The 57,671-nt window shown below is 62.5% G+C and carries 50 protein-coding genes, 5 tRNA genes and 1 pseudogene (2 of these 56 only partly in view); 36 read left to right on the top strand and 20 right to left on the bottom strand.

Annotated features, from left to right (window positions below):
- From JV551A3_RS23310 to astE, 7 genes are all read left to right on the top strand, one after another.
- On the top strand, positions 1-672 hold the 3' portion of the coding sequence (locus tag JV551A3_RS23310; RefSeq protein WP_133974502.1) for an aspartate aminotransferase family protein. 549 nt of this gene lie to the left of the window's left edge; only the last 672 of its 1,221 coding nucleotides appear in the window; the start codon falls outside the window, past its left edge; it ends in the stop codon at positions 670-672.
- Positions 673-819: 147 nt separating this feature from the next.
- Positions 820-1,839: an arginine/ornithine succinyltransferase subunit alpha gene (gene aruF, locus JV551A3_RS23305; RefSeq protein ID WP_133974500.1), complete on the top strand. Its 1,020-nt coding sequence runs from the start codon at positions 820-822 to the stop codon at positions 1,837-1,839.
- A 78-nt stretch (positions 1,840-1,917) separates the two neighbouring features.
- Entirely contained in the window at positions 1,918-2,946 is a 1,029-nt protein-coding gene (gene astA, locus JV551A3_RS23300; RefSeq protein WP_133974498.1) for an arginine N-succinyltransferase, read from the top strand.
- A gap of 1 nt (position 2,947) precedes the next feature.
- On the top strand, positions 2,948-4,411 hold the full coding sequence (astD, locus tag JV551A3_RS23295) for a succinylglutamate-semialdehyde dehydrogenase (protein WP_133974496.1): 1,464 nt from the start codon (positions 2,948-2,950) through the stop codon (positions 4,409-4,411).
- Between the two features lie 23 nt (positions 4,412-4,434).
- A complete protein-coding gene (astB, locus tag JV551A3_RS23290) occupies positions 4,435-5,784 on the top strand; it encodes an N-succinylarginine dihydrolase (RefSeq protein ID WP_133974494.1) in 1,350 nt (449 codons plus the stop codon).
- A gap of 14 nt (positions 5,785-5,798) precedes the next feature.
- Entirely contained in the window at positions 5,799-6,089 is a 291-nt protein-coding gene (locus tag JV551A3_RS23285) for a topoisomerase II (RefSeq protein ID WP_003256592.1), read from the top strand.
- Between the two features lie 10 nt (positions 6,090-6,099).
- Positions 6,100-7,107, top strand: coding sequence for a succinylglutamate desuccinylase (gene astE / locus JV551A3_RS23280; RefSeq protein ID WP_133974492.1), 1,008 nt, complete (start codon positions 6,100-6,102; stop codon positions 7,105-7,107).
- A 20-nt stretch (positions 7,108-7,127) separates the two neighbouring features.
- Here the strand turns inward: astE and JV551A3_RS23275 are convergent, their stop codons facing one another.
- Entirely contained in the window at positions 7,128-8,402 is a 1,275-nt protein-coding gene (locus JV551A3_RS23275; RefSeq protein ID WP_133974490.1) for a M91 family zinc metallopeptidase, read from the bottom strand.
- Positions 8,403-8,667: 265 nt separating this feature from the next.
- Between JV551A3_RS23275 and alaS the strand changes: the two genes are divergently transcribed.
- The 8 genes from alaS (at position 8,668) to mgtE (ending at position 15,566) form a co-directional block, all read left to right on the top strand.
- The gene (alaS, locus tag JV551A3_RS23270; protein ID WP_133974488.1) at positions 8,668-11,292 is read left to right on the top strand and encodes an alanine--tRNA ligase; all 2,625 of its coding nucleotides are present in this window, start codon (positions 8,668-8,670) and stop codon (positions 11,290-11,292) included.
- Between the two features lie 83 nt (positions 11,293-11,375).
- Positions 11,376-12,611 carry an aspartate kinase gene (locus JV551A3_RS23265; protein WP_133974486.1) on the top strand — a complete coding sequence of 412 codons (1,236 nt, stop codon included), beginning with the start codon at positions 11,376-11,378 and terminating at the stop codon, positions 12,609-12,611.
- Positions 12,612-12,777: 166 nt separating this feature from the next.
- Positions 12,778-12,966 carry a carbon storage regulator CsrA gene (gene csrA / locus JV551A3_RS23260; RefSeq protein WP_003254503.1) on the top strand — a complete coding sequence of 63 codons (189 nt, stop codon included), beginning with the start codon at positions 12,778-12,780 and terminating at the stop codon, positions 12,964-12,966.
- A 72-nt stretch (positions 12,967-13,038) separates the two neighbouring features.
- A tRNA-Ser gene (locus tag JV551A3_RS23255) sits at positions 13,039-13,129 on the top strand.
- 106 nt (positions 13,130-13,235) lie between these two features.
- Positions 13,236-13,312, top strand: a tRNA-Arg gene (locus JV551A3_RS23250).
- Between the two features lie 72 nt (positions 13,313-13,384).
- Positions 13,385-13,461 (top strand) — tRNA-Arg (locus JV551A3_RS23245).
- Between the two features lie 72 nt (positions 13,462-13,533).
- Positions 13,534-13,610 (top strand) — tRNA-Arg (locus JV551A3_RS23240).
- Between the two features lie 513 nt (positions 13,611-14,123).
- Positions 14,124-15,566, top strand: a complete 1,443-nt coding sequence (mgtE, locus tag JV551A3_RS23235) for a magnesium transporter (protein WP_025340118.1) — start codon at positions 14,124-14,126, stop codon at positions 15,564-15,566.
- A gap of 224 nt (positions 15,567-15,790) precedes the next feature.
- Here the strand turns inward: mgtE and JV551A3_RS23230 are convergent, their stop codons facing one another.
- The gene (locus tag JV551A3_RS23230) at positions 15,791-16,117 is read right to left on the bottom strand and encodes an Arc family DNA-binding protein (protein ID WP_012273554.1); all 327 of its coding nucleotides are present in this window, start codon (positions 16,115-16,117) and stop codon (positions 15,791-15,793) included.
- A 345-nt stretch (positions 16,118-16,462) separates the two neighbouring features.
- On the opposite strand from JV551A3_RS23230, the gene phnN reads away from it, so the two are divergent.
- Both phnN and JV551A3_RS23215 read left to right on the top strand, forming a co-directional pair.
- The gene (gene phnN / locus JV551A3_RS23220) at positions 16,463-17,056 is read left to right on the top strand and encodes a phosphonate metabolism protein/1,5-bisphosphokinase (PRPP-forming) PhnN (protein WP_133974482.1); all 594 of its coding nucleotides are present in this window, start codon (positions 16,463-16,465) and stop codon (positions 17,054-17,056) included.
- A gap of 111 nt (positions 17,057-17,167) precedes the next feature.
- Positions 17,168-17,244 (top strand) — tRNA-Arg (locus tag JV551A3_RS23215).
- 59 nt (positions 17,245-17,303) lie between these two features.
- Here JV551A3_RS23215 and JV551A3_RS23210 read toward each other — a convergent pair.
- From JV551A3_RS23210 to JV551A3_RS23185, 6 genes are all read right to left on the bottom strand, one after another.
- Entirely contained in the window at positions 17,304-17,630 is a 327-nt protein-coding gene (locus tag JV551A3_RS23210) for an AzlD domain-containing protein (RefSeq protein ID WP_133974480.1), read from the bottom strand.
- Positions 17,627-18,361, bottom strand: a complete 735-nt coding sequence (locus JV551A3_RS23205; RefSeq protein WP_133974478.1) for an AzlC family ABC transporter permease — start codon at positions 18,359-18,361, stop codon at positions 17,627-17,629. The genes JV551A3_RS23210 and JV551A3_RS23205 overlap by 4 nt, the downstream gene beginning before the upstream one ends.
- 450 nt (positions 18,362-18,811) lie before the next feature.
- Positions 18,812-20,191, bottom strand: coding sequence for a dihydrolipoyl dehydrogenase (gene lpdA / locus JV551A3_RS23200; protein WP_133974476.1), 1,380 nt, complete (start codon positions 20,189-20,191; stop codon positions 18,812-18,814).
- Between the two features lie 2 nt (positions 20,192-20,193).
- Positions 20,194-21,465, bottom strand: coding sequence for a dihydrolipoamide acetyltransferase family protein (locus JV551A3_RS23195; RefSeq protein WP_133974474.1), 1,272 nt, complete (start codon positions 21,463-21,465; stop codon positions 20,194-20,196).
- Positions 21,466-22,524, bottom strand: coding sequence for an alpha-ketoacid dehydrogenase subunit beta (locus tag JV551A3_RS23190; RefSeq protein ID WP_112253125.1), 1,059 nt, complete (start codon positions 22,522-22,524; stop codon positions 21,466-21,468). It abuts the gene before it with no gap.
- 1 nt (position 22,525) lies between these two features.
- On the bottom strand, positions 22,526-23,758 hold the full coding sequence (locus tag JV551A3_RS23185; protein WP_112253124.1) for a 3-methyl-2-oxobutanoate dehydrogenase (2-methylpropanoyl-transferring) subunit alpha: 1,233 nt from the start codon (positions 23,756-23,758) through the stop codon (positions 22,526-22,528).
- A 198-nt stretch (positions 23,759-23,956) separates the two neighbouring features.
- Here JV551A3_RS23185 and bkdR point away from each other — a divergent pair, with 198 nt between their 5' ends.
- Positions 23,957-24,442, top strand: coding sequence for a Bkd operon transcriptional regulator BkdR (gene bkdR / locus JV551A3_RS23180; RefSeq protein ID WP_012273540.1), 486 nt, complete (start codon positions 23,957-23,959; stop codon positions 24,440-24,442).
- Between the two features lie 53 nt (positions 24,443-24,495).
- On the opposite strand, the gene JV551A3_RS23175 is transcribed toward bkdR, so the two are convergent.
- Positions 24,496-25,056 (bottom strand): hypothetical protein, encoded by a 561-nt coding sequence (locus JV551A3_RS23175; RefSeq protein ID WP_133974473.1) that lies wholly within the window; start codon positions 25,054-25,056, stop codon positions 24,496-24,498.
- A gap of 368 nt (positions 25,057-25,424) precedes the next feature.
- On the opposite strand from JV551A3_RS23175, the pseudogene JV551A3_RS23170 reads away from it, so the two are divergent.
- Positions 25,425-25,541, top strand: a pseudogene (locus JV551A3_RS23170) (glutamine synthetase family protein); the annotation flags it as partial.
- Positions 25,542-25,667: 126 nt separating this feature from the next.
- Positions 25,668-27,008, top strand: a complete 1,341-nt coding sequence (locus JV551A3_RS23165; RefSeq protein ID WP_133974471.1) for an MFS transporter — start codon at positions 25,668-25,670, stop codon at positions 27,006-27,008.
- 54 nt (positions 27,009-27,062) lie between these two features.
- Here JV551A3_RS23165 and JV551A3_RS23160 read toward each other — a convergent pair whose 3' ends face one another.
- The 5 genes from JV551A3_RS23160 to flgA form a co-directional block, all read right to left on the bottom strand.
- Positions 27,063-27,632 (bottom strand): hypothetical protein, encoded by a 570-nt coding sequence (locus JV551A3_RS23160; RefSeq protein ID WP_133974469.1) that lies wholly within the window; start codon positions 27,630-27,632, stop codon positions 27,063-27,065.
- 96 nt (positions 27,633-27,728) lie between these two features.
- Positions 27,729-28,472, bottom strand: a complete 744-nt coding sequence (locus tag JV551A3_RS23155; RefSeq protein WP_133974467.1) for a flagellar brake protein — start codon at positions 28,470-28,472, stop codon at positions 27,729-27,731.
- 79 nt (positions 28,473-28,551) lie between these two features.
- A complete protein-coding gene (locus tag JV551A3_RS23150) occupies positions 28,552-29,019 on the bottom strand; it encodes a flagella synthesis protein FlgN (protein ID WP_133974465.1) in 468 nt (155 codons plus the stop codon).
- Positions 29,020-29,069: 50 nt separating this feature from the next.
- Positions 29,070-29,384, bottom strand: a complete 315-nt coding sequence (gene flgM, locus JV551A3_RS23145) for a flagellar biosynthesis anti-sigma factor FlgM (RefSeq protein WP_112253117.1) — start codon at positions 29,382-29,384, stop codon at positions 29,070-29,072.
- Positions 29,385-29,548: 164 nt separating this feature from the next.
- A complete protein-coding gene (gene flgA / locus JV551A3_RS23140; RefSeq protein WP_133974462.1) occupies positions 29,549-30,301 on the bottom strand; it encodes a flagellar basal body P-ring formation chaperone FlgA in 753 nt (250 codons plus the stop codon).
- A 76-nt stretch (positions 30,302-30,377) separates the two neighbouring features.
- Between flgA and JV551A3_RS23135 the strand changes: the two genes are divergently transcribed.
- The 16 genes from JV551A3_RS23135 (at position 30,378) to JV551A3_RS23060 (ending at position 50,786) form a co-directional block, all read left to right on the top strand.
- The gene (locus tag JV551A3_RS23135; RefSeq protein ID WP_112253115.1) at positions 30,378-31,307 is read left to right on the top strand and encodes a chemotaxis protein CheV; all 930 of its coding nucleotides are present in this window, start codon (positions 30,378-30,380) and stop codon (positions 31,305-31,307) included.
- 51 nt (positions 31,308-31,358) lie between these two features.
- Entirely contained in the window at positions 31,359-32,186 is an 828-nt protein-coding gene (gene cheR / locus JV551A3_RS23130; protein WP_015271244.1) for a protein-glutamate O-methyltransferase CheR, read from the top strand.
- Positions 32,187-32,556: 370 nt separating this feature from the next.
- Complete coding sequence (gene flgB / locus JV551A3_RS23125) at positions 32,557-32,967, top strand: flagellar basal body rod protein FlgB (protein ID WP_015271243.1); 411 nt, start codon at positions 32,557-32,559, stop codon at positions 32,965-32,967.
- A gap of 2 nt (positions 32,968-32,969) precedes the next feature.
- Complete coding sequence (gene flgC / locus JV551A3_RS23120; RefSeq protein WP_003257260.1) at positions 32,970-33,413, top strand: flagellar basal body rod protein FlgC; 444 nt, start codon at positions 32,970-32,972, stop codon at positions 33,411-33,413.
- 15 nt (positions 33,414-33,428) lie between these two features.
- Positions 33,429-34,133, top strand: a complete 705-nt coding sequence (gene flgD, locus JV551A3_RS23115) for a flagellar hook assembly protein FlgD (protein WP_133974445.1) — start codon at positions 33,429-33,431, stop codon at positions 34,131-34,133.
- Between the two features lie 31 nt (positions 34,134-34,164).
- Positions 34,165-35,520: a flagellar hook protein FlgE gene (gene flgE / locus JV551A3_RS23110; protein ID WP_133974443.1), complete on the top strand. Its 1,356-nt coding sequence runs from the start codon at positions 34,165-34,167 to the stop codon at positions 35,518-35,520.
- Between the two features lie 72 nt (positions 35,521-35,592).
- A complete protein-coding gene (locus JV551A3_RS23105) occupies positions 35,593-35,778 on the top strand; it encodes a hypothetical protein (RefSeq protein ID WP_039612679.1) in 186 nt (61 codons plus the stop codon).
- A 341-nt stretch (positions 35,779-36,119) separates the two neighbouring features.
- Positions 36,120-36,860, top strand: coding sequence for a flagellar basal-body rod protein FlgF (flgF, locus tag JV551A3_RS23100; RefSeq protein ID WP_112253255.1), 741 nt, complete (start codon positions 36,120-36,122; stop codon positions 36,858-36,860).
- A gap of 48 nt (positions 36,861-36,908) precedes the next feature.
- Positions 36,909-37,694 (top strand): flagellar basal-body rod protein FlgG, encoded by a 786-nt coding sequence (gene flgG, locus JV551A3_RS23095; RefSeq protein ID WP_015271239.1) that lies wholly within the window; start codon positions 36,909-36,911, stop codon positions 37,692-37,694.
- A gap of 51 nt (positions 37,695-37,745) precedes the next feature.
- The gene (gene flgH / locus JV551A3_RS23090) at positions 37,746-38,441 is read left to right on the top strand and encodes a flagellar basal body L-ring protein FlgH (RefSeq protein WP_015271238.1); all 696 of its coding nucleotides are present in this window, start codon (positions 37,746-37,748) and stop codon (positions 38,439-38,441) included.
- 12 nt (positions 38,442-38,453) lie between these two features.
- Complete coding sequence (locus JV551A3_RS23085) at positions 38,454-39,563, top strand: flagellar basal body P-ring protein FlgI (RefSeq protein ID WP_015271237.1); 1,110 nt, start codon at positions 38,454-38,456, stop codon at positions 39,561-39,563.
- An 11-nt stretch (positions 39,564-39,574) separates the two neighbouring features.
- A complete protein-coding gene (flgJ, locus tag JV551A3_RS23080) occupies positions 39,575-40,729 on the top strand; it encodes a flagellar assembly peptidoglycan hydrolase FlgJ (protein WP_133974441.1) in 1,155 nt (384 codons plus the stop codon).
- Between the two features lie 12 nt (positions 40,730-40,741).
- Complete coding sequence (gene flgK, locus JV551A3_RS23075) at positions 40,742-42,772, top strand: flagellar hook-associated protein FlgK (protein ID WP_133974439.1); 2,031 nt, start codon at positions 40,742-40,744, stop codon at positions 42,770-42,772.
- A 13-nt stretch (positions 42,773-42,785) separates the two neighbouring features.
- Complete coding sequence (locus tag JV551A3_RS23070; protein WP_133974437.1) at positions 42,786-44,369, top strand: flagellar hook-associated protein 3; 1,584 nt, start codon at positions 42,786-42,788, stop codon at positions 44,367-44,369.
- Positions 44,370-44,445: 76 nt separating this feature from the next.
- Complete coding sequence (locus JV551A3_RS23065) at positions 44,446-48,015, top strand: glycosyltransferase (protein WP_133974435.1); 3,570 nt, start codon at positions 44,446-44,448, stop codon at positions 48,013-48,015.
- A 53-nt stretch (positions 48,016-48,068) separates the two neighbouring features.
- The gene (locus tag JV551A3_RS23060; RefSeq protein ID WP_133974433.1) at positions 48,069-50,786 is read left to right on the top strand and encodes a glycosyltransferase; all 2,718 of its coding nucleotides are present in this window, start codon (positions 48,069-48,071) and stop codon (positions 50,784-50,786) included.
- Positions 50,787-50,854: 68 nt separating this feature from the next.
- On the opposite strand, the gene JV551A3_RS23055 is transcribed toward JV551A3_RS23060, so the two are convergent.
- The 6 genes from JV551A3_RS23055 to JV551A3_RS23030 form a co-directional block, all read right to left on the bottom strand.
- Entirely contained in the window at positions 50,855-54,337 is a 3,483-nt protein-coding gene (locus tag JV551A3_RS23055) for a glycosyltransferase (protein WP_133974431.1), read from the bottom strand.
- A 68-nt stretch (positions 54,338-54,405) separates the two neighbouring features.
- Entirely contained in the window at positions 54,406-55,386 is a 981-nt protein-coding gene (locus JV551A3_RS23050; protein ID WP_133974428.1) for a hypothetical protein, read from the bottom strand.
- Positions 55,379-56,065 carry a WbqC family protein gene (locus tag JV551A3_RS23045; protein WP_133974426.1) on the bottom strand — a complete coding sequence of 229 codons (687 nt, stop codon included), beginning with the start codon at positions 56,063-56,065 and terminating at the stop codon, positions 55,379-55,381. The genes JV551A3_RS23050 and JV551A3_RS23045 overlap by 8 nt, the downstream gene beginning before the upstream one ends.
- A gap of 47 nt (positions 56,066-56,112) precedes the next feature.
- Complete coding sequence (locus JV551A3_RS23040) at positions 56,113-56,817, bottom strand: class I SAM-dependent methyltransferase (RefSeq protein WP_133974424.1); 705 nt, start codon at positions 56,815-56,817, stop codon at positions 56,113-56,115.
- Positions 56,810-57,571 carry a TylF/MycF/NovP-related O-methyltransferase gene (locus JV551A3_RS23035; RefSeq protein ID WP_133974422.1) on the bottom strand — a complete coding sequence of 254 codons (762 nt, stop codon included), beginning with the start codon at positions 57,569-57,571 and terminating at the stop codon, positions 56,810-56,812. The genes JV551A3_RS23040 and JV551A3_RS23035 overlap by 8 nt, the downstream gene beginning before the upstream one ends.
- Positions 57,568-57,671, bottom strand: the final stretch of a protein-coding gene (locus JV551A3_RS23030; protein WP_235874633.1) for an ATP-grasp domain-containing protein. The gene runs 1,099 nt beyond the window's last position; 104 of the gene's 1,203 nt are visible here — the last part of the coding sequence; the start codon falls outside the window, past its right edge; it ends in the stop codon at positions 57,568-57,570. The genes JV551A3_RS23035 and JV551A3_RS23030 overlap by 4 nt, the downstream gene beginning before the upstream one ends.

The following is a 57,671-nucleotide window of genomic DNA, read 5'->3' as shown; positions in this document are numbered from 1 at the left end:
TCCGACAAGACCTGCGCCGTGGTGATTGAGCCGATCCAGGGCGAGAGTGGCGTGGTGCCGGCCGACAAGGCCTACCTGGAAGGCGCGCGCAAACTGTGTGACGAACACAATGCCCTGCTGATCTTCGACGAAGTGCAGACCGGCGTTGGCCGTACCGGTTCGCTGTATGCCTACCAGCACTACGGTGTTACCCCGGACATCCTGACCAGCGCCAAGAGCCTGGGCGGCGGTTTCCCGATCGGTGCCATGCTGACCACCACCGAGCTGGCCAAGCACCTGGCCGTCGGCACCCACGGCACCACCTACGGCGGCAACCCGCTGGGCTGCGCCGTCGCCTGTGCGGTGCTGGACGTGGTCAATACCCCGGAAACCCTCGCCGGCATCAAGGCGAAGCATGAACGCTTCAAGGTCCGCCTGGAGCAGATCGGCCAGCAGTACAACCTGTTCAATCAGGTGCGTGGCGTTGGCCTGCTGCTGGGCTGCGTGCTGACCGAGGCCTGGAAAGGCAAGGCCAAGGACGTGCTCAACGCCGCCGAAAAAGAAGGCGTGATGGTGCTGCAGGCCGGCCCGGACGTGGTCCGCTTCGCACCAAGCCTGGTGGTTGAAGACGCCGACATCGATGAAGGCCTGGGCCGCTTCGAGCGCGCCGTGGCCACCCTGACCAAGGGCTGATCCGCCCTTGGTCCCTTCGCCGGCCCCGATGCAGGCTCAGCCTGAGTCTGCACCGGGCCGGCGATACCCGATTCCAGTGCAGGTGCCAGTGCACCTGCCGTTTTTCCGTGCCGCCGTGAGCGGCCCGTATTCCAAAGGAGTGACACCATGCTGGTGATGCGCCCCGCGCAAATGGCTGATCTGAACGAAGTGCAGCGCATGGCTGCAGACAGCCCCATTGGTGTCACCTCGCTGCCGGACGACACCGCTCGTCTGGGCGACAAGATCGCCGCATCCGAGACTTCCTTCGCCGCCGAGGTCAGCTTCAATGGTGAAGAAAGCTACTTCTTCGTGCTCGAGGACAGCGAAACCGGCAAGCTGGCCGGTTGCTCGGCCATCGTCGCTTCGGCCGGCTACTCCGAGCCGTTCTACAGTTTTCGTAACGAGACCTTCGTGCACGCCTCGCGCGAGCTGAAGATCCACAACAAGATTCACGTTCTGTCGCTTTGCCATGACCTGACCGGCAACAGCCTGCTGACCAGCTTCTATGTGCTGCCGGAACTGGTGAACAGTGGCTGGGCCGAGCTCAATTCGCGTGGCCGCCTGTTGTTCATGGCCGCTCACCCGGAGCGTTTCGCCGACTCGGTAGTGACCGAGATCGTCGGCTACAGCGACGAGCAGGGTGAATCGCCGTTCTGGGATGCCATCGGCCGCAACTTCTTCGACCTCAACTACGCCGACGCCGAGCGCCTGTGTGGCCTGAAAAGCCGCACCTTCCTCGCCGAACTGATGCCACATTACCCGATCTACGTGCCGCTGCTGCCTGACCTGGCGCAGGAAGCCATGGGGCAGGTGCACCCTCGGGCGCAGATTACCTTCGACATCCTCATGCGCGAAGGCTTCGAGACCGAGCACTACATCGACATCTTCGATGGTGGCCCGACCCTGCATGCGCGTACCTCGGGTATCCGTTCGATCGCCCATAGCCGGGTGGTGCCGGTCAAGCTCGAGGACGCCCCGGTCAAAGGTGGGCGCCCGTACCTGGTGTGCAACGGCCAGTTGCAGGACTACCGCGCGGTGCTGCTGGAGCTGGACTGGGTGCCGGGCAAACCGGTCAGCCTGAGCCTGGCAGCTGCCGAGGCGCTGGGGGTGGGCGAGGGTGCCAGCGTGCGTCTGGTCGCGGTCTGAGGTCTGGCAACAGACGTTTCGGGATTGATGCGTTAGAAGAGTTTCGCGCCGGCCGCCGCCGCCGCAAAAGGAGATAGCATGATCGTTCGTCCTGTACGCAGCAGCGATTTGCCTGCGTTGATCGAATTGGCACGCAGCACCGGTACCACCGGGCTGACCACGCTGCCGGCCAACGAAGAGCGCCTGGGGTATCGCGTTGGCTGGGCGGAGAAGAGCTTCCGCGGCGAAGCCGAGCGTGGCGACACCGACTACCTGTTCGTGCTGGAAAACGACGAAGGCATGGTGGTGGGCATCAGTGCCATCGCCGGTGCCGTCGGCCTGCGCGAGCCTTGGTACAACTACCGTGTCGGCCTGACCGTCAGCGCCTCGCAGGAGCTGAAGATCTACCGTGAAATCCCCACCCTGTTCCTGGCCAACGACCTGACCGGCAACTCCGAACTGTGCTCGCTGTTCCTGCGCAGCGACTACCGCTCCGGCCTCAACGGCCGCCTGCTGTCGCGGGCGCGCATGCTGTTCATCGCCGAGTTCCCCGAGCTGTTCGGCAAGAAGATCATCGCCGAAATGCGCGGCATGTCCGACGAGCAGGGGCGCTCGCCGTTCTGGGAAAGCCTGGGCCGGCACTTCTTCAAGATGGAGTTCAGCCAGGCCGACTACCTCACCGGCGTGGGCAACAAGTCGTTCATTGCCGAACTGATGCCGAAGTTCCCGCTGTACACCTGCTTCCTCTCCGAGGCGGCGCGCAACGTTATCGGCCGCGTGCACAAGGACACCGAGCCGGCGCTGGCCATGCTCAAGCAGGAAGGCTTCAACTACCAGGGCTACGTCGACATCTTCGATGCCGGCCCGGCCATCGAGTGCGACACCGACAAGATCCGCGCCGTACGCGAAAGCCAGACCCTGGTGCTGGCCGTGGGCACACCGGGCGATGACGCCACTCCTTACATCATTCACAACCGCAAGCGCGACGACTGCCGCATCACGGCTGCACCTGCGCGGTTGGCTGCCGGTACCTTGGTGGTCGACCCACAGACGGCCAAGCGTCTGCGCATGGGTGCCGGCGACAACGTGCGCGCGGTGCCGCTGTCGGCAAGCCGGGAGGCCAAATAAAATGACCACGCATTACATCGCAGGCAACTGGCAGGCCGGCCAGGGCGAAACCCTGCAATCGCTCAACCCGGTGACGCAAGCCGTCGTCTGGGAGGGGCAGGGTGCCGACGCCAGTCAGGTGGATGCTGCCGTGCAGGCTGCGCGTCAGGCCTTCCCGGCCTGGGCGCAATTGAGCCTGGAAGCACGTATCGATGTGCTGGAGAAGTTCGCCACGCAACTGAAAGCACATGCCGAAGCCATGGCCCAGTGCATCGGCGAGGAAACCGGCAAGCCCCTGTGGGAGTCGGCGACCGAAGTCACCAGCATGATCAACAAGGTGGCGATCTCGGTGCAGAGCTACCGCGAGCGCACCGGCGAAAAGAGCGGCCCGCTGGCCGATGCCACGGCAGTGCTGCGGCACAAGCCCCACGGTGTGGTGGCGGTGTTCGGCCCGTACAACTTCCCCGGCCACTTGCCCAACGGCCATATCGTGCCAGCGTTGCTGGCGGGCAACTGCGTGGTGTTCAAGCCCAGTGAGCTGACGCCCAAGGTCGCCGAACTGACCGTCAATTGCTGGATTGCCGCCGGGCTGCCGGCGGGTGTGCTCAACCTGGTGCAGGGCGCGCGCGAAACCGGTGTGGCGCTGGCCGCCAACCCGGGTATCGACGGCCTGTTCTTCACCGGATCGAGCCGTACCGGCAACCTGCTGCACCAGCAGTTCGCCGGCCGCCCGGACAAGATCCTGGCCCTGGAAATGGGCGGTAACAACCCGCTGGTGGTGGATGAGGTCAAGGACCTGGATGCGGCGGTTTACACCATTATCCAGTCGGCGTTCATCTCCGCTGGCCAGCGCTGCACTTGCGCCCGTCGTCTGCTGGTGCCGCAAGGCGCCTGGGGGGATGCGCTGATCGCGCGCCTGGTCGAGGTGAGCCGAACCATCACGGTCGGTGCGTTCGACCAGCAGCCAGCGCCGTTCATGGGCTCGGTGATTTCGCTGCAGGCTGCGCGGGCGTTGATTGCGGCTCAGGCCGAACTGGTCGCCAACGGGGGCGTGAAACTGCTGGAAATGACCCAGCCGCAGGCCGATGCCGCGCTGCTGACCCCGGGCATTGTCGATGTCACCGCCGTGGCCGAGCGCCCGGACGAAGAGTTCTTCGGCCCGCTGCTGCAGGTGGTGCGCTATGCAGACTTCGATGCTGCCATCGACGAGGCCAACAACACCCAGTACGGCCTGGCCGCCGGCTTGCTGTCCGACTCCCGTGCTCGCTACCAGTACTTCTGGCTGCGTAGCCGCGCCGGCATCGTCAACTGGAACAAGCAACTGACTGGTGCCGCCAGCAGTGCGCCGTTCGGTGGTGTGGGCGCCAGTGGCAACCACCGCGCCAGTGCCTATTACGCAGCCGATTACTGCGCTTACCCCGTGGCTTCGCTGGAGACCGCCAGCCTTGCCTTGCCGGTGACCCTGACGCCGGGCATTACCCTATAACAACAGGTCACGGAGCCTAGCCGATGAAATCCTTCGAAGTGAATTTTGATGGCCTGGTGGGGCCTACCCACAACTATGGCGGCCTGTCCTACGGCAACGTGGCTTCGCAGAGCAACAGCCAGCAGGGTTCCAACCCGCGCGAAGCCGCGCGCCAGGGCCTGGCGAAGATGAAAGCGCTGGCCGACATGGGCTTCAAGCAGGGCGTGCTGGCGCCGCAGGAGCGCCCGGATGTGGCCGCACTGCGCCGCCTGGGCTTCAGCGGCAGCGATGCCGAAGTGATCCAGCGTGCCGCCAAGGAGGCCATGCCATTGCTGGTGGCCAGTTGCTCGGCCTCGAGCATGTGGGTGGCCAACGCCGCCACGGTCAGCCCCAGTGCCGACACTGCCGACGGCCGCGTGCACTTCACTGCTGCCAACCTCAACTGCAAATACCACCGCAGCATCGAGCACCCGACTACCAGTCGCGTGCTGGGTGCCATGTTCAGCGACGCCAAGCATTTTGCCCACCACGAGGCACTGCCTGCGGTGGCACAGTTCGGTGACGAGGGTGCTGCCAACCACACGCGTTTCTGCCGCGCCTATGGCGAGGCCGGTGTGGAGTTCTTCGTCTACGGCCGCAGCGCCTTCGACAGCCGCTACCCGGCGCCGCAGAAGTACCCGGCCCGGCAAACCCTGGAAGCCTCCCAGGCCGTGGCCCGGCTGCATGGCCTGAGCGATGACGGCGTGGTCTACGCTCAACAGAACCCGGCCGTGATCGACCAGGGCGTGTTCCACAACGACGTAATTGCGGTGGGCAACGGCGAGGTGCTGTTCTACCACGAGGACGCTTTCCTCGAGACCGACGCGGTACTTGGCCAGCTGCGAGCTAAACTGGCCAGCAAGGGTGGCAACTTCCACGCCATCTGCGTGCCGCGGGCAGCGGTGACGGTGGAGGATGCGGTGCGTTCCTACCTGTTCAACAGCCAGCTGCTCAGCCGTGATGACGGCTCCATGCTGCTGGTGGTGCCGGAAGAGTGCCGCAACAACGAGCGGGTCTGGGCCTATCTGGGCCAGTTGACCAGCCAGGGCGGCCCGGTGAAGGAGGTCAAGGTGTTCGACCTCAAGCAGAGCATGCAGAACGGCGGTGGGCCGGCTTGCCTGCGTTTGCGCGTGGCTTTGAAGGAAACGGAACTGGCAGCCGTCAACCAAGGCGTTATCATGACCGCCTCGCTGTACGACACCCTGCTGCAGTGGGTCGACAAGCATTACCGCGATCGCCTTGGCGAGGCGGACCTGGCCGACCCGCAATTGCTGGTGGAATGCCGTACGGCACTGGACGAACTGACCCAGATCCTGAAGTTGGGCTCGGTGTATCCGTTCCAACGCCAACCTTGAAGAGAGACTTTGCAATGACCGACGCCCTGCGCCTTATCTTGGAAGATGAAGACGGCACCCAGCTGGAAACTTCCTGCACCCGCTTTGCCGTGGTCTGGCAAGGCAAGGAAGTGTGGATTCAGCAGGATGGTCGTGGCCAGCTGCTGATTGGCGTGGATGTCGAGGAAGACGACACCGAGTACGCCAACCTGCTGCTGCGCCCGATGGCCACCAACCTGGTCAGCCTGCAGCTGGAAATGGAACCAGCCGAGGTCGGCGAAGACGACGATCACGTCCATGGCCCCGACTGCGGCCACCATCACTAAGGAAGTACCTATGCTCGCCCTTGGCAAATTGCTTGAGCTGACCCTCACCGATCACGAACCGGCCGAGAAGACCCAAGTGACAACCAAGGGCGCGCGTTTGCGCTGGCTGGGGGAGGGCGCGCTCGAAGTGCGCCCGGCCGAAAGCGAGGATTGCGGGCTGGACTTGCTGTTGTCCGCCGGCATCCACGGCAACGAAACGGCACCGATCGAATTGCTCGAGCGGCTGCTGCATGGCGTGGCCAACGGCAAGATCAAACCCAGGGCCCGGGTGCTGTTCCTGTTCGGCAACCCGGCAGCGATCCGCAAGGGCGAGCGTTTCATCGAGCAGGACATCAACCGCCTTTTCAACGGCCGCCACGAGCTGTCCAGTGGCTTCGAGGCATTGCGTGCCGCCGAGCTGGAACAGTTCGCCCGGGTGTTCTTCAGCAAGCCAGAGCGCAACCGCCTGCACTACGACCTGCATACGGCCATCCGCGGCTCGAAGATCGAGCAGTTCGCCTTGTACCCTTATAAAGAGGGGCGCAAGCATTCCCGTCGCGAACTGGCGCGGCTGGCGGCGGCGGGCATGGAGGCGGTTTTGCTGCAGAGCAAGTCGTCGATTACCTTCAGCGCCTTCACCTACGAACAGCTCGAGGCCGAGGCCTTTACCTTGGAGCTGGGCAAGGCCCGCCCGTTCGGCCAGAACGAGGAGGTCAACCTCGACAAGCTGGAAGAGCGACTGATCCAGATCATTGAAGCCAACGAGCCAGACGGCGAGGGCTCGCTGGACGGCTTGCAGCTGTTCAGCGTCTCCCGCGAGATCATCAAGCACAGCGACAGCTTCCACCTGCACTTGCCGGCGGATATCGAGAACTTCTCCGAGCTGAGCAAGGGCTACCTGCTGGCCGAGGACCTGGCCGAGACGCGCTGGGTGGTCGAGGAGGAGGGCGCGCGCATCATCTTCCCCAACCCCAAGGTCAGGAACGGCCTCAGGGCGGGGATCCTGATCGTACCCGACTCCGGCCAGCACCTGGGCTGAGCTTGAGTCATCGGTGCAGGTCACGGTCGTGTGCGCAGCTCCAGTTGTAACGCCCGACGCAGCCCGTTTTCAGTGAAGTCGGATGGGTTGGTGTTCAGCAGGCTGCTGCCGAAAGTGAACTTGCAGTCGGTGGGTAAGCCGATGCTTTGCAGCAGCAGGTTGTCCACCGGGTAACTGCCATTTTTGCCTTCAACCTCCGTCTGGCCTGGGAAGACGGTGCCTGTCATCGAGTTCCAGCCTTGGCACAGGCAGCGGTACAGGTCGAGCAGTGGCAGCTGTGCGGACGTCGACCAGTTCGGGTTGTAAGCCAGATCGCCGCCGCTATAGCCCCAGCTGCTACGAGTCTCGTCGATGATGAAATGGCCTTCCTCCTCATCCTCCTCCTTGTCACTTGGCGTATAAGTGGTGAGTTGGTGTCTGAGCGCTTCAGTCACTATGATCGGGTTTCCGGACTGTCCGGCTTTGTCATCCAGGCCCGCCAGGAGCGCTTGACCGCAGGGTAACTTGCGCATCAGCACCAGCGCATCCTCGACTGCTTGGCGGAAACCTTCGTCACCGCTCGCTTGTACGCCGACGCTGCCCAGAGCGCGATGTTCGGCCGCTACCGCCTGCGTCAGCTGTGCATCGTTTTCCGAATTGCGATACAGCGCGCTCATGGAGGAGGCATGGCCGAGCAGGCAATGACCGGTGACATTGACAATCGCGTCACCTTTGTCGACCAGTACCGGACCGCTTCCGACCAGAATCTGATGCGTGCCTGTATGGGCATCGATATGCACGATGCCTGCACCTGTCTCGATTGTGTTGCCGGTCCCTATCATGTCGATCAACACTGTCTTTTTCACCTCTTCGGTGATGACAACGTGGTGATTGCCGTCCGTGAGACGAATGGCGATGGCTTCGGCGGTCCCCGCGGCGACCATGAAGACCGCATCGTTGATCGTCACTTCCAGCAAGCACTCCCTGGCAGCGATCCGCACGCGCTTTTGCTGCTCGCCCGAACGCAGGGCGCGCGGGGCTACATTGAACACCAGCAACTCGCTGTTTTGCGTATTGCGGCGATAGCGGCGCCCCAATGGATAAGTGCGCTCCAGGGTGATTCGCACATTCGGGTCGGCCTGGATGTACTTGACCTCGGTCTGCTGCTGAGGGTGTTCGGCGTTGTTGAAGGCGGTCTGACCATAACCCGCTTGCCGAGCGTCGATGTAGTAGACCGGCCGCCGATTGACCAGGGTGGCATCATGGGGCAGGGGGTGCGGGTCTGAGTGGAGTTTGGACAGGTTAAGCTCAGGCATGGTGTGCTCCGGCATCAAGGTTGGGGAGGCAGCATCGGTAATGCCTGGGGGGCTCAGGTGTTGCTTATGTACAGCCTGGGTGAGCCCGCAGGTCGCTATTTCGGCCCTGGCCCTGTGCATGAACGGCTTTTCATCCGCCGATTGCCGTTCTGGTGTACAAACACACTGTATCTCCTGTGCAGGCTGGCTATAATGGCGCCCTTTGCCGTCGTTTCGTCGATTCGACGTATTAGCCCAAACGGCCGCCGTTTCCGTGGAAGAACCTATGAAAAGCGCAGAAATCCGTGAAGCCTTCCTTCGCTTCTTCGAAGAGCAGGGACATACCCGAGTCGCCTCCAGTTCGCTGATCCCGAACAACGACCCGACCCTGCTGTTCACCAATGCCGGCATGAACCAGTTCAAGGACTGCTTCCTCGGTGCGGAGAAGTGTGCCTACACGCGTGCCGTCAGCAGCCAGAAGTGCGTGCGCGCCGGTGGCAAGCACAACGACCTGGAAAACGTCGGTTACACCGCACGTCACCACACCTTCTTCGAAATGCTGGGCAACTTCAGCTTCGGTGACTATTTCAAGCGCGACGCCATTACCTTCGCCTGGACCTTCCTGACTTCGGAAAAATGGCTGAACCTGCCCAAGGAAAAGCTCTGGGTCACCGTCTACGCCACTGACGACGAAGCCTACGATATCTGGACCAAGGAAGTCGGCGTGCCGGCCGAGCGTATGGTGCGCATCGGTGACAACAAGGGCGCCCCGTACGCCTCCGACAACTTCTGGACCATGGGCGACACCGGCCCGTGCGGCCCATGCACCGAGATCTTCTACGACCACGGCCCGGACATCTGGGGCGGCCCACCCGGCTCGCCGGAAGAAGACGGCGACCGCTACATCGAGATCTGGAACAACGTCTTCATGCAGTTCAACCGCACCGCCGACGGCGTGCTGCACCCGCTGCCAGCGCCGTCGGTGGACACCGGCATGGGCCTGGAGCGCGTCAGCGCCGTGCTGCAGCACGTGCACTCGAACTACGAGATCGACCTGTTCCAGAACCTGCTGGCGGCCGCGGCCAAGGCCATCGGTTGCAGCAACGAGGGCCAGGCTTCGCTGAAAGTGGTTGCCGACCACATCCGTTCGTGCGGCTTCCTGATCGCCGACGGCGTGCTGCCGTCCAACGAAGGCCGTGGCTACGTGCTGCGCCGCATCATTCGCCGCGCCTGTCGCCACGGTAACAAGCTGGGCGCCAAGGGCAGTTTCTTCTACCAGATCGTTGCCGCGCTGGTCGCCGAAATGGGCGAGGCCTTCCCGGAACTGAACAGCCAGCAGGCGCACATCGAGCGTGTGCTCAAGGCTGAAGAAGAACAGTTCGCCAAGACCCTGGAGCAGGGCCTGCGCATTCTCGAGCAGGACCTGGCCCAGCTCGAGAGTGACGTGGTACCGGGCGACGTGGTGTTCAAGCTGTACGACACCTACGGCTTCCCGATGGACCTGACCGCCGACATCGCCCGCGAGCGCGAGCTGACCATCGACGAGGCCGGCTTCGAGCGCGAGATGGACGCCCAGCGTGAACGCGCCCGCTCCGCCAGCGCCTTCGGCATGGACTACAACAGCCTGGTCAAGGTCGACAGCGCCACCGAGTTCCTCGGCTACGAGGCCACCGAAGGCCAGGGCAAGATCATTGCCCTGTACAAGGACGGCCAGGCCGTAGACCAGCTGGGTGAAGGCGAGCAGGGCGTGGTCGTGCTCGACCGCACGCCGTTCTACGCCGAATCCGGTGGCCAGGTGGGTGACACCGGCTACCTGCAGGCCGGCGCCGCGCGCTTCGATGTGCGCGACACCACCAAGACTGGCGGTGCCTTCCTGCACCACGGCGTGGTTGCCAGCGGTGCGCTGGTGATCGGTTCACCAGTCGAGGCCAAGGTCGATGCCGATGTGCAGCACGCCACCTCGCTGAACCACTCCGCCACCCACCTGCTGCACGAAGCGCTGCGCCAGGTACTGGGCGAGCACGTACAGCAGAAAGGCTCGCTGGTGGATAGCCAGCGCCTGCGTTTCGACTTCAGCCACTTCGAGGCGGTGAAACCGGAGCAGATCAAGGCCCTGGAAGACATCGTCAACCGCGAAGTGCGCAAGAACACCGCAGTGGAAACCGAACTGACCGACATCGAAACCGCCAAGGCCAAGGGTGCCATGGCGCTGTTCGGCGAGAAGTACGGCGATACCGTGCGTGTGCTGAGCATGGGCGGCGATTTCTCGGTAGAGCTGTGCGGCGGTATCCACGCCAAGCGCACCGGTGACATCGCCCTGTTCAAGATCATCAGCGAAGGTGGCGTGGCCTCTGGCGTGCGTCGTATCGAAGCGGTCACCGGCGCTGCTGCGCTGGCGTACCTGAACGCTGCCGAAGAGCAGGTCAAGGAAGCCGCGCAACTGGTAAAGGGTAACCGCGACAACCTGATCGACAAGCTGTCGGCTGTGCTCGAGCGCAACCGCCAGCTGGAGAAGCAGCTGGAACAGCTGCAGGCCAAGGCCGCCAGCGCCGCCGGGGACGATCTCTCCAACGCGGCCGTTGAGGTCAAGGGTGCCAAGGTACTCGCCGCCCGCCTGGATGGGCAGGACGGCAAGGCCCTGCTGGCCCTGGTCGATCAGCTGAAGAACAAGCTCGGCCACGCAGTGATCCTGCTGGGCAGCGAGCATGAGGGCAAGGTCGTGCTGGTGGCCGGCGTGACCAAGGACCTCTCCAGCCAACTCAAGGCTGGCGATCTGATGAAACAAGCCGCTGCGGCGGTGGGTGGCAAGGGCGGTGGTCGTCCGGACATGGCTCAGGGTGGTGGCGTCGACGTCGCTGCACTGGACCAGGCCCTGGCGCTGGCCGTGCCATTCGCAGAGCAGGGACTTTGAGATGAAGGGGGGGATGGTCTAGTCGTCCCCCTTTCATGTTGGATTGTTTTTTGGGGCCCTGTATGGGCTGAGGCACCATTGAAATGGCGTTGATCGTACAGAAATTTGGCGGCACCTCTGTCGGTTCCATCGAGCGGATCGAGCAGGTAGCCGAAAAGGTCAAGAAACACCGTGAGGCGGGCGACGACCTGGTGGTTGTGTTGTCGGCAATGAGCGGTGAAACCAATCGCCTGATCGACCTGGCCAAGCAGATCACCGATCAGCCGGTTCCGCGTGAACTGGACGTGATCGTGTCGACCGGTGAGCAGGTCACCATTGCCTTGCTGGCCATGGCCTTGATCAAGCGTGGTGTGCCAGCGGTGTCCTACACCGGCAACCAGGTGCGCATCCTTACCGACAGCGCGCACAACAAGGCGCGCATCCTGCAGATCGACGACCAGAAGATTCGTGCCGACCTCAAGGAAGGCCGCGTGGTCGTGGTGGCGGGCTTCCAGGGCGTCGACGAGCACGGCAGCATCACCACCCTGGGCCGTGGCGGCTCCGACACCACCGGCGTGGCCCTGGCGGCTGCTCTGAAGGCCGACGAGTGCCAGATCTACACCGACGTGGATGGCGTATACACCACTGACCCGCGCGTTGTGCCACAGGCCCAGCGTCTGGAGAAGATTACCTTCGAAGAGATGCTGGAAATGGCCAGCCTCGGTTCCAAGGTGCTGCAGATCCGTTCGGTGGAGTTCGCCGGCAAGTACAACGTTCCGCTGCGCGTGCTGCACAGCTTCAAGGAGGGTCCGGGTACCCTCATTACCATTGATGAAGAGGAATCCATGGAACAGCCGATCATTTCCGGTATCGCCTTCAACCGTGATGAAGCCAAGCTGACCATTCGCGGCGTGCCGGACACCCCGGGCGTGGCCTTCAAGATCCTCGGCCCGATCAGCGCCTCGAACATCGAGGTCGACATGATCGTGCAGAACGTAGCCCACGATAACACCACCGACTTCACCTTCACCGTACACCGCAACGAGTACGAGAAGGCGCAGAGCGTGCTGGAAAACACCGCCCGCGAAATCGGTGCCCGTGAAGTGATCGGCGACACCAAGATCGCCAAGGTCTCGATCGTCGGCGTCGGCATGCGTTCGCACGCCGGTGTTGCCAGCCGCATGTTCGAAGCCCTGGCCAAGGAGAGCATCAACATCCAGATGATCTCCACCTCCGAGATCAAGGTTTCGGTCGTGATCGAAGAGAAGTACCTGGAGCTGGCCGTGCGCGCGCTACACACCGCGTTCGAGCTCGACGCTCCGGCACGACAGAGCGAGTAATACGCTGCCTGGAAGGGCGCGGCTTGCCGCGCCCTTCGCGTTTCTGCTCGCCGTGCAGGCCCTGTCCTGGCCTGTGCGGCGGGTAACCGGGGCCTGGTCGTCGTCCACGACCAGGCCGCGACACCAAAGACTGTTACCCCTGAATGTTTTGCGTAAGGAGAAAGCTATGTTGATTCTGACTCGTCGGTGCGCCGAGAGCCTGATCATTGGAGATGGCGAGATCACCGTGACGGTGCTCGGCGTCAAGGGCAACCAGGTGCGTATTGGCGTCAGCGCCCCGAAAGAAGTGGCTGTGCACCGCGAGGAAATCTACCTGCGGATCAAGAAAGAGAAGGACGAAGAGCCAAGCCTTTAATTTTTTTGAAGTTTTTTTCAAAAAAAGGGTTGCAAACGAGGAAGAGCCTGTTTAATATTCGCCTCGTGTTGCGGTGAGGTGGCCGAGTGGCCGAAGGCGCTCCCCTGCTAAGGGAGTATACCTCATAAGGGTATCGGGGGTTCGAATCCCCCCTTCACCGCCATTATTCGCTTAGGCCGCTGTAAACAGTAAGAACGCTAAGTAGTTGATTTTAAACGAAAAAGTTCTTGCAAAAATGTTTCAGCGACCTATAATGCGCGGCAAGACACGGACTCATAGCTCAGCTGGATAGAGTACTCGGCTACGAACCGAGCGGTCGGAGGTTCGAATCCTCCTGAGTCCGCCACTTTTTGAAGTGGCTTTGCTTGCAAGGCTGCTTCAAAGAACCAGTGGTAATCTGGTCTAAAACTACCATCGCGGACTCATAGCTCAGCTGGATAGAGTACTCGGCTACGAACCGAGCGGTCGCAGGTTCGAATCCTGCTGAGTCCGCCACTTTTTGAAGTGGCTCTGCTTGCAAAGGCGCTTCAACAAACCAGTGGTAATCTGGTCTAAAACTACCACCACGGACTCATAGCTCAGCTGGATAGAGTACTCGGCTACGAACCGAGCGGTCGCAGGTTCGAATCCTGCTGAGTCCGCCACACCAAATCAAGAAGCCCGCTCAATTGAGCGGGCTTTTTGTTTTTCTGCGCCAATGAATTGTTGGTGATGTCGATCTAAGCTCTCCGTAGATAGGTGTTTGGCTTGGGGCTGCTTTGCAGCCCATCGCGACGCAAGGCCGCTCCCACAGAAAGAGCACGGTCCCGTGTGGGAGCGGCCTTGTGTCGCGATGGGGCGCGTAGCGGCCCTCAAAATCGACCAAGCACCACAAACACATCCAGGCACATATCAAATGTGCTTTAACCGCCAGGCCCACCGTCGCACTGATAGCTTCGAGCGTTGTCCCAGCTTTATCACGCAAACGATTGTTCTGGCCAAAATTTTAAGCGATCTGACAGCTTTAGCAGTGTATGATTGCGCCCGTCAGCCCCGCCGGGGCTTGTGGAAAACCACCATGGACTTACCCAGTAGTTACTCGCTAACAAGATTCATACAGAAAGATCTGACCGATTGATTCTCCCGGCGTGCTCCGCTGCTGGGAGTGGAGTTCGCCTATGACTGAAGTAGAAGTAAAAAAAGCGCAGGAAAGCCTGCAGGACCGCCTGGCCCAGGTGGTCGAACTGCTGCAGCGCCAGCGCGTGGTCGAAGACCTGACCCACCGTCAGGAAGGCGCCCACAACGACCTGGTGGAAAACCTGGTCCACCGCCAGAACCTCGTCGAGCTGCAGCGCAAGCTCGATGACCTGCACCCCGCCGACATCGCCTATATCCTCGAAGCCTTGCCCCTGGAAGACCGCCTGACGGTCTGGCAGCTGGTGCGCTCGGATCGCGATGGCGACATTCTGCTGGAAGTGTCTGACGCCGTGCGGCAATCGTTGATCGCCGACATGGACGATCACGAGCTGCTCGCCGCAGCCAAGGAAATGGACGCCGACGAGCTGGCCGACCTTGCTCCAGAGCTGCCGCGTGACGTTGTTCACGAGCTGATGGAAACCCTCGATGCCCAGCAACGCGAGCGCGTGCGTTCGGCGCTGAGCTACGACGAGGAGCAGGTTGGTGCCTTGATGGACTTCGAGATGGTCACCATCCGCGAAGACGTCAGCCTGGAAGTGGTGTTGCGCTACCTGCGCCGCCTGAAAGAGCTGCCGAACCATACCGACAAACTGTTCGTGGTCGACTATGACGGTATTCTCAAGGGCGTATTGCCGATCAAGCGTCTGCTGGTCAACGACCCGGAGAAAAAGGTGGCGGAGGTCATGGCGACCGACCCGGTCTCCTTCCATCCCGAGGAAGATGCCTATGATGCGGCGCAGGCCTTCGAGCGTTATGACCTGGTATCTGCGCCGGTTGTGGACAAGAACGAACGCCTGATCGGCCGCTTGACCATCGACGAAATGGTTGACCTGATTCGCGAGGAAAGCGAAAGCGAAGTGCTGAACATGGCCGGTTTGCGCGAGGAAGAAGACATCTTCGCCTCGGTCTGGCGTTCGCTGCGCAACCGCTGGGCCTGGTTGGCCATCAACCTGATTACCGCCTTCGTTGCGTCGCGTGTGATCGGCCTGTTCGAAGGTTCGATCGAGAAACTGGTAGCCCTGGCTGCGCTGATGCCGATCGTGGCGGGCATTGGCGGCAACTCCGGTAACCAGACCATCACCATGATCGTGCGCGCCATGGCGCTGGACCAGGTGTCGCCGGGCAACACCAGCCGCCTGATGCGCAAGGAGCTGGCGGTATCGCTGCTCAACGGCCTGATCTGGGGCGGGGTGATCGGTGCGGTGGCGTTCTGGCTGTATGGCAGTTGGTCGTTGGGCCTGGTGATGACTGCGGCGATGACCTTGAACCTGCTGTTGGCGGCCTTGATGGGAGTATTGATCCCGATGACCCTGACACGCCTGGGGCGCGACCCGGCGATGGGCTCCAGCGTGATGATTACCGCAGTGACCGACAGTGGCGGGTTCTTCATCTTCCTCGGGCTGGCCACGCTGTTCCTGCTGTAACCGATTACCTCCAAACGCTGAGAGGTCCCTGTGGGAGCGGCCTTGTGTCGCGAAAGGGCCGCAGAGCGGCCCCGCAATTTCAGCGGCGCTGCACAAAATTCTGGGGCTGCTTCGCAGCCCTTTCGCGACACAAGGCCGCTCCCACAGAGATAGTGATCCCGCAGCGGTGATGAGCCCACAAAAAAGCCAGCTTACGCTGGCTTTTTCATGTTCGGCTGCAAACTTCAGGAGGCGTCGGTAGCCATTTCCACATCGTGAGCGATAAGGGCGACCAGCGCGTTCTGCTGGCGGTGAGACAGTTGGCGGAAGCGTTGCAGCAATTCGCGTTCATGCAGGGACAGTTCAGGGCTGTCCAGGCGCATGCTCAACTCGTCACCCAGCGCACCTTCCTGGATAAGGCTCTGTTCCAGGCGCGCGATGATTTCGGAGTTCATGCTGCGGTGATGGTTGCGCGCTACCTCGGCAATGCGCTCACGCATCCCGTCTGGCAGGCGGACGACGAACTTGTCAGCGGTGCGGCTCGAATAAATAGCCTGTTTCATTGGGCGCATATAAATTGACCGGATTTTGGTTCAGGGGAAGCGGTTCTAAAATTGGCCGCACGGGGTGGTAGTACGACCGTGGCGACGACGAAATGTTCAACCGTCTGTGAAAAATGGACGCTCATCTTGCCTCATGGTCGCCGTTTCCTTGGCGTCAATTCTGTGACAAATAGTGAGCCGGATAAAGGCTTTGTGCCAGTACCAATTATCAGAAATGAGTACTGGTTTGAAAAGTTTTACATGCCCCGGCTTGCCCAATCGTCAGACTTTTGCCGTCAAAAATTGGTGAAACGCAGCAAAAGACCGGGAAAAATCATAGAATGCGCCGGTTTCCTTCCATAGAGCATAGTGGCTATGCAACATGACGCAAGCGACCGCCAGTCAGGAACAGGCCGGTTGATCTATCTGGTAGGACCGTCGGGTTCCGGGAAAGATTCCCTGATTGACGCGTCTCGTGAGCGGCTGGCAGCCGCCGGGGTGCAAATCGCTCGTCGCGTCATTACCCGCTCGGCCGAAGCCAAGGGCGAAGCCGCCCATGGCGTCACATCCGAGCAGTTCGAGGCACTGCGCGCACAAGGTGCTTTCGCCATGCATTGGCAAGCCAACGGCCTGGATTACGGCATTCCAGTACAGGTGGACCAGTGGCTGGCGGCGGGCAGGGCGGTGCTGGTGAATGGTTCGCGGGCTTATCTGGCCGAGGCGCGCCGACGCTACCCGAACCTGTTGGCTGTGCTGGTCCAGGTCAGGCCCGAGGTGCTGCGCGAGCGCTTGCTGGCCCGCGGGCGGGAAAGCGCCGAGGAAGTAGAGCAGCGCCTTGCACGTAATGCACGCTTGCAGGCGCTGGCCGATCCATCGCTGCATGTGCTGGACAACTCCACCACCCTGGAAACCGCGGTCGCGGCATTGTTCGCGCTGCTGCGTGATGAGGGTGTGCTGCCACAGGTGTAGCATTGGCAGAAAAGGATTACGCGAAAAAGCCCGCTTGAGGCATGACAAACGCCAGCATGCTGGTTAACATGCTGGCCGTCCCGCTGTGCAGCGCTCGCTGCCGGCACTTGCGTCTCAGTAGCTCAATTGGATAGAGCATCCCCCTCCTAAGGGGAAGGTTGCAGGTTCAATTCCTGCCTGGGACGCCATTTCCCATCGCCCATGCCCTCTCACTGCCAGGGGCTGAGCTGGCGCTGCCGGTGTACTCCTACATCCCCAGATGCTTCAAGGCCCACAGCACTCCCATGCCCGCAATCAGCGTCAGCATCGTGCTGCGCGTACGCCACGCCACCAGCGCGGCGAGTATTGCCGCTGGTATCTGCGGGTTCATCCAGTCGAACCCCGCCTGCCGATCAGGAAACACCACGGCCGGCAGTACCAATGCCGCCAGCACGCTGGCCGGCACATACGTCAGGGCCCGGCGAAACAGTGGGGGGATGCGCAATACCGTGTGCAACTCGATGAACGACAGGCGAATGGCGAAGGTGCCCAGGCCGATCAGAATGAAGGTTATCCATTGGGTCGTTTCGCTCATGATGCTTCCTGCTCGGTATTGTCTTCTGCCGCGGTTCGCTGTTTTTGCCAGTTCTCGATGGCCAGCCCGGCGATGATGCCGCCCAGCGCGCCCGCCAGCAGGCCGAGGTTGTAGGGCAGGTTGGCGGCCAGCACGGCGAGCATGCCGCCGGTCAGTGCTGCGCCAAGCGTTGCCGCATTGCGAATGCCGGGTATCAACAGAGCCAGGAATGACAACGGAATGGCAAAGCCGAGCGACCATTCTTCAGGGATGCTCGCGCCCAGGTACATTCCCGCCAGCACCGAGAGATTCCAGCCGAAGAACATGGTGACTGCCGTACCGGCATAGTAGGGGTAGGCATACTGCCCCAGCCCGCCCGTACCCATCTTCAGCGTGCACAGGGCGAAGGACTGGTCTGACAGCATGTACGCCATCGGCCACTTTTGGCGGCGTGGCAGTTGGCCCAGGTGCGGGGCGAGGCTGGCGCTGTACATCAGGAAGCGCAGGTTGATCACCAGCGCGGTGACTACCATGGTCACTGGCAGGGCGGCGCTTTGCATCAACTGCATCACCACCATTTGCGCCGATCCGGAGTAGAACAGCAAGGTCATGCCGATGGCATCGGTTGGCGACAGGCCCATACCGATCGCCGTTACCCCGGTGATCAAGCCGAAGGGCACGATGCCGGAGGTCAACGGCAGGGCGCTGTGGGCACCTTGCCTGAACGCATGGCGCGCGCTTGGATACGGCATTTGAAATCCTTGAAAGTGTGCAGACGGTCAAGGGCGGCACGTCCACGTTGATGCGCGCAACAGTTGGCCACAACGTGATGCTTGCGCACAAGTTCGTTGCCCCTGGGCCGGGTTTTTCCCTGTACTCGCCAAGGGCAACCAGGTGGTTGCTGCCGTGGAGGAGCGCTGTTGTAGCTGGCTTGAGCACCCTCAAGCCAAGAACGCTCTAGCCGAGTAGTTCTCGATCATTGTGGGAGCGGCCTTGTGTCGCGAAAGGGCCGCAAAGCGGCCCCAGGGCTTTTGCATCAGCGCAGATATTGATGGGGCTGCCTTGCAGCCCTTTCGCGACACAAGGCCGCTCCCACAAAGACCGCGCTGGCTTCAAGGGCTGGACCGCCGTAGGGCCTGAATGAAAAAAGACCCGCGGCGCCTGGGGCGCTGCGGGCCAAATCGGCCTTGGCCGCTTCAGTGTCAGATATGCAGGGCGTGGCCCAGGGCGCGCAGTGCCGCTTCCTGTACCGCCTCACCCAGTGTCGGGTGGGCATGGATGGTACCGGCCACGTCCTCCAGGCACGCGCCCATTTCCAGCGACTGGGCAAACGCCGTCGACAACTCGGAAACCGCCACGCCAACCGCTTGCCAACCCAGGATCAGATGGTTGTCACGGCGCGCCACCACTCGCACGAAGCCACTTTTCGATTCCAGGCTCATGGCCCGGCCATTGGCGGCGAACGGGAATTGCGCAACGATGCAGTCCAGCCCTTGCTGGCTGGCTTGCTCCGGGGTCTTGCCGACCACCACCACTTCCGGGTCGGTGAAACACACCGCGGCGATCGCACTGGGCTCGAAACGGCGTGCCTTGCCGGCGATGATCTCGGCGACCATCTCGCCCTGGGCCATGGCCCGGTGCGCCAGCATCGGTTCGCCGGTCACGTCGCCGATGGCCCAGACGTTACGCATGCTGGTCTGGCAGCGTTCGTCGATGGCAACGGCGGCGCCGTTCATCTTCAGGTCCAGGCACTCCAGGTTGAAACCTTGCGTGCGCGGCCGACGGCCCACGGCCACCAGCACCTGGTCGGCTTCCAGGCGCAGTTGGCCGCCCTGGCCATCCCGGGCCAGCAGACAGCCGCCTTCGTAACCCTCGACGCTGTGGCCCAGGTGCAGGGTGATGCCCAGCTTCTTCAGCGATTCTGCCACCGGGGCGGTCAGCTCGCTGTCGTAGGTCGGCAGGATGCGCTCGCGCGCTTCTACCACGCTGACCCGTGCACCCAGCTTGCGGTAGGCGATGCCCAGCTCCAGGCCGATGTAACCGCCGCCCACCACTACCAGGTGCTGCGGCAAGGTTTTCGGCGCCAGGGCTTCGGTCGAGGAAATGATCGGCCCGCCCAGCGGCAGCATCGGCAGTTCGACACTGCTGGAACCAGTGGCCAGCAACAGGTGCTCGCACTGGATGCGCTGGCCGTCGACCTCGACCTGCTTGCCGTCGAGCACCTTCGCCCAGCCATGGATCACCTTTACCCCGTGCTTTTTCAGCAGCGCGGCGACACCGGTGGTCAGGCGGTCGACGATGCCGTCCTTCCAGGCCACGCTCTGGCCAATGTCCAGGCGTGGCGAGGCGACGCTGATGCCCAGCTCCGACGGTCCGGCAAAGCGCGAGGTCTGGTGGAACTGCTCGGCCACGTGGATCAGCGCCTTGGACGGGATGCAGCCGATGTTCAGGCAGGTACCGCCCAGTGCCTGGCCTTCCACCAGCACGGTGGGGATGCCCAGTTGCCCGGCGCGGATGGCAGCCACGTAGCCGCCAGGGCCGCCGCCGATGATCAACAGGGTAGTCTGGATAGTCTGTTGCATGCTCACTCCACGAACAGGCAGGCGGGTTGTTCGAGCAGGCCGCGCACGGCCTGGATGAACAGCGCGGCGTCCATGCCATCGACCACGCGGTGGTCGAACGAGCTGGACAGGTTCATCATCTTGCGCACGACGATCTGGCCGTCGATCACCACCGGCCGCTCGACCATGCGGTTGACCCCGACGATCGCCACTTCCGGGGTGTTGACCACCGGCGTGCTGACGATACCGCCCAGGGCGCCCAGGCTGGTCAGGGTAATGGTCGAACCGGACAGCTCATCGCGGCTGGCCTTGTTGTTGCGGGCAGCGTTGGCCAGGCGCGAAATCTCGCCGGCATTGCTCCACAGGCTGCCAGCTTCGGCATGGCGCAGCACCGGCACCATCAGGCCGTTGTCACCTTGGGTGGCGATGCCCACATGCACCGCGCCATGGCGGGTGATGACCTGGGCTTCGTCGTCATAGGTGGCATTGATCTGCGGGAAGTCGCGCAGTGCCACGACCAGGGCGCGCACCAGGAACGGCAGCAGGGTCAGCTTGCCGCGGCTGTCGCCGTGCTTGCTGTTGAGTTGCTGGCGCAGGGCTTCCAGGGCGGTGACGTCGATTTCTTCCACATAGCTGAAGTGCGCGACCCGACGCTTGGCGTCCTGCATGCGTTGGGCGATCTTGCGGCGCAGGCCGATCACCGGCACCTGCTCGCTGTCGGTGCGCTTGGCATAGCCGCTCGGCGCTTGCCCGCCAGCGCTGTGTGGCTTGCTCATGAAGGCGTCGAGGTCTTCGTGCAGGATGCGCCCGGCCGGGCCGCTGCCATGCACGTAACGCAGTTCGATACCGGCATCCAGGGCACGCTTGCGCACAGCCGGCGAGGCCAGCGGCTTGTCGCCCGGCTGGCGCGGCACGATGGTCGCTGCCTCATGGTTGGCAGGCGCCTGGCATGCAGCGGGCTTCACTTCTTTCTGCGGTTCCGGCTTGGCGGCTACCGGAGCTGCCGGGGCCTCGACCGGCTTGGCGTGCGGCACGTCCACATGGTTGCCGCTGCCTTCCACTTCGATGCGGATCAGCTCGCTGCCGACCGCCATCACTTCACCGGGCTGCCCACCCAGGGCCAGCACCTTGCCGCTGACCGGCGAAGGGATTTCCACGGTGGCCTTGTCGGTCATGACGTCGGCCACAACCTGGTCTTCGGCGATCATGTCGCCGACCTTGACGAACCACTCGACCAACTCGACCTGCGCGATGCCTTCGCCAATGTCCGGCATCTTGATGACGTGCGTGCCCATTCAGACCTCCATGACCTTTTTCAATGCCGCACCTACCCGCGAAGGCCCTGGGAAGTAAGCCCATTCCTGTGCGTGGGGGTAGGGGGTGTCCCAGCCGGTGACGCGCTCGATCGGCGCCTCCAGGTGGTGGAAGCAGTGTTCCTGCACCAGCGACACCAGTTCGGCACCGAAGCCGCAGGTGCGGGTGGCCTCGTGTACCACCACGCAGCGGCCGGTCTTCTTCACCGATTCGACGATGGTGTCGAGGTCCAGCGGCCACAGGCTGCGCAGGTCGATCACCTCGGCGTCGACGCCGGTTTCTTCGGCGGCCACCTGGGCCACGTACACGGTGGTGCCGTAGGTCAGCACGGTCACGTCATTGCCGGGGCGGGTAATGGCCGCCTTGTCCAGCGGTACGGTGTAGTAACCGTCTGGCACGGTACTTTGCGGGTGCTTCGACCACGGTGTGACAGGACGGTCGTGGTGGCCATCGAACGGGCCGTTGTACAGGCGCTTGGGCTCGAGGAAGATCACCGGGTCATCGCATTCGATCGAGGCAATCAGCAGGCCTTTGGCGTCATACGGGTTGGACGGCATGACGGTGCGCAGGCCGCACACCTGGGTGAACATCGCTTCCGGGCTCTGGCTGTGGGTCTGGCCGCCGTAGATGCCCCCGCCGCAAGGCATGCGCAGGGTCAACGGCGCGATGAACTCGCCGGCCGAACGGTAACGCAGGCGCGCCATCTCGGAAACGATCTGGTCGGAGGCCGGGTAGAAATAGTCGGCGAACTGGATTTCCACCACCGGGCGCAGGCCGTAGGCACCCATGCCCACGGCAGTGCCGACGATGCCGCTCTCGGAGATCGGCGCGTCGAACACGCGCGATTTGCCGTACTTGTTCTGCAGGCCTTCGGTGCAGCGGAACACGCCGCCGAAGTAACCGACGTCCTGGCCGTACACGACCACATTGTCGTCGCGCTCGAGCATGACATCCATGGCCGAGCGCAGGGCCTGGATCATGGTCATGGTAGTGGTGGCCATGGCGGTTTCCGGGTTGATGCTGTTGTTGTGGTCGTTCATCTCAAACCCCCAGTTCCTGGCGTTGGCGGCGCAGGTGATCGGGCATTTCCTTGTACACGTCCTCGAACATCGAGGCGGCGCTCGGGATGTGACCGTTGGCCAGGGTGCCGTACTGCTCGGCTTCCTTCTGCGCGGCGATGACCGCAGCTTCGAACTCGGCAGTGGTGGCCTGGTGTTCTTCCTCGGACCAGTGGCCGATCTTGATCAGGTGCTGCTTCAGGCGGGCGATCGGGTCACCCAGCGGGAAGTGGCTCCAGTCATCGGCGGGGCGGTACTTGGACGGGTCGTCCGAGGTCGAGTGCGGGCCGGCACGGTAGGTGACCCACTCGATCAGGCTTGGGCCAAGGCCACGGCGGGCCCGTTCGGCGGCCCAGCGCGAGGCGGCATACACGGCGACGAAGTCGTTGCCGTCAACCCGCAGCGAGGCAATGCCGCAACCCACGCCACGGCCGGCGAAGGTGGTCGACTCGCCACCGGCAATGGCCTGGAAGGTAGAGATGGCCCACTGGTTGTTGACCACGTTGAGGATCACCGGGGCGCGGTACACGTGGGCGAAGGTGAGGGCGGTGTGGAAGTCCGACTCGGCTGTTGCGCCGTCGCCGATCCACGCCGAGGCGATCTTGGTATCGCCCTTGATCGCCGAGGCCATGGCCCAGCCGACCGCCTGCACGAACTGGGTCGCCAGGTTGCCGCTGATGGTGAAGAAACCGGCCTCGCGCACCGAATACATGATCGGCAGCTGGCGGCCCTTGAGCGGGTCGCGCTCGTTGGACAGCAACTGGCAGATCATCTCGACCAGCGACACGTCGCGGGCCATCAGGATGCTTTGCTGGCGGTAGGTGGGGAAGCACATGTCGGTGCGGTTCAGCGCCAGGGCCTGGCCGCTGCCGATGGCTTCTTCACCCAGGCTCTGCATGTAGAAGGACATCTTCTTCTGGCGCTGGGCGACCACCATGCGGCTGTCGAAAATCCGCGTCTTGAGCATGGCGCGCATGCCTTGGCGGAGAACTTGCGGGTCGATGTCTTCAGCCCATGGGCCTTGCGCGTCGCCTTGCTCGTCGAGCACGCGGATCAGGCTGTAGGACAGGTCCGCGGTGTCGGCAGCATCGACATCGACCGGGGGTTTACGGGCTTGACCTGCATCGTTCAGGCGCAGGTAGGAGAAATCGGTCTGGCAGCCTGGCCGGCCGGTAGGCTCGGGCACATGCAAACGCAGGGGGGCGTACTCGTTCATGCTTTTTACGCTCGCTCGGGTATTTGTTTTTGTGAGCTCTGAAGCGGCCGCCGCTGAGTACCGGCTTATGACTGGTAAGTCAGCGTCCCCTACATCTTAGTGGCCCGGCAGGAGAATTTTTCTCTCAAGTTGATTGCCTTTGTCGAGCGGGGCAGATAAACATTCCGCATAAACACAAAAAACCGGTGATTTTGTCTCATGCGCAAACTCGATCGTACCGATATCGGCATTCTCAACAGCCTGCAAGAGAACGCCCGCATCACCAATGCCGAGCTGGCACGCTCGGTGAACCTGTCGCCCACGCCCTGTTTCAACCGGGTGCGCGCCATGGAAGAGCTGGGGGTGATCCGCCAGCAGGTGACCCTGCTGTCGCCCGAGGCCTTGGGGCTGGATGTGAACGTGTTCATCCATGTGAGCCTGGAGAAGCAGGTGGAACAGTCGCTGCACCGTTTTGAGGAAGAAATTGCCGAACGGCCCGAAGTGATGGAGTGCTACCTGATGACCGGCGACCCGGATTACCTGCTGCGGGTGCTGTTGCCCAGCATCCAGGCGCTGGAGCGGTTTCTCGATTACCTGACGCGGTTGCCGGGGGTGGCCAACATCCGCTCCAGCTTTGCCTTGAAACAGGTTCGCTACAAGACAGCTTTGCCGCTGCCCGCCAATGGCATGACCTTGCGTGAGTGAGAGACATCCGTGTCGTCGATAGCGAGTTGGACACTCGGCCTTGCTGGAGAGTGTCAGGTCAATTGAATATCACGCAGCTGAAACGTAAGTACCTCGCCTACGCGCTCACTTGCATTCAGGAAACGCACCGGGCGCTGGTTGCTGGCGCTGGTCCACGTTCGGGCGACGCGGTGCCCAAAAGAATCACGAATATAAAACGGTATGCTTTCGGCGCTTTTCATATCGCCATCCCAATCCATCAATGGCTGCAGTTTCCATTCATCCTGCCCAAAGAAGCTGTCAGGGGGGAGTTTATTGATAATCTTGCCTACCACATTGCTGCCGTACAACCCCAGCCAGCCGTTGCGGTTCCTGCAGAGTCTGGCGCCTGCATAATCGCAGTCTTGCGCGCCGCGGATGGTGTAGATCCAGCGATGTTCATCCTGGCGGAGGAAGGTGAAATCAAACGCGACGTGTTTGAATCCAACGTCGGCATACTTTTCGCGCGCTATTTCGGTACACAGCCAACCGTCCTCGTCCAGGCTGGTGAACGGGTAGTCAGAGAAAGAGGCGTCAGCGATAACTACCTGCCCATAATTGCAATGGAGTTCGGCGGTAAAGTTGCGGTTGATCATGAGCATCTCCAGTCGTGTGGTGTCCAGGCGACATGCTTGGTCACGGCAAAATAGGCTCGCGTCAACGGGGCCCGTCAGATGGAACAGTTGCATCGGTTTATCTGCACTGCTTTGCTGACGGCACAAGCCTGATCACGACACGATCTGTACCGGACATCGCTGCACCGTATCGAGGAAGAAATTGCCGAACGGCCCGAAGTGATGGAGTGCTACCTGGGAATAGAAGTTGCCTGTACCGGCCTCTTCGCGGGTGAACCCGCTCCCACAGGTACTGCACCGTACTCGAAACCTGCGTTGTCTTTGTGGGAGCGGTCACCCGAGAAGAAACCGGTACAGGCAACACAGCGGGTGCTTGTCTCAGCTTGTAGGAACTGTTCGGCAGCGAGTTCATCGAAGGCTACATCGCCAGCAAGACCTTGGAGCTGACCGACTTCTTCGACGAGATCACCCCATGGGAGCGCCGGGTGCTGGCGGCACAGGCCTGATCGCGACACGACCGACACCGGACACGCCCCCGCACTGCTAAATTGCTGCCGGGGGCCTGCGCCAGGCGGTTTTTGCCCTTATGCTTCTAGCACCCCGCCACCTGACCAGGGAGCTTTACGGGACTTATGCGAAATATCTGGAAGCCGTTTCAGTCGTTGTATTTCGCCGCGCTGATGATGTTGATCGGTTCAGGCTTGCTCAGTACCTATCTGGCCCTGCGCCTGGCAGCCGATCATGTCGACAGCCTGTGGGTAGGCGCGTTGATGGCGGCCAACTACTTTGGCCTGGCGGTTGGCGGCAAGGTCGGCCACCGACTGATTGGCCGGGTGGGGCACATACGCGCCTATGCCACCTGCGCCGGCATCGTCGGTGCAGCGGTGCTCGGCCACGGCCTTACCAGCTGGCTGCCGGCCTGGGTCGGGCTGCGCATGATCGTCGGCCTGGGGATGATGTGCCAGTACATGGTCATCGAGAGCTGGCTCAACGAGCAGGCCGATGTGAAGCACCGCGGCGCGGTGTTCAGCGGCTACATGATTGCCTCGTACCTGGGGCTGGTGCTTGGCCAGTTGATCCTGGTGGTGCACCCGCAACTTGGCCTCGAGCTGCTGATGCTGGTCGCCATGTGCTTCACTCTGTGCCTGGTGCCGGTCGCGATGACCCGGCGCATTCACCCGGCGCCGTTGCGCCCGGCACCGATGGAGCCGAAGTTCTTTATCAAGCGCGTGCCGCAGTCGCTCAGCACGGTGCTTGGGTCGGGACTGATTGTCGGCTCGTTCTACGGCCTGGCGCCGTTGTACGCCTCCAGCCAGGGGATGACCACCGAGCAGATCGGTCTGTTCATGGGTAGCTGCATCTTTGCCGGCCTGCTGGTGCAGTGGCCGCTGGGCTGGTTGTCGGACCGCTATGACCGCGCGGTGCTGATCCGCAGCGTGGCGGTAGGCTTGGCGCTGGCGGCTGCGCCGTTGGCGATACTGCCCAGCGTGCCGCTGGAGTTGCTGTTCGGCATTGGTTTCCTGATTTCCTTGCTGCAGTTCTGCCTGTATCCGCTGGCGGTGGCGTTTTCCAATGACCACGTGGAAAGCGAGCGGCGGGTGTCGCTGACTGCAATGCTGTTGGTGACCTACGGCGTAGGCGCCTGTATCGGGCCATTGGCGGCTGGCGTGCTGATGAAGGTGCTGGGGCCGCAGATGCTGTATGCCTTCTTCGTGTTCTTTGCGCTGGTGCTGGTGTGGCGCATCCGGCCGAAAGCGGTTACCGGGCTGCACCAGGTGCAGGACGCGCCGTTGGGCCACGTGGCCATGCCGGCGGCCGGTTCGCCGTTGTCGGCGGCACTGGATCCACGGGTGGATGAGCAGACGGTGCAGGAGGTGATGCAGGCGCCGGTGGCAGCGGAGGACACTGAGGAAGAACCGTCATCAACCGAGCAGCAGGCTGAAGCCGATGCCGGCGTCAAGCAATCAGTATGATCCTTGCCCGCCGACCTGCAGCGCACTGTGGCAGGCGGCGGGCTTGGGGCCGGTTCAGCCAGCCTTTACGTTCTTCAAATGGAATGTGAGGATCTCGCCTTCTTTAGTTCCGGCATTCAGGAACCAGTAGTGCTTTTTGATGTATTCCCGGATGTAAGTCGACTTCGACAGTGCAACACGGTAGCCATTCTGGTCGCGCAAGTAGAACGGGACGCTTTCAACGCTTTGCAAGTCGCCATCCCAGGTGTCCAGGGTTTCAATTTTCCATTGGTCCTGGTTATCAACGAGATCTCCTAAGGCGTCAAAAGCTCCTAAGGCCCTGCCGAGGATGTGGGTTGCGTAAAGGCCCAGCCAACCGTTGCGGTTTTTTTTCATGCTGGCACCGAAGTATTCCCAGGTTTGCGCTCCGTATATGTTGTAGTGAACGCGGTCGCCGGTATTCTTGATGAAGCGAAAGGTGAAGGTCAGTGGCTTGAAACTGACGGTGTCTCCCCGCTGGTCCTCGGTGCACAACCAGCCATCCTGGTCGAGAGAAAACAGCGGGTGCACATAGACCGGCGTTTCGACAACCCCGATCTGTCCGTATTTGCAGTGCAGTTCAGCAGTGAAATCGCTTTGAATCATGATGTGTCCAGCTCCAGGTGACGGTGTTGTCAGGAGTGGACACCCTAAGGATTCGCGGTAGGCAGGCTCAGCGGGAAATGTTCCGTATGCGGGCGATCAGTAGTCGTCCTTGTCAAACCGCCGTGCTTCGCGCTGCAGCTGGTAGACGAAGCTTTCGATCTTGCGCTGCGCCTGGCCGCTGAGGTTGTGGAAGCGCACACCGGCGAAAGTGGTGTTGATGCGCTCTTCATAGTGCAGGTGGCGCAGCTCGACCATGGTGTCCACCAGGCCCAGTGGGTTGCCTGCCTTGAAACGCTCGTACACCTGGCCCAGTTGCATGCGATCCTCGACATTGCCTTCGAAGCGCAGTTTGCAGCCGGTGGCGGAGATGTCCAGCAGCTTGCCACGCAGGGCGCCGTTGCCCTTGAGGTGGGTGCCATCGAGGATGATATCGACCAGCTGCGACAGCTTCAACGCGGCGCGGAAGGCGTTGCGGCGCTGGTGGTAGGTCATCTCCAGCGGCAGGGCGCCGCGGTAGCAGCGGTTGCCATCGACTTCGCTGATCTTCAACTCGTGATTGCAGTCCCAGGCGATACGCACGCCATCGTGGAAGCCTTCGACGCGGAAGGGTTCGCCGTTCTCGATGAACTTCTCACCGTCGCGCGGGATCATCTCGTCCAGCGCCAAGGTGTTGCTTTCACGGTCCACGTGTACCACGTAGCTCTGGAAGCGCTGGCTGCGGTCGTGGAAGGTGATGATCAGGGGGTCGTGGCTTTCCTGCAGCTGCCGCAAGTTGGCCGCAATCTCCAAGGGAGTGCTCAGCACCTTTGGCGGCTGCGGGGCATCGGATTCATTGAACACGGCTTATCGTTCTCCAGGCAAAAGCGAAACACGCAATTAACGGCATTTTGCCAGTATGTTCCGTGCCTTGATAGAAAAATCACACTTGGCTGAGGGCCCGTGGCTTGGTCAGCGGCGAGGTGCTGCCGCGGCTGTCGTAGAGCGAGGGCGAATCGCCGCCCATGAGGATGCGGATCTGGTTGTCGGTGACATGTTGCTGCACCTGGATGATCCGGCCATTGGTCTCGTTGAGCTGCTGGCAGGCTTGCATCAACTGGCTGATCACGTCGAGTTGCTGCAGCAGTAGTTCGCCGTTTGGCGATTGTGCCGCAACGGCCTCCACCCCGGCGCGGTCGGCGCTCAGGCCAAGGCTGGTAAGCAGCTGGTTGCGCCGCAGGCCTTGCTGCTCCAGCAGTACGATCAAAGACTGCTTGCGGGCCAGGATGTTTTCCAGTGGCGCCATGTCGCGGCCATGCAGTGCAACGGCCTCCTTCTGCAGGAGATCGAGCAGTTCCTGCATCGGGGCAATGTCATCTTCGATCAGTTGCAGCAAGGTGGTGTCGTGCATGGCTAACTCTTGGCTTTATCTAGCGTCCGTGAAGCCAGCGCGCCGAACGGTCAGCGCTGGGCTTCGAAATCGAGCAGTTTGCTGGCGACCCGGCCGGCATCGACCTGGTAGCTGCCGTCGGCGATCGCCTGTTTCAACTGGGCCACACGGGCACTGTTGACTACCGGCTCGTCGCGCAGCTTGTCGCTGATCTTCTGCAACTGCTGGGCCTCTTGGCTGAGGTGTACCGCTTCTCCGCTGGCGCTGGTGGTGGTTGCCGCTTCCTGGCTGGCTGCCGGTTTTTCGGCGCTGCCGGACGCGGTGTTGCCGCGTACGCCGCCCGTGACGGACGGAGAGTTATTCAAACGACTGAAGTCGATGACCATGATCAGAAACCTCTGGGTATTTGGACGCTTGCCTTGTTTTCGGCCAACCCGAAAGAAACTTTAGGCACAAATGCACAGCCGCCTGTCAGCAAGCTCGCGAACCCGTTTTCTGACACAGTTTAGGAAAAGCGGTTCCTCACCGCCAGCGCAAATCAATGGGCTGGCTACATACTTACCTCGACCTGGCCGGGGCCGGTCACCCTGGCCTTGATCACCCGTTTGGAATTGAGGTTGCGGACCCGGATCTGTTCGCTCAGGCCGCCCTTGCTCAAGGCCTCGCCGGGCATGCGCACACTCAGGCTGCCACTGCGGGCGATGATCACCACGTGGTCGCCCTTGCGCACCACCTCGGCCTGTTCCAGGTGTTGCGGGGTGAGTACCTGGTCGATCACCGTCGGGCGCAGCATCTTCATGCCCACCGCCTGCTCCAGTTCGGTCAGAAAGCCTTGGCCCAGGGTGCCGACATCGCGCTCGCGCAGGGCCACGTCGCCTTCACCCACCACGTTGTCACGCTTGAGCGGCCGGGTCACCACCACCACGTCGCGGAACAGCCGCACGGTGGCCGGCACGAACACGGTCCATGGTGCCGTGCCCTCGCAGCGCACCTTTACCGTGACACGGCCCAATGGCTGGGCCGGGCTTTCCAGCGAGGCGTCCAGCTCCTGGCTGCACAGCGGCATGCGTAGGCGTGGGTCAAGCGGGTTGACCTGGATCTCGTAACGGCCGGCGGTCTGGGTGGTGGCCAGATAATCTTCGACGCTGAATTCAAGAAACCCTTGAGTGACACCGATAAGCTGTTCAGGCATGGTAAACGCGTTCGCCATCGTGCGAACGCCGGGCACCAGCAGGCACAGCATGGCCAGCGAGCCAGTCAGCAGGCGTGTCAATCGTCGGGAAAATGTCGTTTTCGTGTACATGGCGCTCAAAAAAGCAAAGCCCGTGCCGACTCGCTAACTGAGTTGCAACGAAAGGCTGAAACATAAGGAGTCTGGCATGGCAGGTGTTATGGATTCGGTCAACCAGCGCACGCAGCTGGTGGGGCAGAATCGCCTGGAATTGCTGCTGTTCCGCCTCAATGGCGAACAGCTTTACGGCATCAACGTATTCAAGGTCAGGGAAGTGCTGCAATGCCCTGCACTGACCCTGCTGCCCAAGGCGCACCCGGTTGTGCGCGGCGTTGCCAATATTCGCGGGGCGACCATCCCGATCCTCGATCTGTCGATGGCCACCGGGTTGCGGCCGCTGCAGGAAGACACGCGCAGCAGTTTCGTGATCATCACCGAGTACAACACCAAGACCCAAGGCTTCCTGGTGCATTCGGTGGAACGCATCGTCAACATGAACTGGGAAGAAATCCATCCGCCACCCAAGGGTACTGGCCGCGACCACTACCTGACTGCGGTCACTCGGGTGGACAACCGCATGGTCGAGATCATCGATGTGGAGAAGGTGCTGGCCGAAGTGGCGCCGTCGTCCGAGTCGGTGTCGGCCGGGGTGGTCGATGCCGAGGTGCAGGACAAGGCGGTGCTGCTGCGGGTGCTCACCGTCGACGATTCGTCGGTGGCGCGCAAGCAGGTCAGCCGCTGCCTGCAGACCGTGGGGGTCGAGGTGGTGGCGCTCAATGACGGCCGTCAGGCCCTGGAATACCTGCGCAAGCTGGTGGACGAGGGCAAGAAGCCGGAAGAAGAGTTCCTGATGATGATCTCGGACATTGAAATGCCGGAGATGGACGGCTATACGCTTACAGCCGAGATCCGCAGTGATCCGCGCATGCAAAAGCTGCATATCTGCCTGCATACTTCGCTGTCCGGGGTATTCAACCAGGCAATGGTCAAGAAGGTCGGTGCTGATGACTTCCTGGCCAAGTTCAAGCCGGACGACCTCGCCCAGCGAGTGGTCGACCGGATCAAGGCAACGCATTGAAGCCGCCGGGGGCTGGCCCCCGGCACCAGTGATTGAAAAGAGGCGGCAGTAGTGTCTACGGGTAATTTGGATTTCGAACAGTTCCGGGTGTTCCTGGAGAAAGCCTGTGGCATCCTGCTGGGCGAGAATAAGCAGTACCTGGTTTCCAGCCGTCTCAACAAGCTGATGGAGCAACAGGGCATCAAGAGCCTGGGCGAGCTGGTGCAGCGTATCCAGGCCCAGCCGCGCGGCGGCTTGCGCGAGCAGGTGGTCGATGCCATGACCACCAACGAGACCCTGTGGTTTCGCGATACCTACCCGTTCGAGGTGTTGAAGAACAAGGTCATCCCCGAGTTCATCCGCAACAACCCCGGCCAGCGCCTGCGCATGTGGTCGGCGGCCTGTTCGTCGGGGCAGGAGCCGTATTCCATCTCGATGGCCATCGACGAGTTCGAGCGCAGCAACCTCGGCCAGTTGAAGATGGGCGCACAGATCGTTGCCACCGACCTGTCGGGCACCATGCTGACCAACTGCAAGACCGGCGAGTACGACAGCCTGGCGATTGCCCGTGGCTTGTCGCAGGAGCGCCTGCAGCGCTACTTCGACACCAAGGGGCCGGGGCGCTGGGCGGTCAAGCCGGCGATTCGCAGCCGCGTCGAGTTCCGCTCGTTCAACCTCCTCGACAGCTATGCCAGCCTGGGCAAGTTCGATGTGGTGTTCTGCCGCAACGTGCTGATCTATTTCTCGGCGCAGGTGAAGAAGGACATCCTGTTGCGTATCCACAGTACCTTGAAGCCGGGCGGGTATCTGTTCCTCGGGGCTTCCGAAGCGCTGAACGGGTTGCCGGACCATTACCAGATGGTGCAGTGCAGCCCGGGGATCATCTACCAGGCGAAGTAAGTACAAAGGCCGGCAGCGCAAGTTGCCGGCCTTTTTGTTTGCCTGGGGTGGCCTTTTCGCGGGTAAACCCGCTCCCACAGGTATGGCGTCGCCTTCGAGAACTGTGCACAACCCTGTGGGAGCGGGTTTACCCGCGAAGAGGCCCCCACAGACAACAGACACTGACGTCAATTTTTTGTTTTGCCGCTTTTGCCGCCCGGCAATTGCCGCTTTCGCCGCCCAAGGCGGAAGGCCTTTGCCGCTTTTCTGGCATCACTCTGACAGCACCTCGCCCTGCAGCCCCGTATTTCCTGGCTTTCTAATGGTTGGCACAGCCCTTGCTATATCTTGCCCAACGATATTCCGGTCAACCTCCGAAGGTTTCCCCGACATGAGCATCAGCTTCGACAAGGCGCTTGGTATTCACGAAAAGGCGCTGGGCTTCCGCGCCCAGCGTGCCGAAGTGCTGGCCAACAACATCGCCAACGCCGACACGCCCAACTACAAGGCGCGCGACATGGACTTCGCCTCGGTGCTCGCTGCCGAAAGCGACAAGCAGCAGAGCGGCGGCCGTTTCAGCCTCGATCGTACCAACAGCCGCCATATCGAGGCCGAGGGCCTGGCCATGGCCGACGATACCCTCAAGTACCGCACGCCAACGCAGCCGTCGATCGACCAGAACACCGTGGACGCGCAGATCGAGCAATCGAACTACACCGAAAACGCCGTCGGCTTCCAGGCCAGCTTCACCTTGCTCAACAGTAAATTCAAAGGGCTGGTATCGGCCCTGCGGGGAGAATGATCATGTCCCTTTCCAGTGTCTTCAACATTGCCGGTAGCGGCATGAGTGCGCAGAACACGCGCCTGAACACCGTTGCTTCCAACATCGCCAACGCCGAGACCGTGTCCTCGAGCATCGACCAGACCTACCGTGCCCGCCACCCGGTATTCGCCACCACCTTCCAGGATGCGCAGGCCGGCGGCAGCCAGTCGCTGTTCGAAGACCAGGGCGAGGCAGGGCAGGGCGTGCAGGTAAAAGGCATCGTCGAGGACCAGAGCAACCTGGAAGCCCGCTACGAGCCCAACCACCCGGCGGCGAACAAGGACGGCTACGTCTACTACCCGAACGTCAACGTGGTCGAGGAGATGGCTGACATGATCTCCGCCAGCCGCGCGTTCCAGACCAACGCCGAGCTGATGAACACGGCCAAGGCCATGATGCAGAAGGTCCTGACCCTCGGTCAGTGATAAGGAAACCAGACCATGGCAATCGATACTACCGGCGTTAACCTCAATGAAGTGCTCACGGCTTCCGGTGTGGGTACACCCACGAAAAAGGCCGTCGACACTGCATCCAAGACCGGCAACGACTCGCTCGGCAAGGACGCTTTCCTGCAGTTGCTGGTCACCCAGATGCAGCACCAGAACCCGCTGGACCCGCAGGACAACGGCGAGTTCGTTGCCCAGTTGGCACAGTTCAGCAGCCTGGAAGGCATCACCTCGTTGAACGAATCGGTCAACGCCATTACCGGCTCCATGGCCTCGTCCCAGGCCTTGCAGGCGTCGTCGCTGGTCGGGCGCTCGGTGGTGGTGCAGAACGACAAGGCGGTGGTCGATACCGCCGAAAGCTTCAATGCGCAGTTCGTGGTGCCACAAGCCATCGGCGAAGCGAAGATCACCATCAAGGACAAGGACGGCAATACCGTCAAGACCATCGAACTGGGCGAGCAGAAAGCCGGTTACGCCGATTTCATCTGGGACGGTACCAACAACAGCGGCGAGAAAGTCGACCCTGGCACCTATACCTTCACCGCCAGCACCACGGTAGATGGCAAGTCGGTGCAGATGAACACGCTGCTGCCAGCCAAGGTGACCAGCGTCAGCTTCAGCGCCGCCGGCGAAATGGTGCTCAACCTTGCCGGTGTCGGCAAAGTGTCCCTCTCCGACGTGCAAACCATCGGTATCTAAGGCCCGCTAGTGCGGCAAAAGGAGCGAATTCATGTCTTTCAATATCGGCCTTAGCGGTCTGTACGCAGCAAACAAACAGCTGGATGTCACCGGCAACAACATCGCCAACGTCAACACCAACGGCTTCAAGTCGTCGCGTGCAGAGTTCGCCGATGTCTATGCAGGCTCCAACCGCCTGGGCGTGGGCAAGAACCAGGTGGGTAACGGTGTGCGCCTGGCAGCCGTTTCCCAGCAGTTCACCCAGGGTGACGTCAACACCACCGGCAACGTGCTGGACATGGGCATCCAGGGCCAGGGCTTCTTCGTGCTGTCCGATAACGGCTCGCGCGTGTACACCCGTGCGGGTGCTTTCCAGGCCAGCAAGGACAACTTCGTGGTGACCTCGGACGGCCTGCGCCTGCAGGGCTATGCCGCCGACTCGACTGGCAAGATCCAGAAGGGCGTGCTGACCGATCTGCAGATCGATACGTCTTCGCTGCAGCCAAAGGCAACATCGCTGATCGACCAGGGCATCAACCTGAATTCTTCGGCCGCCGACATCCCGCTGGAAGTCGACGATGGCAGTGGTGCGATGGTGCCGAACCTGCCGTTCGATCCTTCCGACCAGACGACGTACACCAAGTCGTTCCCGACCAAGGTCTACGACAGTCAGGGCAACGAGCACACCATGGAGCAGTTCTATCGCAAGACCGGCACCAATGAGTGGACCATGTACACCCTGGTGGACGGGCGCAACCCGTTCGACCCGGCCTCCACTGTGCCGCTGACCGGCACCATCAGTTTCAACAGCGATGGTTCGGTCAGCAGCATGACGGCCGATAACACCGGGCACCCGGCGGGTGCTTCGTTCACGGTGAACAACAACACCTTCACCATGACCGGCTGGGTGCCGGCGGTGGAAGACTCCGCGGGTAACTGGGCGTCGAATGGCGCAGCTGGCAACGCCGATGGCATGCGCCTGGCAATGAACAGCACCACCTCCTACAACACCGAGACCGCGCGCATGTCGCAGTCCCAGGATGGTTATGCCACCGGTATTCTGTCGAGCCTGAGCATCGACTCGACGGGCGTGCTGTTCGCCAGCTTCAGCAACCAGCAATCCCGCGCCATTGGTCAGGTGGCCCTGGCCAGCTTCGCCAACGAGCAGGGCTTGCAGCAGATCGGTGGTACCCGCTGGACGGAAACCTACACCTCCGGCATTCCGGGCATCGATGCGCCGAAGACCGGTACCCTGGGCAGCGTCGAGTCCAACGCGCTGGAAGGCTCGAACGTGAACCTGACGCAAGAGTTGGTCGAGCTGATCAAGGCGCAGAGCAACTACCAGGCGAACGCCAAGACCATCTCCACCGAAAGCACCATCATGCAGACCATCATTCAGATGACCTGATGATTGCTGGTTGAGCGTGTGTGGACGAACCCCTTTGTCGTGAAGGGGTTCGTCGTGTTTGCAGGAGGCGTCATGAAACGGCTGGTTGTCACATTGGTCGCTGCTTTTTGCCTGTACCAGGCCCAGGCCGGTACTGCGCCCTGGTGGCGTTGGGAAAGCCAGGTGGATGGGCGCCTGGTCTGCTCGCAATGGCCGCCGGGGGATGGCTGGAAGAAGTTTGCCGGCCCCTACAGCAATGGCGGTTGCCGCGAGCCTTGATGAGGCCGGTGCCGGCCCTTTCGCGGGTAAACCCGCTCCCACAGGAATTGCAAAGGTCTTGAGTTCGGCGATGCCCTTTTGGGGGCAACTGTCTTGCTCGATTTCTAAAAGCTGGCGCGATGCCCTTGTGGGAGCGGGTTCACCCGCGAAGAGGCCGGCCCAGGTTTGCCGCCATCGGCAAGCAGGCGCCGGATAACCGGCGTTCAACACACCGGCGGCACCTTCGAAAGCCCGTATCCACGGGCTTTTTCACGATTTCGGAAAGTTGGTTCGGAACTTGCTTCAGAGCCATTACAGCAACGGCGAGCGGCAAACGATCGCCAGTGCAGCGGAGGATGACTGTGGACAAGATGCTTTACGTGGCCATGACCGGTGCCAGCCAGAATGCGCTGGCGCAGAAGGCGCACGCCAACAACCTGGCGAACATTTCCACCAATGGTTTCCAGCGAGACCTCGAGCAGGCCCGCTCGATGCCGGTGTTCGGCGACAGCTTTCCGTCGCGCGCCTTTGCCATGACCGAGCGCCCGGCCACCGACTTCAGCGAAGGTCCGATGGTGGAAACCGGCCGTGACCTGGATGTGACGGTGACAGGCAAAGGCTTCATCGCCGTGCAGGCACCGGATGGCAGTGAAGCCTATGTACGTACCGGCAGCCTGAATATCGACGCCCTCGGTGTGCTGCGTGCCGGCAACGGCATGCCGGTGCTCGGCAACGGTGGCCCCATTGCGATTCCGCCAGAGCAGAAGGTCGAGGTCGGTGCCGACGGCACCATCAGCATCCGCTCCATGGGCGAAGACCCACGGGTGATGGCCGAGGTCGACCGCATCAAGCTGGTCAACCCTGATACCAAAGGCCTGACCAAGGGCCTGGATGGCCTGATCCATACCCGCGATGGCCAGCCGGCTGACGCCGACGTCAACGTACGGGTGGTGTCGGGCTTCCTGGAAGGCAGCAATGTCAACGCCGTGGAAGAAATGACCTCGGTGCTGGCGCTGTCCCGTCAATTCGAACTGCACGTGAAGATGATGAACGCGGCCAAGGAAGGCGACGAAGCCATGGCGCGTGTTTTGCAAATCGGCTAACCACATTTGAACGCGTGCCGTAATTCAGGCGCACGAGGAGAACATTAAATGCTTCCGGCTCTTTGGGTCGCTAAAACCGGCCTGTCCGCCCAGGACACCAACCTGACGGTCATCTCCAACAACCTGGCCAACGTCTCGACCACCGGCTTCAAGCGTGATCGCGCCGAGTTTCAGGACCTGCTGTACCAGATCAAACGCCAGCCAGGCGCGCAGTCCACCCAGGACAGCGAGCTGCCTTCCGGCCTGCAGGTCGGTACCGGTGTGCGCATTGTCGGCACGCAGAAGAACTTCCAGACCGGCAGCCTGCAAACCACGGAAAACCCGCTGGACATGGCAGTCAACGGGCGTGGCTTCTTCCAGGTGCTGCAGCCGGATGGCACCGTCTCGTACACCCGTGACGGTACCTTCCACCTGAACTCCGACGGCCAGATCGTCACCGCCAACGGCTTCGCCCTGGAGCCTGCCATCGTCGTGCCGAACGACGCGCAGACCTTTACCGTCGGCCAGGACGGCACCGTCTCGATCACCACCGCCGGCAACCCGGCAGCGCAGGTGATCGGCAACATCCAGACCGCCGACTTCATCAACCCGGCCGGCCTGCAGGCGATCGGCGACAACCTGTTCCTCGAGACCGCCGCCAGTGGCGCGCCGCAAGTCGGCACCCCAGGCCTGAACGGTTTCGGCACCACCCTGCAGCAGACCCTGGAAAACTCCAACGTCAGCACCGTGGAAGAACTGGTGAACATGATCACCACCCAGCGTGCCTACGAGATGAACTCCAAGGTCATCTCTACCGCCGACCAGATGCTGTCGTTCGTTACTCAACAGCTCTAAGGCCGACAGCTCCAAGCCCAGTCACCCTGTTGCACCCGTGAGGTAAGCGTCATGAATCGTCTGTTGTCCGTTTTCGCCCTGGGGGGGGCGGTGTTGCTGGCAGGTTGCGTCGCACCGACGCCCAAGCCCAACGACCCGTACTACGCGCCGGTCCTGCCGCGCACCCCGTTGCCGGCAGCGGCCAACAACGGTTCGATCTACCAGGCCGGTTTCGAGCAGAACCTGTACAGCGACCGCAAGGCGTTCCGGGTGGGTGACATCATCACCATCACCCTCAACGAGCGCACCTCGGCCAGCAAGAACGCCGGTTCGCAGATCCAGAAGAACAGCAACGCCAACATCGGCCTGACGTCATTGTTCGGCACCACGCCGAACACCAACAACCCGTTCGGCAGCGGTGATCTGTCGCTGGAGGCCGGCTACAGCGGCGAGCGCGCCACCAAGGGTGACAGCAAGGCAACCCAGGGCAACACCCTGACCGGTTCCATCACCGTGACCGTGGCCGAAGTGCTGCCCAACGGCATCATCGCCGTACGTGGCGAGAAGTGGCTGACCCTGAACACCGGCGAAGAGCTGGTGCGCATCGCCGGCATGATCCGCGCCGACGACATCGCCACCGACAACACCGTGCCGTCCACCCGTGTGGCCGACGCGCGCATCACCTATTCCGGTACCGGCTCGTTTGCCGATGCCAGCCAGCCCGGGTGGCTGGACCGCTTCTTCATCAGCCCGCTTTGGCCTTTCTGAGTACGGATGACCATGTTCAACGTGAGGCAGCTGATTGCCGCAACCCTGCTCCTGTCCTGTGCCTTCGGCGCCCAGGCCGAGCGCTTGAAGGATATCGCCAGCATTTCTGGCGTGCGCTCCAACCAGCTGATCGGTTACGGCCTGGTGGTGGGGCTCAATGGCACGGGTGACCAGACAACCCAGACGCCATTCACCCTGCAGACCTTCAACAACATGCTGTCGCAGTTCGGCATCAAGGTGCCGGCCGGCTCCGGCAACGTGCAGCTGAAAAACGTTGCAGCAGTGTCGGTGCATGCCGACCTGCCGGCGTTCGCCAAGCCAGGCCAGGTGGTGGACATTACCGTGTCCTCTATCGGTAACTCCAAGAGCCTGCGCGGCGGCAGCCTGTTGATGACCCCGCTCAAGGGTATTGATGGCAACGTCTATGCAGTGGCCCAGGGCAACCTGGTGGTCGGCGGTTTCGATGCCGAGGGCCGTGACGGTTCGAAGATCACCGTCAACGTTCCGTCGGCCGGTCGTATCCCTGGGGGTGCTACCGTCGAGCGTGCAGTGCCGAGCGGCTTCAACCAGGGCAACAGCCTGACCCTGAACCTAAACCGCCCCGACTTCACCACCGCCAAGCGCATCGTCGACAAGGTCAACGACCTGCTCGGCCCAGGCGTGGCCCAGGCCGTTGACGGCGGTTCGGTACGGGTCACCGCGCCGATGGACCCGAGCCAGCGCGTGGACTACCTGTCGATCCTCGAGAACCTCGAAATCGACCCGGGCCAGGCGGTCGCCAAGGTCATCATCAACTCGCGTACCGGCACCATCGTCATCGGCCAGAACGTCAAGGTGTCGCCGGCCGCGGTGACCCACGGCAGCCTGACCGTGACCATTACCGAAGACCCGATCGTCAGCCAGCCGGGGCCGTTCTCCAATGGCCAGACCGCCGTGGTGCCACGCTCGCGGGTAAATGCCGAGCAGGAAGCCAAGCCGATGTTCAAGTTCGGCCCGGGCACCACGCTGGATGAAATTGTCCGCGCGGTGAACCAGGTGGGCGCAGCGCCCAGCGACCTGATGGCCATCCTCGAAGCCCTGAAACAGGCCGGCGCCTTGCAAGCCGACCTGATCGTGATCTGAGGACGGCGCGGATGAACAGCAAGAGCCTGGTTTCCGGCAGCGCCGACAGCGGTGCCTACACCGACCTCAACCGCCTGAGCTCGCTCAAGCATGGCGACCGCGACAGCGACGCCAACGTACGCAAGGTAGCCCAGGAGTTCGAATCGCTGTTCATCAGCGAAATGCTCAAGGCCTCGCGCAAGGCCAGTGATGTGCTGGCCGACGACAACCCGATGAACACCGAAACGGTGAAGCAGTACCGCGACATGTACGACCAGCAGCTGGCCGTGAGCATGTCCCGCGAGGGCGGTGGTATCGGCCTGCAGGACGTGCTGGTTCGCCAGTTGTCGAAGAACAAGAGCGCGCCGGCCAACACCAGCCCGTTTCCGCGTACCGAGGGCCATGCCCCGACGCTGTGGGGCAACAAGGTGGCCGAGCCTGTGCATGCCGCGCAGTCGACCACCACCCGCAACGACGTCGCCGCGCTCAATTCGCGCCGCCTGGCGCTGCCAAGCAAGCTCACCGACCGCCTGGTGGCCGGTATCGTGCCGTCGGCGGCCAGCACCAATACCGCAGCCGTGCCAGCCCGTGACGGCCAGCAAGTGGCCAAGGCCTTCGCCGTGCCGGACAACGGCCTGCGCATCCTCGGGCGCGCCGTGGCCCAGCCACCGCTGGCGCCGAAAAAAGCCTTTGCCGACAGCGACGAGTTCGTCGCCACCATGCTGCCGATGGCCGAGCAGGCAGCCAAGCGCATCGGTATCGACCCACGCTACCTGGTGGCGCAGGCCGCCCTGGAAACCGGTTGGGGCAAGTCGGTCATGCGCAACACCGATGGCAGCAGCAGCCACAACCTGTTCGGCATCAAGGCGACCGGCAACTGGGAAGGCGGCGAGGCGCGGGCGATCACCAGCGAGTTCCGTGATGGCCAGTTCGTCAAGGAGACGGCGGCGTTCCGCTCCTACGATTCCTACCAGGACAGCTTCCACGACCTAGTCAGCCTGTTACAGAACAATTCGCGCTATCAAGATGCGGTGAAGGCCGCCGATAAACCGGAACAGTTCGTGCAAGAGTTGCAAAAGGCCGGGTACGCCACCGACCCGAATTACGCCAGCAAGATCTCGCAGATCGCAAGACAGATGAAGTCGTACGAGCACTACGCAATGCTCGATACCGCAACGAAACTTTAAGGGCATGGAACCATGGCGAGTCTGATCAACATTGGTATGTCGGGGCTTGGCGCCGCGCAATCGGGGATGTACACCCTCGGCAACAACATCGCCAACGCTGATGTCGAAAGCTACTCGCGCCAGCAGAACGTGCAGAAGACCAAGGGCGGGCAGCAAGTCGGCCAGGTGTTCATCGGCAGCGGTACCACCCTGGCTGACGTGCGCCGGGTGTACAACGCGTTCCTCGAGAACCAGCTGCGCAGCACTACCTCGCTGAGCAGCGATGCCAGCTCGTACCTGAACCAGATCACGCCGCTGGATACCGCCCTGTCGAGCAGCGACACCGGTATCACTGCTGCACTGAAAAGCTTCTTCAGCGCCATGCAGGATGCTGCGGCCAAGCCGACCGAAGACGCCTCGCGCCAACTGCTGCTGACCAGCGCGCAGTCTCTGGCCAAGCGCTTCAACACCCTGTCGGCGCAGCTCAACCAGCAGAACAGCGACATCAATGCCAACATGGCGTCGATGGCTGATCAGGTGAACAACCTGACCAAGACCATCGCTGAGCTCAACGACCAGATTTCCCGCGTCAGCTCCATCTCCGGCCAGCCCAATGACCTGCTCGACCAGCGCGATGGAGCAGTGCGTGAGCTGAGCAAACTGATCGGCACCGATGTGGTGGAGCGTGAAGGCAACTACGACATCTACCTGAAGAACGGCCAGGCCCTGGTGCTGGGCAAGACCACCCAGACCCTGGGTGTGGAGCCGAGCGCGACCGACCCGACCCGCATGAGCCTGATCCTCAATCGCGGCTCGACCAAGATGGACATCACCAGCAGCGCCAGCGGTGGCGAGCTGGGCGGCTTGATCCGTTACCGCAAGGAAACCCTCGACCCCGCGCTCAACGAGCTCGGCCGCGTGGCCCTGGTGGTGGCGGATGCGATCAACAGCCAGCTGGCCCAAGGCATCGACAAGAACGGTGAGTTCGGTGCCACCCTGTTCGGTGACATCAACAGCGCCGCGGCCATCAGCCAGCGCAGTATCGCCAAGACCGGCAACAGCGCCGGCTCTGGCAACCTCGATGTGACCATCAAGGACTCCGGCAAGCTGAGCACCAGCGACTATCAGGTGACTTTCACCAGCGCCACTGGCTACAGCGTGCGCAAGCTGCCTGAGGGCACCGACATGGGCAGCTTCGACCTCAGCGACACGCCGCCTCCGGTGATCGACGGCTTCACCCTGTCGCTCAATGGCGGTGGCCTGAGTGCTGGCGACAGCTTCAAGATCACCCCCACCCGCAATGCGGCCGCAGGCATCGACACTGTGCTAACCGACCCAAAGCGCCTGGCCTTGGCTTCGCCGCTGAGCGCCACCAGTGGTTCGGGCAACAAGGGCACCGGGGTGATCACCCAGCCGACGCTGACCTCGGAAATGGACATCTACGATGCCGCCCAGCGTTCGCAACTGCAGACGGGCCTGAAGTATTCGACCCCGGTAAAACTGGTGTTCGGCGATGACACCAGCTCGCCCCAGGCCTACAAGATGTACGACGCCAAGGGTACCGAAATCGGCAGTGGCACCATCGTGCCGGGCCAGGAAAACAAGCTGCAACTGTCGGTGCCGATGGTCGATGGCAGCGGTAATCCGCTGGGTGGCAACTTCACCTTCGAGATGAGCGTTTCCGGCGCGCCGAAAAATGGCGACAGCTATACCGTGGCGCTGGCCGGCGCAGGCTCGGCGGACAACCGCAACGCCCAGTCGGTGATCGACCTGCAGACCAAGTCCACGGTCGAGGTGGGTGCCGACGGCAAGGGCATCAGCTTGACCGACGCCTATGCCAAGCTGGTCTCCAACGTTGGCGGCAAGGCCGGGCAGGCACAGATGGACAGTGATGCCACCACGGCGTTGCATACCTCTGCACTGGACAGCCGCAATGGCCTGTCGGGCGTGTCGATCGATGAAGAGACCGGCAACCTGATCAAGTTCCAGCAGTACTACACCGCGTCGTCGCAGATCATCAAGGCGGCCCAGGAAACCTTCGCCACCCTGATCAACAGTCTTTAAGGAGCCGTAGATCGTGAGCGTACGCATCTCTACTTCGCAGTTCTACAACACCAACAGCGCCAACTATCAGAACAACTTTGCCAAGGCGGTGAAGACCCAGCAGGAGGCCAGTGATGGCATCCGCGTGCGCTCTGGCAAGGACGACCCGGTGGGGGCGGCTCGCCTGCTGCAGCTGGAGCAGCAGCAGAACATGCTCAAGCAGTACAGCGGCAACATCGTCAATGTGCGCAACGCCCTGGGCACTGCCGAGAGCACCCTGAACTCCATCGGTGCCATCCTGCAGCGGGTCAACGAGCTGGCGGTGAGCTCCGGCAACGGCTCGATGACCGATGCCGATCGCAAGGCCAATGCCGATGAACTGGCGTCGCTGGAAGACCAGCTGTTCTCGTTGATGAACAGCAAGGACGAGAACGGCAAGTACATTTTCTCCGGTTCCAAGGGCGATACCCCGCCTTACGCGCGCAATGCCGATGGCACCTACAGCTACCAGGGCGACCAGGGCAAGCTCAACCTGCAGGTGGGTGACATGCTCAGCCTGGCCGCCAACGAGACCGGTTACGATGCCTTCGAGCAGGCGCTGAACACCAGTCGCAGCCAGACCAGCCTGACCGCGCCGGCCACCGATGATGGCCGTGTCAGCCTGTCCAACGGCCAGGTTTCCGGTAACAGTCTGTACAACGATCGCTTCCGCAGCGGCGAGCCGTACAGCATCGAATTCCTCAGCAGCACCGAATACAAGATCACCGATGCCGCTGGCAACGACGTCACCCTCGAAGCCAGCCAGGGCGGCAAGTTCGACCCCAATGGCGACAACACCAGCATCAGCTTCCGCGGTGTCGATCTGCGCCTGGACATCACCTTCAAGGATGGTGACAAGGGCAACGAAGATGCAGCGATCGCAGGGCATACCTTCAGCCTCAGTTCCAAGGCCGACGAGGTGTCCGGCACCCGCAGCCCGGGCAACACCTCGTCCGAGCAGGTGACTGGTGCGACCATTACCGACCCGGCGGCCTACAAGGCAGCCTTCCCGGCCGGTGGTGCGGTGCTGAAATTCACCGGCACCAGCACCTTCGAGCTGTATGCCGCGCCAATCACCGCCGACAGCCGCCCGGTGGCATCGGGTGCACTGGGTGGGCCGGGCGGCACCACCGCCACCGCGGCAGGGGTCAGCTTCGAGCTGTCTGGCGCACCGAATACCGGGGACTCGTTCGCGGTCAAGGTCGATACCCACCAGACCCAGAACGTCCTCGACACCATCGGCAAGCTGCGCACCGCCCTGACCAGCCCGGTGGATAACGACCCGGTGGCCCGGCAAAACTTCCTTGCCTCGCTGGATTCCGCCATTGGTAACATCGCCAGCGCCACCAATCAGGTGTCGTCGTCGGTCAGTGCGATTGGTGGCCGTGGCCAGGCGCTGGATGTGCAGGCCGAAACCAACGAGGCGCTGAGCACCGAGAACACCAAGACCCAGAGCTCGATCCGTGAAAGCGATCCGGCTGAAGTGATGCTGCGCCTGCAGATGCAGACCAACATGCTGCAGGCTTCGTTGCAGGCCTATGCCAAGGTCGCCAGCTTGTCGTTGGTCAACTACATCTGATTTCACCCCTCTCGCGTCACCTGGCATGTGCCAGCCCATTCGGTGCTGGCCACGCCACCTCTTCAAGGTCTTCGCCGTGAATCAACAGACCCTCGTCAGCATCGCCATCCCCGCCTTCAACCCCGAGTTCTTCCGCGCCACCTTGCTCAGCGCGCTCAACCAGGATTACCCGGCGCTGGACGTGCTGGTGTGCGATGACAGCCGGGGGGCGGAGATCCAGCGCATCGTCGACGAGGTGGTGGGCGAGACCGGCAAGCCGGTGCGCTATGTGCGCAACCCGCAGACCCTGGGGTTTGCCGGCAACCTGCTGGCGTGCCTGGAGCATGCCCAAGGGCCGTTGATCAAGTTTTTGTGTGACGACGACCGCCTGTTCCCCGACTGTGTCAGCCTACAGGCAGAGGTCATGCAGCAGCATGCCGATGTCAGCATGACCATCTGCCAGCGCATGCTGTGCGCCGCCGATGACGCCTTGTTGCCGCCGCGCATGCTCAATGCGGTGATGTGCCCGGAAGATGCGGTGGTCAAAGGCAGTGACCTGCTCGAGGCACTGGAAACCAATGCGCCCAACCTGTTCGGCGGGCTGAGCCATGCCTTGCTGCGCCGTGATTGGGTGGCCGAGTTTCTGCCGGCGCTGGTGCAGGAGGGCGGCTTTGTCGCGCGCCTGGACATGGCGCTGTACATCTGCCTGATGCGCCGCGGCAACCTTGGCCACCTGTCACGCTTTCTGAGCATGGAACGCCTGCATCCCGGGCGCCTGAGCCACCAGGCGAGCATGACCATGGCGTTCCCCGTGGAAACCGACTGGATCAAGGCGATGCTGGCCGCGCGCAGCAGCGAGCCCGCGCCGGCCAGTGGCTGGGTGCGGTATCTGCCGCTTGAGCGTTACCACGGCGAGCAGGATGCGCAGTGGGACGAGTACGAACTCAACCGGCTATACGGCGCCCAGCAGGCGCGCCAGGCGCAGCAGGTCGGTACTGACTGCCTGTCGTTCGACGAGGTGTATGCCCAGTGGCTGGAGTGCCGGGACCTGTCGGCGGCGCAGCTCAAGGCGTTGCCCAAGCGCTTCGAACGCTGGGGTCGGCAACCGCGCATCGTCCCGGTGATCTGGGCCGAGGCGGGAGAGGAGCTGGCCTTGCGTGCCACCCTCGGCAGCCTCGCCGCGCAGTCCTATGGCGCTGCCAGCACCTGGCTGCTGGCACCTGCGATGCTGGAGCTGGCTGACGCTGTCGGGGTCGAGCGCATGCTCGTGCAGGGCAATGGCCTGGCCCAGGTGCAGGCGCGTCTGGCGCGTGCCAATGATGTCGACTGGGTCTTGCTGCTGCGCGCTGGCGACCGCCTGGTGCCCCATGCGCTGGCGATCATGGGCGAGCGCATGGCCGTGCGCGAACGGGCCTGTATCTATGTCGACGAAGGCAGCCATGACACCCTGCGCCCGACCACGCCGATCTTCAAGCCAGACTTCAACCTCGACCTGATGCGCAGCCTGCCCTATGTCGGGCGCGTACTGGCATTCAATTGTGCGGCACTGCGCGAAGTCGGCGGCTTTGACCCGGACTTCGACACGCTCGCGCCCCACGACGCGCTCTGGCGCCTGGCCGAAAGCCGGGGCCTGCAGGCCATCGAACACATCGATGAACTGCTGGTGCACTGCCAATGGGACTTCGGCCAATGGCTGCATGACCCACGCTGTGTACAACAGGCGCCACGCGTGGTGAGGGCCCATCTGCAGCGTCTGGGGGTCGATGCCGAGGTGCTCGGTGCCGAAGGCCTGTCACTGTGCCGGGTGCTGTACCAGCACCCGCTGCAAGCCATGGTTTCGATCCTGGTCACGCTGGGTGACGACCTGGGCGCGGCCATGCGTTGCGTCGAGTCGCTGTTCGAACACACCCGTTATGGCCATTTCGAGGTGCTGCTGGTCGCCTCGCCAGATACCCCGAGCGACCTGCGCCAATGGCTGCAGGCCATGCAGGGCCTGGGCAGCGATCAGCTGCGCGTGGTCGAGGTTGCCGGCGGCAGCCAGGTGGCACAGTTGAACCAGGCCAGCGAGGCGGCTCGCGGCGACTACCTGTTGTTGCTCGACAGCGCCTGCGTGGCCTTCGACAAGCCCTGGCTGGAGCAGTTGATGGCCCAGGCCCAGCGCCCCGAGGTCGGCGTGGTCGCGCCCAAGCTGTGTACCCAAAGCGGCGAGATCTTTGCCGCCGGGCTGGTGCTGGGGCTGCATGGCGGTGTCAACAGCCCGTTCGTCGGCATGCCGGCGGACAGCGGCGGCTACATGCTGCGGCTCAATGCCGTGCAGAACTGGAGTGCGCTGAGCCTGGATTGCCTGCTGGTGCGCCGCGATCTGTTCGCCACGCTGGGCGGTTTCGATGTGCAGGGGCTTCAAGGCGGGCTGCAGGACGCCGACCTGTGCCTGCGCATCCGCGAACAAGGCTACCTGGCGGTGTGGACACCGCATGCGGTACTGGTCCGCTTCGCGTCGACCCGCGATGTGCCGGCCGACAGCCAGCGCAAGCTGCTGGACAAGGACATCTTCCATGAACGCTGGTTGGCCAAGGTGGCCCGCGACCCGGCCTACAACCGCAACCTGAGCCTGAAAATGGCCAGTTTCAACCTCGATGCCGGGCAACGTCGTGGCTGGGACCCGTTCATCAGCCGGGTACTGCCGTCAGTGCTGGCGCTGCCGATCAACACCTCGGCGGTCGGGCACTACCGGGTGGCCCAGCCGTTTACCGAGCTGGAGCGCGCTGGCTGGATCCAGGGGCGGCTCGATTTCAGTACCCCCGAGATGATCGAGATCGAGCGGGAGCATCCCGATGTGATGATCTTGCAGTGCCGCTATACGATCAACTCGATCGAGGAAATGACGCGCTTCAAGCGCCTGTCGAACGCCCGGCGCATCTACGAAATCGACGATTACATCATCGATGTGCCGAAGAAGAACGCCCATGCGCGGAACATGCCGGCCAACATGCGCGAGTTGGTCACCCAGGGTATCGCCCTGTGTGATCGGGTGGTGGTGTCGACCCAACCGCTGGCCGACGCCTTGTCGGGCATGCACCAGGATATCCGCGTGGTCCCCAACATGCTCGCCGCAACGCTATGGGCCGGGCTTGCCAGCGAACGGCAGAGCAGTGCGCGGCCGCGCGTGGGCTGGGCGGGGGGCACCAGCCACCGGGGCGATCTGGAGCTGCTGCTGGAGGTCATCCGGGAACTGGCCGACGAAGTCGACTGGGTGTTCTTCGGCATGTGCCCGGATGCCTTGCGGCCCTACGTGAAGGAATTCCATAAAGGCGTACCGCTGGCGTTGTACCCGCAGAAGCTGGCCAGCCTCAACCTCGACCTGGCCCTGGCACCGCTCGAACAGAACCTGTTCAACGACTGCAAGAGCAACCTGCGCCTGCTCGAGTACGGCGCCTGCGGCTTCCCGGTGATCTGCACCGATACCAAGGCCTATGACGGCTATCTGCCGTGCACGCGGGTGCGCAACAACACCACCGAACAGTGGCTGGAGGCGATCCGCATGCACCTGGCCGACCCCGCGGCCAGCTACCGCCAGGGCGACGCCCTGCGCGAAGCGGTACTGCGTGACTACGTGCTGATGCCGCACCACCTGCAACAGTGGGCCAACGCCTGGCTGGCGGACTGAAACCTGGCGCCTGCCCTGGCGGGCACCAGACCAACAACATGAACAGGTGCCCTATGGCCGAAACCGCAATCGGGTCGCACAACCCAGTGACCGTCGTCCTGCTTGGGCATGAACAGCCCGACCATCGTGCCCGTGCTGTCTATTACTATCGCCAGGCTGGCATCCCCTGCCTGGCCCTGGAACCGCTGCAGGCGGGCACCTCGGGTGAGCAGTGCAGCGCGCGCCTGGCGGCCGCCTTGCGACAGGTCGCCACGCCGTTCGTGACCTTGGCCCTGGATGCCGATTTCGTGTTGCCCTCTGCCCTGCAGCAGGCCGCCGCATGCCTGCATGCGCAGCCCGAGGCTCAGGGTGCCCAAGGCTATGCGCTGGCCTATGCGCCGGGTAACGCGCAGATGGCCTACCACAAGATCGGCTCGGCTTTCGAGGCTGCAGCCGATAGCAGTGCGCGCGCACGCCTGCGCCAGTACGCCGTGGCCGGGCAGCCGGCCTGGCGCGCGGTGCTGCGGGTCGGGGCGCTGCAGGCGCTGCTCGGCACCTTGCCGGACGAGCTGGACTTCGCTGCCTGGCGCGTGGCCCTGTCTTATGCCCTGGTCGCCAGCGGCGACATCGCGCAGCTGGCGCAGACCGATGTGATCTGCGAGTTCGCGCCGAGCACGCTGAGCGCCGTGGCCCGCGATGAGCAGTTGACCCGTACCGTGCGCCTGTTGCGCGAATGGAATGGCGAGCTGAGTAATGACGATGCCGGTTTTGCCGTGCTCAATCGCTTCGTGCGCGCGACCTACGACCAGGGCGAAGCGCCGTTGCTGTTCACCTCGCCATGGGGCACGGTGATCGGTGAGCCAGAGCGCATCTTCGAGCCGCGCCAGTATGTCGAATTGCCTTACTACAACGGCGCGCTGTTCGAGTGCCTGACCGCACTGGAGTTCCTCTGCCATGCCTGGCCAACCGGGCAAGCCCATCGTCAGGTGTTGGAGGGCACCTGGGTGCGCCAGCGCGAATTGTTGCAGGTGCACCCCAACGACACCGCCGAAACCTTGCAGCAGCGTTACTGGAAAGCGTTGGCATTGGGCCTGTTCAACCTGGAGGTCTGCCGGCGCCTGGTGCCGACCCTCATCGGCAAGGACGATGGCGAGCGCGCCCGCGAGCTGGGCGACTGGCTCGCGCGTCTGGAGGCGGTACCCGGTATCGATGGCGACGGCTGGTTGCGCGGTACGGTTTCCGGGCAGGTGCTCGAAGCGCTGGCTGCTGCCACACCGGACAAGGCCACGCAACAGCGGCTGCTGGCACCGCTGAACAAGCGCCCGGGCGCGCCGGTCACCTTCGTGGTGACTGACCTGGCCGACGACGACCTGGCCCTGCAGGCTACCTTCGACAGCCTGCTGGCCAGCGGGCTACGGCAGTTCAAGCTGGTGGTGCTCAAGGGTGGCAAGCCGCCGGCGATCACCACCGCACGCGATACCCTGCATTTCGTGCAGGTCAACGAAAGCAACTGGGTCACGCACCTCAACCAGCAAGTACGCCAACTGAGCAGCGACTGGCTGATGTTGCTGGAGGCGGGCGATACCCTGGTCAGCGGTGGCTTGCTGCGCCTGCAGCAGGAGCTGGCCGAGGCTTCCGGCTGCCAGGCGGTGTGTGCCAACGAGGTGCAGCGTGACAGCGAGGGCCGTCTGCATGGCGTGGTTCGCCCAGGCAGCAACCTCGATCTGTTGCGTGCGCAGCCAGGGCTGATGTCGCGGCACTGGTGTCTGCGCCGGCAAACCGTGGTGGAACTGGGCGGTTTCAGCGAAACCTGCCGCCATGCGCTGGAGTTCGACTTGCTGTTGCGTCTGGTGGAGCAGCATGGACAGGGTGGCCTGGCGCACATGGACGAATACCTGGTCGTGGGCAACCAGGCGACACCGGCGCTGCAGGCCGATGCCGTACAGACGCTCAAGCGACACCTGACCCTGCTGGGTTACCGTGGTGAGGTGCACGATCAGGGCGAGGCTGGCCTGGTGGTAGACTTCCGCCATTCGGCCACCCCGCTGGTGAGCATCCTGGTGGCTGCCGAAGGTGATGTGCAGCGTTTGCAGGCCTGCCTGACCAGTGTTCTGCAGCGCACCCGCTACCCACGCTACGAGCTGCGGGTGGCCTGCAATGCCGAACAGGCCGAAGCCACTGCTGCCGCGTTGCAAGGGTTCGGCCAGCGGGTTGTGCTGCTGGCGGGTGCGGCGAGCGGGCGTGAGGCGTTGCTCAACCTGGCGGCGGAACAGGCCGCCGGTGAATACCTGCTGCTGCTCGCCGAGCACTGTGAAGTGATTTCACCCGCCTGGATCGAAGGCTTGCTCAACGAGGGCCTCAGGCCCGAAGTCGGGGTCGTCGGCGCCCGCCTGCTGGCGCGCGACGGCACGGTCGTGCATGCCGGCTTCGACCTGTTGCAGGGGCCGACGCTGCACCAGCCGTGGCAGGGCCTGTCGCTGGCGGACTGCAGCAAGGCGCGCTGGCCAGCGTCGGTGCGCAACTGCGCAGCGGTCTCTGCCGACTGCATGTTGCTGCGCCGTGATCTGTTTGACCATTGCGGTGGCCTGCAGCCGTTGCCGGCGTTTGACCTGGATGTCTGCCTGGCGGCAGCGGCGGCGGGACTGTTGGTGGCCTGGACGCCCGTGGCCCAGCTGTTCGACGACGCACCGCAGGTAGCCGACCAGGCGGCCTGCGAAGCGCTGCAGGCGCGTTGGCCGTCTGCTTTCAGCGGCCAGTGGGCGAGTGATGCCTTGAGCCCGTCGCGCGCTTAGGTGCGTGAGAATGGCAGCCATTCCCCGGCGTAACGCCGGGGAGTGGCTGCGTTCCGTTTACACACGGCTCAAGCAGGTGTCCAGGCAGCGAGGCAAGTTTCGCGGTACTCGGCATCAATGAAACCTGATGCCTCTGCTTTGCTGCGCAGCTGTTGACCGTGCATGCACACGCTATCGGCAGAGGCGAGACAGCTGTCCAGAACCTTCAGCCACTGGGCGGGCGTGTCGTCGACCAGCATCATCGGCCATTCTGCGAAGCGTGCCTGGCGGTCATTGCTGATGACGGCATAACCGCATGCGGCATAGCGCATTGGCGCAAGGCAGTCGCCGGTGTTCCCCGCCATGCTTACCGGATGCAGTGCAATGTTCAGGCCCAGACCCGAAAGCACCTCGGGCGTTGAGCCGAGGTCACGGCAGTAGACTTCCGTGGCCAGCGCCGCAAGATGTGCCGGTACCTCTCCCCACAACACCCAGTCAGCCTGATCGGCACGCGCGCGCAGCAGCGGATCGATGATCGGCAGGGTTTCGACATTCAGCTGGCAGCCGATGCGCGGTTTGGTGTTCGCCGTGACGGCTGTCGGCAGTGCCTGCCAGTTCGTGCCCAGCCGGGATTCCCTGACGCGGATGTCGCCATGCAGCCCGTCCAGCGATGCGGCCAACTCTGCGCTGGCGACAACCACCCGGTCGACGCAGGCGAGGGCCTCATGCAGCAGCCCCCAAGCCCGATCGCCAACGGGCAGGCTAACTACCTCGAGTACCTTGAAGGCTTGGCTGAGCTGATAATGCTGTGCCATGGCCTGAATGCGCAGCGGGTCGGCAATGTGCTGGAAAATGATCACATCGGGTTGCAAGCGATTGAGCTCCACCGGTGTGAGCATGGCGTTGCTCGAGTGGCCGTCCACCTGTGCGTGTTCCAGCAGTTGCTGGAAGGGCGCCGTGCAGCGCTCGGCGTTTTCCCGATCAGGATGGACCAGCACCACCGGCAGCGGGCGCCAGTTCAACGGGCGCCAGGTCAGGCCGTGCAGGGCTGGCAGCTCATGACCGCGGCCGCGCAGCGAAAGGTTCTTGTTGTAGGCGGGGTCGCGGGTCAGGGCATCGAGCCATTTGCTGTAGAGGTTCTGCTCATCCTGACGGGCGCGTTGCTGCTGGGCCGGAGCACGCATTACCGTGCCCCAGCCTTTGCCATGCTCGTTGGCCACCAGCGCATGGGCCGTCCAGACATTCAGCAGGCCCTCGGCAGACACGCGCAGGCACAGGTCGATGTCGGCGTGGCGCAACGCGAATGCCTCTTCATCCAGCCCGCCCAGCCCCAGATACAGCTCACGGCGGATCATCAGGCAGGCGCCGCTGAGGGCGCTGACGTCACGGTCCACGCGCAAGCATTGCAGGTAACCGGCTTCGCTGTTTGGCAACCCGGCAGCCGGGCTCGCTGCTGTGCCATCTAGGCCCAGCACCCAGCCAGCGTGGGCGATGTTGCCGTTGATATCCAGTTGCTTTGCACCTACCACACCCACCTCAGGTCGCTGGGCGTGGTTGAGCAGACGCTGGAGCCAATCCTCCTGGAAAATCACGGTGTCGTTGTCGAGCAGCACGAGGAAGTCGCCGACAGCCTGAGCGGCCGCCTGGTTATACAGGGCACTCAGGTTCAATGGGCGGTCGTCGCGCAGCACTTTGATCATGCCTTCGCCGGCGATTACCAGTTGTTCCAGCCACTCCAGCAAGGCCGGTTCACTGCTGGCGTGGTCGACCAGCAGCAATTCGAAGAACGTATAGCTGGTTTTGGCCAACACGCTCTCGACACAGCGCTGTATCAGTTCCAACTGATCGTGCACGGGAATCACGATGGACACAGAAGGCTGCTGTTGATGGCCGTAGTCGATCTGGTAATGCCGGGCAGGCTCCTCACGTACCTGCGCGTGGGTATAGCCACGCACTGACAGATGGCGTTCGATGGTGGCCAGTTCGTCGGGGTTGCTGGCCATGTCCGGGCTGTTGCCGATCACCAGCGGCTCGTCCAGATGGCCGATGCCATCGAGGCCATCTGCTTCGATCAGGCGCAAGATCATGTCCAGCTCGAGTGCCCCCTGGCATTGCTGGTCGAAACCTCCGGCAGCGAGCACCAGCTCGCGACGCAGCAACCAGTGACGCGCCATTATCACCGGCAGCGACAACAGGTAGTCGAGGTTCATGTCGGGGCGGAAGATCGGGCTTGAGCCTTGTGTGGCGCGGTAATACTCGTCGCAGTAGAGCATTCGGCAGGCGTTGGCGCCCGGAAGCTCGAGGTCGACCATCAGGCTGCCGCTGGGCAGGATTTCGTCACCAGCAGCAAGCAGCAGCAACCAGTCGCCGTCGTCCTGGTGGGTGACCTGGTTCAGTATCGCTGCGCCAGGCGTGGCGTTCAGCCAGTGCACGTTGTTCGGCAGATTGGCCTGCGGCGGCTGTTGGCTGACGACGTAGGTACGAAGCCCGAGCGGGCTGTTCGACCCCCACAGCTGCAGGCTTTCAAGGGTGAAGGCCAAGGCCTGCGCATCGCCTTCGTGGTCGTTGACCACGATGCTCAGGCGGGTCTGGTTGCGCAGTGCCATGCGCCGCTCATCGGCCAAGGTCTGCTGGACCGGCGTCAACATGCGGTTCAACAGCCAGTCACGCACACCGGGATGTCGATTGGCATCGACATGGTCGGCGGCGCTGCGCTGAGTGCGTTCGATGAAATGCGCCAGCTGCGGCCAGAATTCATCTTCCATGTGCAGGATGCGTTGACGAGCCAGCCCTACCGATTGCCTCGCCCGTTCGAGGCCGCCCGGTTCTTCGAACATGGTGGTGCCGGCGTCGCCGATGTGCTCCGTAAACGGCAGGGCCTTCACGTGCCCGCCACTGAGGTAGACGACCGGGCAGCCGCACAGCAACGCCATGGTGCAGGTTGCCGAAATCTCGTAGGAATACAACGCCTCTGCAGTCTGGAAAAGTTCGGCCAGCTGCGGCAGCGTGCGTGGATTGCTCAGGCTCAGTACCTGGATATCGGGCGGCAGCAGGCTGTAGTCCACCTGGTTGGCGTCGAAGCGATGCAGGTAAAGATAATTGCCGCGTCGAACCACTGGCTCCGGGCGTGGGGCAAACAGGTTGGAATCGATCATCGGCAGCGTGAGCATGTCCTTCTGGCGCTTGCCTTCGCCGAAGTCGTGGGCGTAGTAGAAGAACAGGTCACTTTCTTGCGCCGCCAGCTGCAGGCCGCTGATGAAACCGTCGCGGTTGAGCATGTAACGGACCACAACCGGGCAGTTCAACGGGTTGCCGCTGAGCACTTCCGGGTATACCGCGATCGGCGCTGCCCCTGTCGTCTTGTGCAACTGGATGACGGCATCCGTCAGCACCGGGGTGCGCAGGTTCGGATTGGTGACCTTGCAGCCGATGACATAGGCTTCCTGGCCGCTGATGTTCAGGGCATGACAGAGGTAGTGCATGACGCACACACCTGATGAGGTGTCGCGATAATCGGGTGCATAGAGGTAGTAAGGGTTGCTCGTCTTTCCATGCAGCGATGACATCTTCATGTGTATTTTCCAGGTGCGGCCTGCCTGCGTGTGATACTCGGCGCCGTGCAAGGTGGATGTTCAGGCCTTCAGGTTGCGGCCAGGAAAGTGCTCACGCGATCAGCGAGCCGTTCCATGTGCGTTGCGTCGTAGCGTTGGTCGATCGGCAGCGGCAGCAGGCAGCTCGCCAGTTGCCTTTCTACGGTCGGGCTGTGCGGCTCGCCAATCACTTCCTGCCAGTAGCAAGGGATGAAAATCCTCTCGGCCAGCAGGCGTTGGCGGATGGCCTGGGCCTGCTTCGGGGTACCCAGGAGCAACGGGTAGCAGAGCGCTGCTGTCGGCTTTTCTGGCTGGATATCCAGCAGGTTGCGCGAGCCCAGCAATTGCCCCAGCAAGGCCAGGTTGGCCTCGCGGCGGGCGCTGATCGAGGGATAATCCAGGCTGTCGAGCACCCGCCGTGTGCTGTCCGACATGGCGGCGACAGGGGCGCGATCAAGCGCCGTTTCAACGTTCTGGAACGCCGCGTAATGCTGCTCAGGCGCGCCTTCGAGTCGCCCCAGCAGGGCACCGAAATGCGTCATCGACTGGCTTTGCGGTAACTGCCAGTCGCCGGGCAGGGCGTTGGCCAGCCAACCGCCGTCGGGCACACCGACGAACTTGCGCGGTGAATAGAGGGTCTTGATGCCGGGCAGCGGCGTGCTGAACAACCCTTGCGAGTTGTCGACCACCAGTCGGTCACGGTAATGCGGTGCCAGTACATCGCTGATGTAGCGGTCCTTCAAGCCGAAATAGTTCACGTACAGCAACAGCTCGCCAGGTTGCAGTGTCGGCAGTTGTTCCAGTTCCAGCTGCAGGTTGACTGCATAGCGAGCTACGTCCACGCCGACGGCGTGCGCGGCGTCAGGTACTGCATGGCAAATGTAATGGGGCAGGTGCAGGCGCAGTGTACCCATGTTGCACAACAGGGCCTTGAGCGCGGAGCGCGCGGAGTTGAAGCTCAATGCCTGAGGATACGGGCTGTAGCCCTGGCGCAGCTCCAGTTCGAAGTAGCCGCCAATAGCGTCAGGCATGTACGACCCTCCCTCGTCTGGCCCAATCGCCGACCACTTCGGGCGGGTTGAACATCAGCGCATCGAGCAGCGACAAACCTGGCACGAAATCTGACCCTTGCTGAGGGTAGGGCGATAGCTCGGCGTGCAGCAGTTCCAGCTCGATACCGGCTTTGGCGAATTCCCCGGCTTCGTACAGAAAAGCGCCTGCGGCCGGGTTCAGGTAGTGGGTGGCGCCTGTGGCCGCCATCAGTTCAAGCACTCTCGCCTGGCCACCGACGCCCGCGCCAGAAGGAAGGTCGCTGGCAGCGATGATCGGGGTGTCGAGCCCGATCAAGGCACAGCTTTCCCGCAGTGCCCTTAAGTTGAGTTCGGCAATGCTGGATGCCGGCTGTTCAAGCAATTGCGCCAGCCATGGCAGCACCTGGTGTACATACGGTGCTGTGCGGTAGGCGTGCTTGAGCTTTTCAAGCACGTGCTGGTAGTGAAAGCCCTGGCTGATCCGTTTGTCATGAATTGGCAGCTTGTGGCTGCTTTTCTCCAGGGCGATGCCGAACCACTTTGGCTCGCCATCGAGCAGGTAGCGGTTGCGCTCGATCCAGCCGTTCTTGATGAACTGGGCGGTGTCGTAGCTGATGAACAGGTCTGCTGCACCCAGCAGCTGGTAGTAGCCCAGATACGGCAGGAAATAGGGCTGCATGAGCACTACCCGCTTGCCTTGCGGCTGGCCCGTGCGAGAGACGGTCGTCAGCACGTGTGGTAGACCCCCAGCCAGGAACTGGTAGCGCCCAGTTGGCCGTCGGAAAGCCGCCAGGCGAGGTCGAAGCCTTTGTTCAGCGCACGGGTGAACGGGGAGAGCGGGGTTTCCTGTATGTAGAAGGAACGCCACAAGCGCGTGCGCCAAGGGTCGCGGAAAAAGTGAATGTCCTTGAGCACGATGCGCTCATGCGCGCCGAACGACAGCGGCGAACTGGACTGCCCGAAGGCATGCCGGATGCTCTGCGGGTAATAGGGGCGCACGTGGGAGAAATCGTGAAAGAAGCGTTCGCCCAGGACCGGGCTGATCATGACCAGCCGGCCCTGCGGTGCGAGCAGGGCGATCAGGCGGTCGAGCAGGTGCAGCAGTTGGTTGGGGTCCAGGTGTTCGATCAGGTGGCTGAGGAAAATAACATCGAAACGCTTGCCCAACGCTTCCAGTTCGGACTCGTGCAAGGCTTCAAAGCCGTCGGCCCTGGCTTGTTCAATGTATTGCGGATTGATATCCACGCCGGTGGCTTGCAACCCCAGCTCACGGAACATGCGCAAGTACTTGCCATGGCCCATGCCGTAGTCCAGGACCGAAACAGGTACTGCGCTGCCAGATTTCCAGTGCTCGAAAAGTTGTTTCACTTTCCGCGTTTCGAGGGTCTGGTAATGGGCCGGGAAGCGTTCGGCATCCAGCAGCTCAAACATGGCTTGCCTCGGTCAGCTTGAGCATGACGGCGTGGCCATTGAGGTTTCGCAACAGGAAGTACTCCGGGTGGTCAGCCAGGTCTTCCACCAGCCTGGCCACGCCTTCGCAGCCCCAGAACCCGTAGTCGTCGAAAACGATGACGCCGTGCCTGTTCAGGCGCGGTGTAACCCATTCGACGATGTCCTTGGCCGATTGGTAGGTGTCCACATCGATATGGCAGAAAGAGAAGAGACGCCCTTCGGCTTCGCTGCCGGTCTGCTCCGGGAAGATCCCTTGCAGCAGGGTGACGCGGTCCTTCAAGTGCTCACCTTCGAGCAGTGCGGCCACGCCCTCCAGGCTGGTGTCGGCGTGCTCGCCGCCCTGGTAAAGCGTGTCGTTGGCGCCAGCTTTCACCACGCCGCAGAAGGTGTCGCAGAGCAGCAGATGCTTGTTGCTTTCAAGTTGCGCCAGGCGCTTGGCGGCGAGCAGCCCGGTGCCGCCTTTCCATACGCCGACTTCGATGACGTCGCCGGCAACCTTGGCGGTTTGCCGAAGCAGGTCCCACAGCTCGTGGCAGCGGTAGATGTCGACCAAGGTCAGGCCCTGGATGCGTTCGAACACCTCCATGAACGCGGCATCGGCATACCAGGGCGAATAGGTGGCCCGGGAAATAAGTGCCGAATGCGGAAAATCCTTGTCCAGCGGCTTGATCCAGGTGTCTCGCAGGTGGCGCATGACCAGGCGGCGGTTATGGTCGGACTTGACGGTTTTCACGAAAGAAACTCCAGAGCATCAACATCGAAGACGGGTATGGCGCAATGGGTGGCGACATCCAGGCGCTCGGGGAAATGGTTGTCAATGAAGATCGAATGGC

The sequence above is a fragment of the Pseudomonas inefficax genome, from assembly GCF_900277125.1.
Lineage (GTDB): Bacteria > Pseudomonadota > Gammaproteobacteria > Pseudomonadales > Pseudomonadaceae > Aquipseudomonas > Aquipseudomonas inefficax.
This window is presented reverse-complemented; position numbering and strand designations above follow the sequence as displayed.

Coding starts and splice junctions, on each gene's coding strand:
- JV551A3_RS23195 (WP_133974474.1), bottom strand. CDS start 21,465: ATGGGCACGCACGTCATCAAGATGCCGGACATTGGCGAAGGCATCGCG.
- lpdA (WP_133974476.1), bottom strand. CDS start 20,191: ATGCAACAGACTATCCAGACTACCCTGTTGATCATCGGCGGCGGCCCT.
- JV551A3_RS23105 (WP_039612679.1), top strand. CDS start 35,593: ATGAAACGGCTGGTTGTCACATTGGTCGCTGCTTTTTGCCTGTACCAG.
- astB (WP_133974494.1), top strand. CDS start 4,435: ATGAAATCCTTCGAAGTGAATTTTGATGGCCTGGTGGGGCCTACCCAC.
- alaS (WP_133974488.1), top strand. CDS start 8,668: ATGAAAAGCGCAGAAATCCGTGAAGCCTTCCTTCGCTTCTTCGAAGAG.
- JV551A3_RS23085 (WP_015271237.1), top strand. CDS start 38,454: ATGTTCAACGTGAGGCAGCTGATTGCCGCAACCCTGCTCCTGTCCTGT.
- JV551A3_RS23160 (WP_133974469.1), bottom strand. CDS start 27,632: ATGATTCAAAGCGATTTCACTGCTGAACTGCACTGCAAATACGGACAG.
- JV551A3_RS23135 (WP_112253115.1), top strand. CDS start 30,378: ATGGCAGGTGTTATGGATTCGGTCAACCAGCGCACGCAGCTGGTGGGG.
- JV551A3_RS23150 (WP_133974465.1), bottom strand. CDS start 29,019: ATGCACGACACCACCTTGCTGCAACTGATCGAAGATGACATTGCCCCG.
- astA (WP_133974498.1), top strand. CDS start 1,918: ATGATCGTTCGTCCTGTACGCAGCAGCGATTTGCCTGCGTTGATCGAA.
- JV551A3_RS23165 (WP_133974471.1), top strand. CDS start 25,668: ATGCGAAATATCTGGAAGCCGTTTCAGTCGTTGTATTTCGCCGCGCTG.
- flgC (WP_003257260.1), top strand. CDS start 32,970: ATGTCCCTTTCCAGTGTCTTCAACATTGCCGGTAGCGGCATGAGTGCG.
- bkdR (WP_012273540.1), top strand. CDS start 23,957: ATGCGCAAACTCGATCGTACCGATATCGGCATTCTCAACAGCCTGCAA.
- JV551A3_RS23210 (WP_133974480.1), bottom strand. CDS start 17,630: ATGAGCGAAACGACCCAATGGATAACCTTCATTCTGATCGGCCTGGGC.
- flgD (WP_133974445.1), top strand. CDS start 33,429: ATGGCAATCGATACTACCGGCGTTAACCTCAATGAAGTGCTCACGGCT.
- JV551A3_RS23190 (WP_112253125.1), bottom strand. CDS start 22,524: ATGAACGACCACAACAACAGCATCAACCCGGAAACCGCCATGGCCACC.
- JV551A3_RS23285 (WP_003256592.1), top strand. CDS start 5,799: ATGACCGACGCCCTGCGCCTTATCTTGGAAGATGAAGACGGCACCCAG.
- JV551A3_RS23185 (WP_112253124.1), bottom strand. CDS start 23,758: ATGAACGAGTACGCCCCCCTGCGTTTGCATGTGCCCGAGCCTACCGGC.
- phnN (WP_133974482.1), top strand. CDS start 16,463: ATGCAACATGACGCAAGCGACCGCCAGTCAGGAACAGGCCGGTTGATC.
- JV551A3_RS23045 (WP_133974426.1), bottom strand. CDS start 56,065: ATGCAGCCCTATTTCCTGCCGTATCTGGGCTACTACCAGCTGCTGGGT.
- aruF (WP_133974500.1), top strand. CDS start 820: ATGCTGGTGATGCGCCCCGCGCAAATGGCTGATCTGAACGAAGTGCAG.
- JV551A3_RS23275 (WP_133974490.1), bottom strand. CDS start 8,402: ATGCCTGAGCTTAACCTGTCCAAACTCCACTCAGACCCGCACCCCCTG.
- flgB (WP_015271243.1), top strand. CDS start 32,557: ATGAGCATCAGCTTCGACAAGGCGCTTGGTATTCACGAAAAGGCGCTG.
- astE (WP_133974492.1), top strand. CDS start 6,100: ATGCTCGCCCTTGGCAAATTGCTTGAGCTGACCCTCACCGATCACGAA.
- flgA (WP_133974462.1), bottom strand. CDS start 30,301: ATGTACACGAAAACGACATTTTCCCGACGATTGACACGCCTGCTGACT.
- JV551A3_RS23265 (WP_133974486.1), top strand. CDS start 11,376: ATGGCGTTGATCGTACAGAAATTTGGCGGCACCTCTGTCGGTTCCATC.
- JV551A3_RS23230 (WP_012273554.1), bottom strand. CDS start 16,117: ATGCGCCCAATGAAACAGGCTATTTATTCGAGCCGCACCGCTGACAAG.
- JV551A3_RS23055 (WP_133974431.1), bottom strand. CDS start 54,337: ATGAAGATGTCATCGCTGCATGGAAAGACGAGCAACCCTTACTACCTC.
- mgtE (WP_025340118.1), top strand. CDS start 14,124: ATGACTGAAGTAGAAGTAAAAAAAGCGCAGGAAAGCCTGCAGGACCGC.
- JV551A3_RS23040 (WP_133974424.1), bottom strand. CDS start 56,817: ATGTTTGAGCTGCTGGATGCCGAACGCTTCCCGGCCCATTACCAGACC.
- JV551A3_RS23205 (WP_133974478.1), bottom strand. CDS start 18,361: ATGCCGTATCCAAGCGCGCGCCATGCGTTCAGGCAAGGTGCCCACAGC.
- JV551A3_RS23050 (WP_133974428.1), bottom strand. CDS start 55,386: ATGCCTGACGCTATTGGCGGCTACTTCGAACTGGAGCTGCGCCAGGGC.
- flgJ (WP_133974441.1), top strand. CDS start 39,575: ATGAACAGCAAGAGCCTGGTTTCCGGCAGCGCCGACAGCGGTGCCTAC.
- JV551A3_RS23060 (WP_133974433.1), top strand. CDS start 48,069: ATGGCCGAAACCGCAATCGGGTCGCACAACCCAGTGACCGTCGTCCTG.
- flgM (WP_112253117.1), bottom strand. CDS start 29,384: ATGGTCATCGACTTCAGTCGTTTGAATAACTCTCCGTCCGTCACGGGC.
- astD (WP_133974496.1), top strand. CDS start 2,948: ATGACCACGCATTACATCGCAGGCAACTGGCAGGCCGGCCAGGGCGAA.
- JV551A3_RS23175 (WP_133974473.1), bottom strand. CDS start 25,056: ATGATCAACCGCAACTTTACCGCCGAACTCCATTGCAATTATGGGCAG.
- flgK (WP_133974439.1), top strand. CDS start 40,742: ATGGCGAGTCTGATCAACATTGGTATGTCGGGGCTTGGCGCCGCGCAA.
- flgE (WP_133974443.1), top strand. CDS start 34,165: ATGTCTTTCAATATCGGCCTTAGCGGTCTGTACGCAGCAAACAAACAG.
- flgH (WP_015271238.1), top strand. CDS start 37,746: ATGAATCGTCTGTTGTCCGTTTTCGCCCTGGGGGGGGCGGTGTTGCTG.
- csrA (WP_003254503.1), top strand. CDS start 12,778: ATGTTGATTCTGACTCGTCGGTGCGCCGAGAGCCTGATCATTGGAGAT.
- flgG (WP_015271239.1), top strand. CDS start 36,909: ATGCTTCCGGCTCTTTGGGTCGCTAAAACCGGCCTGTCCGCCCAGGAC.